This window comes from Streptomyces aidingensis, from assembly GCF_900112355.1.
Taxonomy (GTDB): Bacteria; Actinomycetota; Actinomycetes; order Streptomycetales; family Streptomycetaceae; genus Streptomyces; species Streptomyces aidingensis.
Window position 1 is genome coordinate 56,809 of the sequence record NZ_FOLM01000011.1, and the last position, 55,564, is coordinate 112,372.

Consider the following 55,564-nt stretch of genomic DNA (forward strand, 5'->3'; position numbering starts at 1 on the left):
CGGCGCCTGAGGACCCGGGGCCGGAAAGCACCATGCCGGAACTGCGCCGTGATCCGTTCTCCCACGACTGGGTGATCCTGGCCCCGGAGCGGGCCGGGAGGCCGCATCGCGCGCACGGGCCCGCGCGTGATCCGGACTGCCCGTTCTGCCCGGGCCATGAGTCCCGCACCCCCGAGGAGCTGTGGCGGCTGACGGACCCGGCCGGCGGCTGGCGGGTACGAGTGGTGCGCAACCGCTATCCCGTGCTCCTCCCCGGCGCCGCGGAGCGGTACCGGAACGGCCATGGAGACGGAGACGGCGACGGCGACGGCGGGCTGTACCGGTCGGCGGCGGGCACGGGCAGCCACGAGGTGGTCATCGAGTCCCGCGACCACGGCTGGGACCTGCCGGACGGCGACGACCGTGCGGTGACGGATGTGCTGCGCGCCTGCCGGGCCCGGGTCCGGGCGCTGCGCGAGCGCGGCCCCGGCCTGGTGGTGCCGTTCCGCAACCACGGCCCGGCGGCCGGCACCTCACTGCCGCACCCGCACTCCCAGATCGTCGCCCTGCCGCTGGTCCCGCCCCGGCAGCGGCGGCTGCTGGCGATCGCCCGCGACCACTTCGAGCGGCACGGCAGCAGCCTGTACGCCGATGTGCTGGACACCGAACTGGCCGACGGCCGGCGTCTGGTGGCGGTCGAGGAGCATGTCGTCGCGCTGGTGCCCTATGCGGCGCGCGGCCCGTACGAGACCTGGATTCTGCCGCGCCGCCCGGCCGCGTCCTTCGGCGACGCCGACGACCGGGAACTGGCCGCGACCGCCGCCCTGCTGCGCCGTACCGTCGCCGCGGTGCTCTCCGTGCTCGGACCCGTCTCCTACAACCATGTGGTGGCCAACGCGCCCAATGGGGAACCGGACGTGCCCTGGTTCCGCTGGCAGCTCACCCTGGTGCCGCGCACCGCGGCGGGCGCGGGCTTCGAGCTGGGCACCGGGATGTCGATCAGCCCGCTCCCGCCCGAGGACGCCGCCGCCCGGCTGCGCGCCGCCCTGCCCCCGCCGGGCGGGCCGGAGAAGTGAACCGGCCGGGTCCCGCGGCATCGCGGGAGCCGGCCGGGAAGGACCGGAGTGGACCGGGCGGCGTCAGAAGAAGCCGCCGCGCCGCTCCACCATGCTGCGGATCCAGCCGTCCACCTCGGCCACCCAGTCCCGCTGCCCCGGGGCCTCGTGCGGCACGGTGTAGCGGTGGATGACATCGCCGCCGGAGCGGAACAGCCCGCCGCGCTTGTCGGCCTCCAGAATGACCTCCAGCCCGGCCGGACTGGCCAGGAAGGTGATCTCCAGCTCGTTCATCACGCCGTGGTACTGCGGCGCCGGAGCCATCTCGATCTCCTGGTAGAACGGCAGCTGCTGGTTGGTGCCGCGGATCCGGCCCGCCTCCAGGTCGGCGGACTTGAAGATGAAGCCCATCCGGCCCAGCGCGTCCAGCACCCCCTCCTGCGAGGGCAGCGGCAGCACCGAGACCGGGTCCATGTCACCGGCGTCGATGGCGCCCGCCACGGCCAGCTCGGTGCGCACCCCGAGGCCGATGCCGAGCTGGCGCCCGTACATCTCGGTGACCGGCGTCTCCCACGGAACCGGGATCTGGAACGGAATCGACCGCCGCTCCTCCTCGGCGATCCGGAAGGCGCCGCCCACCTGGACCTTGTGGAAGCCGACCAGACGGTGCCCCTCGTAGTCCTCGGTCTCCACCTCCACCCGTCCGGCGAATTCCAGGGAGACGCCCTGGATGTCGAAGCTCGCGCTGCCGCCGAGCATGTGGACCTCACCGGTGAGGGTGCCGCCGGGGTAGACCGGACCCGGCGTCAGAATCGTGTCCACCTTGGGAGCGCCCACCCCGAGCGCACCGAGCAGCCGTTTGAACACCATGCCGGCGCTCACACTCCTTTGTTCGCATGCATACTGTGCAATCACTCGCCCGGCACGACAGCCCGGGCCGCCCGCGCCGCGGCGGAGCCGTTGCACACCTGTCCCGAACAGTCCCAGCTACCGCCGGGCGGTGCAACCGTTACGACGGAACTGTGAAAAACGGGCACAGGTGACGGTTCCGCCACCGCGCTCGGTCATCAGCTCAGACGTCGCAGGAGACGCCGGGGTTCTGTGCGGCGAACATCCCGTCCGGATCGTCCTGCCACACCCATGCGTGCAGGGTGTGGAACGGCGCCTCCCCGCTGGGCGGGTCAAAGGTCCGGCCGAACAGTGAGGCGGGCTCGAACGAGGCGTACTCCACGGCCACCAGGCGCAGTCCGCCGTCCGGCAGCGGGGCGTAGACCAGCACATTCGGCTCGGTGGCCACCAGTTCGCTCTGATCGGCGGCGACCGATCCGAGAAAGTGGAAGCCCATGCCCGGCACACAGGGGGAGGCCAGTTCATAGCCGTCGGCGAGCGCGCCCCAGACGTTTTTGTACCTGGCCGTGGCCTCCCGCACCTCATGCAGGCCGCCACCGGTTCCGGCGGCGGGCGCCGCGCCGGGCAGCAGCGACACGGCCGTCACCAGACTCGCCATGGTCAGCAGACGTCGGTACATCACCAGCTCCTTGCTTCCGGCACCGCCGCGACGGACTGTGCCCGCAAGGTAACCCGGCGCGCATGCCGTCTCCCCCTGCCACGCCGGACCCGCCCTTCCGCACCGGAGAGCGGGCTCAGGAGGCGTGCAGCAGGGCGTCTTCGCGCCAGGTGAGGATCTTGTCGATGGAGACCACGGCACCGCCCGCCTCACCGGGCTGATTGCGGAACCGCACCCGGTCGGCCAGCGCCTCGATGAGGCGCAGCCCCCGGCCGTGCTCCTGCTCGTGCTCCCGGTCGCACTCCCGGACGGCCGCCGCGGCGGACAGGCGGGCACCGGTGCGCCGCACCTCGGCGGGAAAGCCCGGGCCGGAGTCGGTGACCTCGATCCGGCAGACATCGCCATTGATGGCGGCCGTCACCCGGAAGCTGTCCGACCGGCCGCCGCCGTGCAGCACCGCGTTGGAACACGCCTCGGAGAGGGCGACGGAGATCTCGTAGGAAACGCTCTCCTCCACCCCCGCGGTGCGCATGGCACCGAGCAGCAGGCGCCGGGCGAGCGGGACGCTGGCAGCCTCCCGCCGCAGTTGGAGAGACCACCAGATGCTCATACCGCATCCCTTCGAGATCCCTTGGAGACCGGTCTCCAGCCGCGCGGCACCCGTTTGCCACGGCTTGGCATACCCCTAGGTATTGCCGAGCGGACGCCGGGTAAGCACACCAGTGGCTGAACACCGCCCGATCGGCGGATGTGCGGAGGGTGAAACTCGATATAGCAGGGGTGGACGTGACGGGAAGGGTCGCACTTTGTGCGGATTCGATAGGAACGGGAGCCGTCCTCCCCCGTCCCCGGCTCCGATGAGATGATGGCGCAGCCATGCCTGCCGCCGTTGATCTGCGCCTGCTGCGGGCCGCGGTCTTCGCCGCGGCCTGTGTCGCGCTCGCCGCGGCGGGGCACATCGGCGCCGCCGGGCCGGGCGTGACGCCCGCCGCCCTGGTGGCCGGCTGGCTGGCCGTACTGGCGGTCACCGCGCCGCTGACCGGGCGGGAACGGGTCTCACTGCCGGCCATGGCCGGGCTGCTGGCCGTCTGCCAGATCCTGCTGCACTGCCTCTTCGCCCTGGGCCGCCCGGACGGGGGTCATGGCGGCGGCCACGGCAACGGCTCCGCACAGGGTGCGCTGGCACTGGCCGGCAGGCTGCTCTGCGCCGACCGGACCACCCCGCTGACCACGGCCGAGGCCGAGCGGGTACTGCGCGATGCCGGCCTCGCGCCGCTGCCGCTCCCGCCCGGCGGCACGGTTGGCACGGTTGGCACGGTTGGCACGGTTGGCACGGAAACCGGTTCGGTGTGGTGTCTGGGAGAGATGCTGCGCCAACTGGCCGAGGGGCCCATGCTGCTGGGCCACCTGCTGGCGGCGCTGGCCACGGGCTGGCTGCTGCTGCGGGGCGAGGCCGCACTGTGGCGGCTGGTCCGGCTCTCCCACTCGGCGCGGGCCCGGACACCGCTGCCGCTGCCGCGCCCGCTCCGGCTGGCGCTGGCCCTGGCGGGGCGGCTCGGCGGGGCCGGGCGACTGCCGGAGCCGGTGGTGCCCCGCCCGCGCCGCCGCGCGGAGACCCGCTGTCCCGCCGGTACCTCTCTGCTGGCCGAGGCGGTGACCCGGCGCGGCCCGCCGTTTCACGTGGAACCACCCCACCGCGAGCCCCGGCAAACGGCCGGCGGGCTCGCTCTCGCGGCATAGCGCACCGCACCGGACCGGGCTCGACGAGCCGGAGGGCACCTGACGGCCGGGCGGGGTGGCGCTGCGCCGTGCAACCCCCATTCGACCGTCACCGTGGAGTGATTCCTGTCATGAGCCGTACCCTGACGCGCTTCCGCACCGCCGCTGTGCTGGCGGCCTGCACCGGCGCCGCCCTGCTGGCCGGCGCCGTTCCGGCCTCCGCCCATGTCACCGTCGACCCCAGGGAGGTCCCGGCCGGCGGCTACAGCACCATCAATGTCAAGGTCCCCAATGAGCGGGACAACGCCTCCACCATCAAGGTCGAGCTGTTCCTCGACCCGGAGCAGCCGGTGGCCTCCGCCATGCCCCAGCCGGTGCCGGGCTGGGAGATCGAGGTGGAGATCACCGAGCTGGAGGAGCCGCTGGAGGTGCACGGCAACCAGATCACCGAGGCACCCAGCAAGATCATCTGGAGCGGTGGAGAGATCCAGCCCGGGATGTTCCAGCAGTTCCCCGTCTCGCTCGGCCGGCTCCCGGAGGACGCCGGGCAGCTCGTTTTCAAGGCGATCCAGACCTATGACAACGACGAGATCGTCCGCTGGATCGACGAGCCGTCCGAGGACGCCGAGCACCCGGCCGCCGTGCTCACCCTGACCCCCGCCGCCGAGGACGGTCACGGCAGCGCCTCCGCCGACGAGGACGAGGAGGCGGAGACCGCCGCCCAGACGGACGGTTCCGGCGAGGAAGGCGAGGGTGCCGGCGACGGCGACGCGGGTTCCCCGGCATCCTCGGAGACGTCGGAGACGTCGGCCGCCTCCGACTCCGGGGACTCCGCCGACACCGCCGCCCGGGTGCTGGCGGTCCTCGGTCTGCTGGTGGGTGCCGCGGGCGTCACGCTGGCGCTGCTCGCCGGCCGCCGCCGGACCACCGCCGGCTCCTGAGGCCACCGGTCTCCTCCCGTATCCGGACCTTCCCGCCGAGGCGGGTGGGGCGGCGCCCGACCGCCGCCCCACCCGCCCGGCCGCCCCGACCCACAGAAAGAACCACCCATGAACCACCGTCGCGTCGGCATGGCTCTGACCGCCGCCGCAACCGCCCTGCTGCTGGCCGCCTGCGGATCGTCGTCCTCCTCCGGCTCCGCGGACGGCGGCCACCCGGAGCACGGCGACGAACCCGTGGCCGAAATCTCCGGCGGGCAGTCGCCGGAGGAGGCCACCGTGCTCAGCCGGCCCTGGGACAAGCCCGATGTGGTGCTCACCGACACCGAGGGCCGGCCCTTCGACCTGGCCGCCGAGACCGACGGCCACGCCACCCTGATCTACTTCGGGTACACCCACTGCCCCGATGTCTGTCCGCTCACCATGAGCAATATCGCGCTGGGCGCCTATGGGCTGTCCGAGGAGCAGCGCGACAAGCTCCGGGTCATCATGATCACCTCGGACCCGGAGCGGGACACACCCGAGTCCCTGGGCGAATGGCTGGCCGCCCAGGACGCCGACTTCATCGGGCTGACCGGCGAGTTCACCACCATCCAGGAGACCGCCCGGAGCCTCGGCGTGGCCCTGGAGGAGCCCTATGTGGACGACAACGGCGACATCGTCTCCACGCACGGTGCCCAGGTGATCGCCTTCCTGCCGACCGATGACCGGGCTCATGTCATCTACACCGAGGGTGTGACCGCGGAGACCTTCGAGCGGGACCTGCCCAAGCTGATCGAGGGAGAGCTGCCATGAGGCGGCGGGGCTGGGCCGGGCCGGCGGCCCTGCTGCTGGCCCTCGCACCGACCGCCGCCGCCTGCGCCGACGGCGACGGCGACGGGGGCGGGGGCGGGGGCGGGCCCGAGCTGACGGTGGCCGACGCCTTTGTGCCGCAGCCGGTCAATGACGACCTGGCGGCCGGCTTCCTCACCGTGCGGAACACCGGGGACGCCGACGACGCCCTGGTCTCCGCCACCACCCCGGCGGCGGCCTCGGTGGAGCTGCACAGGACCGTGGACAACGCCATGCGGCAGGTGGACTCGCTGCCCGTGCCGGCCGGCGGGACGCTGGAACTGCGGCGGGGCGGCGACCACTTGATGCTGGTCGATCTGTCCACCACGCTCACCGAGGGGGACACGGTCACCCTCGAACTGCGCTTCCGGACCTCGGACCCGCTCACCGTGGAGGTGCCGGTGGAGTCCGCCACCCATACCGGGCAGGACACCGGCCAGGACACCGGTCACGGCGACCACTGACCGGCGACCCGAAACGAACGGAGACACCATGCGCTCCCTCGCCACGGCCCCGCGCCTGCTGGCGACGGCCCTCGCCGCCGTCGCCCTGCTGCTGCTCGGCGCGCCCTCCGCCGCCGCGCACGCCTCGCTGAGCGGCAGCGACCCGGAGGACGGGGCCGTGGTGCCGCAGGCCCCCGCCGAGGTCCGGCTCACCTTCACCGAGGAGGTGGCGGTCTCCGCCGAGTCCGTCCGCGTCCTGGACCCGGACGGCAACCGGGCCGACCCCGGCGCGGCGCCGGGCCGCGTCCCCGGCGAGGGCTTCACCTATGCCGTTCCGCTCCTCGACGGCCTGGGCGACGGCACCTACACCGTGGTCTGGCAGGTGGTCTCCGCCGACAGTCACCCGATCTCCGGCGCCTTCACCTTCTCCATCGGTGCCGCCTCGGAACGTGCCGCCGAGGTGACCGTTCCCGAGCCGGGCGGCGGCACGGTGGGCCTGCTGTACGACACCGCGCGGTATGCCGCCTACACCGGTTTTCTGCTGCTCCTCGGCGGCAGCGTCTTCGTGCTGGCCTGCTGGCCGGCCGCGGCCCGGGTCCGGGTGGTGCAGCGGCTGGTGGTCACCGGCTGGAGCATCCTCACCGCCGCCACCATCGCCCTGCTGTGGCTGCGACACCCCTACACCACCGGCGGCGGGCCGGCCGACGCCGCCAGCCTCAGCGGTCTGCAGGCGGTGCTGGAGACCAAGACCGGCACCGCGCTGGCGTCCCGGCTGATCCTGCTCGCCGCCGCCGGGCTGTTCATCGCCGTGCTCTTCGGCACCTATGCCCGGCTCAACTCCGCCGGGACGGGAGCCCCGGGCCGGGGGGACGAGAAGGGCGACGCCACCGCCGCGCGCCGCCGGGATCTGCGGTTCGGGCTGGTGGCGGGCGGCGGCATCCTGGCCATCGGCATCGCCGCCACCTGGTCGCTGTCCGAGCATGCCTCCACCGGCCCGCAACGGGCGCTGGCCGTCCCGGCCGATCTGCTCCATCTGCTGGCCGTCGCGGTCTGGCTGGGCGGGCTGGCCACCCTGCTGCTGCTGCTCCGCCGGACCCGCCCGGTGCCCGGCGAGGCGGTCCGCCGCTTCTCCGCGCTGGCCTTCGGCAGCGTGCTGGTCCTGGCGGCCACCGGTCTCTACCAGTCCTGGCGCCAGGTCCGAAGCTGGGAGGGGCTGACCGGCACCGAGTACGGCACGCTGCTGCTGCTCAAGACCGGGCTGGTGGCTCTGCTGCTGGCCGTTGCCTGGCTCTCCCGCCGCTGGACCGCCCGGCTGGCCGACGGCAGCCGCCCGGCGCAGCCGGACCCGGACACCGAACCGGCGGACGCGGACCCGGACGGGGACGCGGACGGGGACGCGGACGCGGGCGGCGGCGGGGGCGCCGTCGCGGTCACCCCCGAGCGGGCCGCCCAGCTCGCCCGGCAGCAGGCCGCCGTCCGCGAGGCGCGGCGCCGCAAGGTGCTCGCCGCCGACCCGGTGCGCGCCGGGCTGCGCCGCTCGGTCCGCACCGAGGCGTTGATCGCGGTGGTGGTGCTGGCCGTCACGACCGTGCTCACCGGTACCGCGCCCGCCCGTACGGAGACCGCCGGCCCGGACGGCAATCCGCCGTCCGCCGCCGGGCCGGCCGGGGACTCCCCGGCGGCCGGGCTCAGCCTCAGCTACTGGGCGTACTTCGACACCGGCGGCCCGGACGGCGCGGGCAACGCCCGGATCGAGCTGGATTCCGCCGCCGCCGGGGACAACGGCCTGCTGGTCGCCTTCACCGACGAGTCGGGAGAACCCCTGCGGGTGGCGGAGGTGCGCGCCGCCTTCACCCTGCCCGCCGAGGAGGTGGGGCCGCTTCGCCACGCCGCCGAGCGCAGCGCCGAGGCCGGCCCCGAGACCTGGACCGTGGAGGAGCTGGTACTCCCCCGTCCCGGAGAATGGGAGCTGGACCTCACCATCCGTACCTCGGAAATCGACCAGGTCACCGTCACCCTGACCTTCCCGCTGGGCTGACCGGAGCCCGTACCGACCCCCGTACCGATCCCTTGGAAACACCACGGCTCACCGCATGACCGACACCTCGCAGACAGCCGACACCACCGCCGGAACCGACACCGCCGGGGCGCCGGAGGCCGGTTCCGGCGGCCCCAGCCGCCGCGGGCTGCTCACCGCCACCGCCGCCGGCGGGGGCGCCGGGCTGGCGCTGGGCGCCGCCTCCGGAGCCCTGGCCGCCCGCGCCACCGCGACCACCCCCACCCCGCTGAGCGAGCTGGGGGCCGCCCGCGTTCCCTTCCACGGCCGCCACCAGCCGGGCATTCTCACCCCGGCGCAGAGCCATGGCCTGCTGCTCGCCTTCGACCTGGCCCCCGGCGTCGGCCGGCGGCAGGCCGCCGCCCTGCTGCGCCGCTGGTCGGAGACGGCCCGCATGCTGATGGACGGCCGCACCCCGGAGCAGGACACCGGCATCGCCCTGGACGCCGGCCCGTCCTCGCTGACCGTCACCTTCGGCTTCGGCGCCGGCTTCTTCGAGGCCACCGGTCTGACCGCCGCCCGTCCGGCCGCGCTGGACCCGCTGCCCCCGTTCTCCGCCGACGAGCTCGATCCGGACCGCTCGGACGGCCATCTGTGGGTGCAGATCGGCGCGGACGACGGCCTGGTCGCCTTCCACGCGCTGCGCGCCCTGCAGCGCGACGCCGCGGAGACGGCACGGCTGCGCTGGCAGCAGTCCGGCTTCAACCGCACCCCGGGCGCCACCGCCCGCCCGGCCACCGCCCGCAATCTGATGGGCCAGATCGACGGCACCAACAACCCCCGCCCGGGGGACCCGGACTTCGACGCCCGGATCTTCGTCCCCGGCGGCAGCGGCGGCAGCGGGGGCAGCGGCGGCAGCGGGGGCAGCGGGGGCAGCGGGGGCAGTGGCGACCATCCCGGCTGGATGGCCGGCGGCTCCTACGCCGTCGTGCGCCGCATCCGGATGCTGCTGGACGACTGGGAGCGGCAGCCGCTCGACGTGCAGGAACGCGTCATCGGCCGCCGCAAGGCGGACGGCGCGCCGCTCACCGGCGGCACCGAGACCACCCCGGTGGACCTGGCCGCCACCGGTGGCGACGGCCGCCCGGTGATCGCCGCCAACGCGCATGTGCGGGTGGCCGCCCCGGACAGCAACGGCGGCGCCGCCATGCTGCGCCGCGGCTTCTCCTACCACGACGGGCTCCGGGACGACGGTGCCCCGGACGCCGGTCTCCTCTTCATCTGCTGGCAGGCCGATCCGCGCCGGGCCTTTGTCCCGGTGCAGCGCAAGCTGGACCGGGGCGACGCGCTCTCCGCCTTCGTCCGCCACGAGGGGTCCGCGGTGTTCGCCGTGCCGCCCGGCGCGCCCGAGGGCGGCTGGGTCGGCCAGCAGTTGCTGGACGGGTTCGAAGGGTGAGACCGACGCCGTCCGGGTCGGCGGGAGGACTACCGTGGGGCTCATGACGTCCAGCCGTTACGCCTATCTCGGCCCCGAGGGAACCTTCACCGAAGCCGCGCTGCGCACCCTGCCGGAGGCCGCCACCCGGGAACTGGTGCCCATGATCTCGGTCCCGGCCGCGCTGGACGCGGTGCGCCAGGGCGAGGCGGCGGCGGCGCTGGTGCCGATCGAGAACTCGGTGGAGGGCGGGGTGCTGGCCACCGTGGACGAGCTGGCCTCCGGCCGGCCGTTGATGATCTACCGCGAGGTGCTGCTGCCGATCACCTTCTCGCTGCTGGTCCGGCCGGGCACCACACTGGACCAGGTCAAGACGGTGACCGGGCACCCGGTGGCCCAGGCCCAGGTGCGGCGCTGGCTGGTGAGCCATCTGCCGGACGCCCAGTGGGAGTCGGCGGCCTCCAATGCGGACGGCGCGCGGCTGGTGCAGGAGGGCCGGTACGACGCGGCCTTCGCCGGGGAGTTCGCGGCCCCCAAGTACGGGCTGGAGCCGCTGTTCAGCGACATTCACGACGCACCGAACGCCACCACCCGGTTCGTGCTGGTGGGCCGGCCGGCCCGGCCCGCCGCGCGCACCGGCGCGGACAAGACCTCGGTGGCGCTGTGGCTGCGCTCGGACCGCCCGGGTGCCCTGCTGGAACTGCTCCAGGAGTACATGGCGTGCGGGGTCAACCTGATGCGCATCGAGTCCCGGCCGACGGGCGAGGGCATCGGGCGGTACTGCTTCCAGGTGGACTGCGAGGGCCATATCACCGACCGGCGGGTCGGGGAGGCGCTGATGGGGCTGCGGCGGCTGTGCGCCTCGGTGCGTTTCCTGGGGTCCTATCCGCGGGCGGACGGTGTGCGGCCGACGCCGGAGGCCGGGACCACGGACGCGGATTTCCTGGCCGCGGCGGACTGGCTGAACCGCTGCCTGGACGGCCGGCCGGCCGAGTCCGAGGACGGCCGCTGAGCGTCCCCGGCTGTTTCCGAACGCCCCGTTTCCGGTTCTCCACAGGGGTGTGCGGTTATCCACAGGTCGTCTGACGGCCTGTGAATAACCCGGAAGATCAAATCGGGCATTACTCGTAAATAACAACAGAACGCTGAGAGGCGCCCACGGAGTGACGCATCCTGTTCTGTCGCCCCAATTCACTTGATCATCTGCTTTGATTCGGGCAATTCCCGCCAAAACAAATCGTTGCCGCCGCGACCAAAGCCGTATCGGCCACTGTCCGGCCCCCGCGTCAGGCCGCTGACCCGGGGTTCTGCGCTATCCACAGGCTGTCCACAGGGCACCTCCGCACCCTGTGGATAACTCTGTGGATTCCGCGGTGGACGCGAGGCGCACCGCTCCCGGCGCTGTCCGGACAATCGGCTCGTGAGCGCCCGGCCGCGGGCGGTAGCCTGGTGCCCGTGATTGACCTTCGCCTGCTCCGTGAGGACCCCGACCGAGTCCGCGCCTCCCAGCGCGCCCGTGGCGAGGACGCCGGCCTGGTGGACGCGCTGCTCTCCGCCGACGAGCGCCGGCGGTCGTCCGCCGCCCGCTTCGACGAGCTGCGCGCCGAACAGAAGCAGCTCGGCAAGCTCGTCTCCCGCGCCTCGGGCGAGGAGAAGGCGGAGCTGCTGAAGCAGGCGGGCGAACTGTCCGCCGCGGTCAAGGCCGCCGACGCGGAGCAGAACGCCGCCGCCGCCGAGACCCAGGAGCTGCTGCGCGGCCTGGGCAATCTGGTGCACCGGGACGTCCCGGTCGGCGGCGAGGAGGACTTCGCCCTGCTGCAGACGCACGGCACCATCCGTGACTTCGCGGCCGAGGGCTTCGCCCCCAGGGACCATCTGGAGCTCGGCCAGATGCTGGGCGCCATCGACACCGAGCGGGGCGCCAAGGTCTCCGGCGCCCGCTTCTACTTCCTCACCGGCATCGGCGCCCTGCTGGAGCTGGCCCTGGTCAACGCCGCCATCGCGCAGGCCACGGCGGCCGGATTCACCCCCATGCTGACCCCGGCCCTGGTCAAGCCGCAGGCCATGGAGGGCACCGGCTTCCTCGGCCAGGCCGCGGCCGATGTCTACCAGCTCGAACGGGACGATCTCTATCTGGTCGGCACCTCCGAGGTGCCGCTGGCCGGATACCACATGGACGAGATCATCGAGGCCGGCCGGCTGCCGCTGCGCTACGCCGGATTCTCGCCCTGCTTCCGCCGCGAGGCCGGCTCCTACGGCAAGGACACCCGCGGCATCTTCCGGGTCCACCAGTTCGACAAGGTGGAGATGTTCTGCTACGTCGCCCCGGAGGAGGCCGAGGCGGAGCACGCCCGGCTGCTGGAGTGGGAGAAGCAGTGGCTGACCGGCCTGGAGCTGCCGTTCCGGGTGATCGACGTGGCCACCGGCGATCTGGGCGCCTCCGCCTCCCGGAAGTACGACTGCGAGGCATGGATCCCCACCCAGGGCAAGTACCGGGAGCTGACCTCCGCCTCCAACTGCACGGAGTTCCAGGCCCGCCGGCTGTCCATCCGGATGCGCGGCACGGACGGCCGGACCAGGCCGCTGGCCACGCTCAACGGCACGCTCTGCGCGGTGCCGCGGACCATCGTCGCCCTGCTGGAGAACCACCAGCAGGCGGACGGTTCGGTCCGCGTCCCCGAGCTGCTGCGTCCCCACCTCGGCGGGCGTGAACTCCTCGAACCCGTCCGGAAATGAGCGCCGTCGGCATAACCGGGCGGGCCCTGCCGCCGTCCGGGTTTCCCTATCGCCTGGTCGCCACCGATCTGGACGGCACGCTGCTGCGCTCCGACGGCACGGTCTCCCCGCGCACCCGCAAGGCGCTGGCCGCGGCGCGGGAGGCGGGCGCCGCGCACATCGTGGTCACCGGGCGGGGCGTGGGCTGGACCCGCCATGTGCTGGACGACCTGGGCTACGAAGGGCTCGCGGTGTGCGGGCAGGGCGGTCAGGTGTACCACGCGGGCGAGCACCGGCTGCTGACCTCGGTCACCCTGGACCGGGCGGTGGCCCGGCGGGCTGTGGAAACCCTGGAGGCCGAGCTGGGCCGGCTGTGGGTGGCGGCCGGCCGGGACGGCCTGGAGGGCGATGTCATCGTCGATCCCGCCGGTTTCCGCGTCCCGGCCCCGGACGACACCAGCCCGCTGAAGGCGATCGCCTTCACCGACCGCGCGGAGCTGTGGGCCGAGCCGCTGCTCAAGCTCTACATCCGCCATCCCGCGCTGAGCGACGACGAGCTCACCGCGGCGGCCGCCCGGCTGGTCGACGGCTCGGTCGGGGTGGTCATGGCCGGCCCGGCGACGGTCGAGCTGCTGCCGCTCGGGCTGACCAAGGCCACCGGCCTGTCGGTGGCCGCCCGCCGTCTGGGGGTACGCGGCGAGGACGCCATCGCCTTCGGCGACATGCCCAACGATCTGCCGATGTTCGCCTGGGCCGCACACAGCGTCGCCATGGGCAACGCCCACGAGGACGTGCTGGCCGCCGCCGACGAGACCACCGCCGATCACAATTCCGACGGCATCGCCCTGGTCCTCGAACGCCTTATCACCCAACTCGGGTAACCGTACGCTTTTCGCCTCGTTCTCCGGTATATCCGCGGAGACGCGCCGATGCGCGCTTTGCGACGAGAGCTTCCCCTTTGGCGCTGGTGAACCGCGTACGGCAGTGAGCTGCGGATGGGCCTGCCGGAGCCCTCGCTGCTCCCGACCGCACAAGCGGCTCCGCCTCCCTCGTTCCGCACCAGCACCAGGAGGCATCGCCATGCCCCACGAAATCGCCCTGACCGAATCCCGCACCCTGCGGGAGAGCGTCATGGACCGCGTCGAAGTCCTCGACAAGGTCAAGGCCCTCACCCTCCTCCCGGACGGCATCCACCTCACCACCGAGGGCGTCGCCGCGTACTTCGAAATCCACAAGGAGGCCGTGCACAGTGTCGTGCGGCGCCATCGAGAGGAGCTCTCACTGAACGGCATGGTCAGTGTTCAGGGCTCTGACCTGGCTGCTTTGAGAACGGTCAATCTGACCATCCGCTCCGCTGAGCGCTCGCTCACTTTTCCACAGACCCAGGGCAAGGTGAGGCTCTTCACCCGGCGGACCGTGCTCAACGTGGCGATGCTGCTGCGGGACAGCGACATCGCCCGGCGGGTGCGGAGCCATCTGCTGGATGCCGAGGAGTCCTTCCGCGGGCAGCACCAGGGGCCGTCGGCGGAGGAGTTCGCCGCGCTGGACGCGCGGCTGTGCCGGGTGGAGGCCCGGGTGGCCGAGGTCGGCGCCGTGTTGCAGGAGCTGGGGCCGCTGCTCAACCGGATCATGGACCGGCTGGACCGCGTGGAGCGCCGGGTGGACGCCACCAACCGGGTGCTCGCGGCACTGGCCGACCGGGTGCACCGGCTCGGTGCGGACGTCCGGCGGCTCGACCACCGGGTCGGCCGGATCGAGCAGACCCTACGCCGGCAGGCGCTGCGAGAGAGCTGAACCGGTTGCCCGCCGGCCGTGCCGCCCGCCGTCCCGCCTCCGGCGAGGCACGCGGGCGGGACGGAGGCCGCTGCGGCGCTGTGCGTCCGGCCGGGGGGGTGTGGGGGTGATGGGGCGCCCGGGGGTTGAACCTTTCGGGGATTTATCCACAAAGCGAGACCGCCTGTGGATGAGCGCTGTGGACAACTCGGTTGTCCGCCAGTGGGTTTCGGGCCGCCCGGCGCCAGCGGTCAGGAGCCCGGCTTGATGCGGGCCAGGGCGCGGCGGGCGCGCGGCGAGACGCGGCCCAGCACGCGCAGCACCCGCGCCTCCGTCGTCACCGGCACCACCGCCGCGTTGTCGAGCACCGCCCGCAGAATGGCGGTGGCCACCTTCTCCGGCGGGTAGTTGCGCCGCTCGTACAGCCGGGAGACCTCCTCCCGGCGGCGGGCCTCCTCCGCCTCGTCCGTCCCGGCGAAGCGGGTGGTGCGGGTGATGCCGGTGCGCACGATGCCCGGGCAGACGGCGCTCACCCCGATGCCGTGCTCGGCCAGCTCCCCCCGCAGGCACTCGCTCAGCATCAGCACCCCGGCCTTGGAGGTGGAGTACGCCGGAGTGGAACGGGAGGGCTGGTAGGCGGCGAGCGAGGCCACATTGACGATATGGCCGCCCTCGCCCCGCTCCGCCATCTGGCGGCCGAACAGCCGGCAGCCGTGGATGACGCCCCACAGATTGACGTCCAGCACCCGCCGCCACTCCTCGGCCGTGGTGGCCAGGAACGGGCCGGCCAGCCCGACGCCCGCGTTGTTGACGAGGATGTCCGGCGCACCGTGCCGCTCCGCGACCTCGGCCGCCAGCTTCTCCATCGCGGCCTCGTCACCGACGTCCACCGGGTGTGCCCAGGCGTCGGGTGCGCCCAGCCGCCGGGCCGCCGCCGCGGTGCGGGCGGCGCCCTCGCCGTCCCGGTCCACCGCGATCACCCGGGCGCCGGCCCGGGCAAAGGCATGTGCGGTGGCCCGGCCGATGCCGCCGGCCGCGCCCGTGACCAGCACCAGTTGCCCGCCGAGCCGTTCCGTCCAGCGGTTGCCGGCCCGGCGGGCGGGCGCCGCGGCGACGGTCCGGGCCTTGTTCTCGGCCTTGCTCTCGGCCTCGGCCTTGTTCTCGGCCTCGATCTCGTCGGCGAAGCCGGCCACCAGCCGGGCGATCCGCTCCGGACGGCTGCGCGGCGCCCAGTGCCCGCCCGGCACGGAACGGCGCACCAGCCGGGGCACCCACTCCTCCAGCCCTTCGTGCAGCCGGGGCGAGACATAGGGGTCGTCGGTGGGCTGGATCACCTGCACCGGCGCGTGCGCACGGGTGGCCGGCCGGGGGTCGCGCAGCCGGGGGCGCACATTGTCGCGGTAGAGCCACAGCCCGTGCGCGGCGTCGCGGCGCAGCGAGCCGGTGGGGTAGCCGTCCGCGGGCAGGTGCTCCATCCGGCGCAGCAGCGCGGGGAAGACCGCGCCGACCGGGCCCCGCCAGGCCAGTTCGGGCAGCAGCGGAAGCTGGAACAGGCCGATGTACCAGGAGCGCGCGCCCTGGGCGAGAAGCTGGGCGAGATTGCGCGGGGTGGGGTGCAGGGCGCGGCGCCTGAGCCACCTGCCGAGGTGGTCCAGGCAGGGCCCGGAGAGCGAGGTGAAGCCGGCGATCCGGCCGTGGGTGCGGGCCGCGGTGGTGAATTCCCAGCCCTGCACCGAGCCCCAGTCGTGGCCGACCAGATGCACCGCCCGGCCGGGGGCCAGGGCGTCGGTCACGGCCAGGAAGTCCTCGGTCAGCTTCTCCAGGGTGAAGCCGCCGCGCAGCGGGCGCGGGGCCCGGGAGCGGCCGTGTCCGCGTACGTCGTAGGCGATGACGTGGAAGCGCGGGGCCAGGCGGCGCGCCACCGCGTCCCAGACCTCCTTGGTGTCCGGATAGCCGTGCAGCAGAACGACGGTGGGGCGGTCGGCGGCGGCGGTTCCGTACTCGGCGGCGCACAGGGTGAGGCCGTCCCCGGTGCGGATGTGGTGCTCGGCCGGCGCCTGCTGGGCCATGTCCACCGTGGTCCACCGTCCCGTTCTCGATTGTCCGGGCCACACCCGGTTACCCGCGGGTAGGAACTGCGGTGCTGACAAAATGTCAGCAACCCGCCCGCGGCGTCAAGGGTGCGGTCCGCCGTCGAGCGGTCCGGTCAGACTACGCCTCCCCCGCCAGGGTCAGGGCGCGCAGCCGCCGCCCCGCGTACCAGGTGGCGCCCACCGTGGCCACGGTCAGCAGAATGATCCCGGCGGCCAGGCCGACCTCCGACTCGATGCCCGCCCCCGGCGCGGCGATCCGTTCCGCGATGGACAGCCCCCACTGCTGGATGGAGAGCGCCCGGGCGCCCGGCACCAGGGAACCGAACAGGGCCTCCCACACCAGCGCGTAGACCAGGCCCAGCACCACCGCGTTCCGGGAGACCGTGCCCATCAGCAGAAAGACCGCGCTGTAGGCGATGGACGCCACCGCCGCCGCCGCGGCATAGGCCACCGCGATGCGCTGGCTGTTGCCCCCCAGGATCACCCCGGCGACCAGCGTGGGCAGGGCGGTGAACAGCATGGTGACGCCGACCGCCACCAGCAGTTTGGTGGTGATGATCACATGCCGCTTGACCGGCTTGGACAGCAGATAGACCACCGAGCCGTCGTCGATCTCCGGGCCGATGGCACCGGTGCCGGCGACCACCCCGATCAGCGGCACCATGGCGGCCAGCGCGAAGCCGCCCAGGATCTCGGCGGCGGCCCGGTCGTCCGCCCCGGTCTGGGTGCGGATCAGCACGGAGATCAGCAGCAGCAGCGCGGGCAGCGCCATCAGGATCAGGGCCCGGCGCCGGCCGAGCAGCGCGCGCAGGGTGAGACGCCCCACGGTGGGGTGGTACACGGCCGGCCCGCGCGGCGCCCGCGCCGGGGCGGGCGGCACCGGCGCCGGCGCCGGGGAGGTGGAGGTGGAGGACATGCGGTCTGGCTCCTTGGAAGGCAGAGGCAGGCGGAGTGCGGACGGCGTCAGGCGCTGACCAGGTAGGAGAAGACGCTCTCCAGCGACTCGTCCGAGGGCGAGACGGCCAGCAGCCGGATGGAGTGCTGCCTGGCCAGCCGCGGCAGCTGCTCGGCGAAGCGGTGGAAGTCGACCGCCTGGACGCGCAGCGCGCCCTCGCTCCGGTCGATCTCGATGCCGCTGGTCGAGGCGTCCGCGATCAGCGCGGCGGCCAGCGCCCGGTCGTCGCTGGAGCGGATCAGGTACTGGTGCGGACGGTCGGTCATCAGCCGCCGGATCTTGCGGAAGTCGCCGGAGGCGGCATGCCGGCCGGCCACGATCACCTCGATGTGCGAGGCGAGCTGCTCGACCTCCTCCAGGATGTGCGAGGAGAACAGCACCGTCCGGCCCTGGGCGCCCATCTTCCGCAGCAGATCCATCAGATGCATGCGCTGGCGCGGGTCCATGCCGTTGAACGGCTCGTCCAGCAGCAGCACGGACGGGTGGTGCACCAGCGCGGAGGCCATCTTGACGCGCTGCCGCATGCCCTTGCTGTAGGTGGCGATGCGGCGGTCGGCCGCCGCGGTCATCTCCACGGTCTCCAGGGCGGCGCGGGCCGCCGCGCCCGGCTCGGCCAGGCCGTGCAGTTCGGCGTTGGCCAGCACAAACTCACTGCCGGTCAGGTAGTCGTACATGCCCTCGCGCTCGGGGACGAGCCCGATCTCGCGGTAGGCCGCCTCGTTCTGCCAGATGACCCCGCCGTTCAGGGTGACCTCGCCCGAGGACGGGGCCAGGAAGCCGCTCATCATATGGATCAGGGTGGATTTCCCGGCACCGTTGGGACCGAGCAGCCCCGTGATGCCGGGCCCGATGTCCAGGCTGACGTCGTTGACGGCCACCACATTGCCGAACCAGCGGGAAGCGCTCTTGATCTGGATCAGGGACACGGTCAGATTCCCGCCTTCCGGTAGCGGCGCAGCAGCAGGGCGCAGCACAGCGCGGTGAGGCCCACGATGACCAGGGGATAGGCGGCGGCGATCGCGCCGTCCGGGGCAAGGTTGCCGGGGAAGTCCGTCTCGTCGGTGAACAGCAGGCCCTGGAGGCCGTCGATCAGGGTGCCCGGCGAGAACAGGCCCAGCGCCATCGCCAGATCGTCGTTGCCCTGGTCGTAGGCGACGAACTGCACCGCGGTGGCCGCGAAGTAGGGGACGGTGAGCACGGCGATCACGGCGGCCACGCCGAAGCCGCGGCGCGGGGTGAAGGAGGCCACCAGCAGGGCGATGGCGGCGTGCAGCGCGGCGAAGACGACGGTCATCGCCAGCCCTTCGGCCAGGCCCCGGGTCTGCTCACCGAAGGGCATCTTGGCCAGCAGCGCGCCGATGTAGAGGATCAGCACCGGAGCCCCGGTGAAGATGATCAGCGCGGTGGTCAGCGCCGTCAGCTTGGCCGCCACATAGTCCAGCCGCTCGATGGGGCGGGAGAAGTACAGCGGCACGGTGCGGAAGCGCAGGTCCAGGGAGACCATGTGCGGCGCGGCCAGGGCCAGGAAGAGACCGATCACCGGCTGCATCCAGACCGCGTAGCGGGCGTAGTCGATGGGGAGTTCGTCGATCCCGACGGTCACCGACACGGCCACCATCACCAGCGCGGGGGTGGCCACGATGGCGAAGAAGAGAAACGGCAGCACCTTGGAGCGGGCGGAGCGGCCCAGGCCGTAGGCGCCGCGCAGCGAGTGCTCGAACAGGGAGCGGCGGGCATAGGAGCGGCCGAGCCGTTCCCCGCCGTAGGCGCGGTAGCCGATGTCCATGATCCGGGCGTCGGGCGCCTGGGCCCGCTCCGGAGCCCCGCCCGGTGCCCGGTCCGCGCGGGCCGCTCCCGCCTTGCCGGTCCCGAGGTCAGACTGCATGGCCGGTGCTCCCTTCTGCCGGGGCGGACCCGGATCCGACGGCGGCCGGCTCGCGGTCCTGGAAGACCTCGGCGATGCGGTGCCGGTGCTGTTCCATCCGCACCAGCCCGAGGCCGAGCTCGGCGACGGTGTCGCGGATCGTGTCGTACGCCGCCTGGTCCTCGCCCGGGTCGACATGCACATTGCGGCCCTCGCCGGGCTCCACGGCCAGCCCGGCCGCGGCCAGCGCGGTGCGCAGCGCGCCCGCCCCGTCCGGGTGCGCGTCGGTGTCGGTGACCTCGATCAGCAGCGTGCTGGTGGTCTGGGTGAAGCCGGCGATGGACTCGCTGCGCAGCAGCCGGCCGCCGTCGATCACCACGATGTGGTCGCCGGTGCGTTCCAGTTCGCCCAGCAGATGCGAGGTGACCAGCACGGAGATGCCGAAGTCCGTCCACACCCGGCGGATCAGGCCGAGCATCTCGTCCCGCCCGGCCGGATCGAGGCCGTTGGTCGGCTCGTCCAGCAGCACCAGCTTGGGGTCGTGCACCAGCGCCTGGGCCAGCTTGACCCGCTGCTTCATGCCGGTCGAGTAGCCGCCGATGGGGCGGTAGCGCTCCTCGTAGAGACCGACGTGGCGCAGCGTGTCGGCGGTCCGTTCGCGGGCCGCGGTGCGCGGCAGGCCGGACATGCGTGCCATATGGACGACAAACTCGGTGGCCGAGATGTCGGGCGGCAGGCAGTCGTGCTCGGGCATGTAGCCCACCTGCTCGCGGATGGCCGCGCCGTCCAGCGCGCTGTTCCTGCCCAGCACACTGGCGCGGCCCTCGGTGGCCGGGGCCAGCCCGAGCAGGATCTTGATCAGGGTTGATTTTCCGGCCCCGTTGGCGCCCACCAGGCCGGTGACGCCCGGGCCGATGTCCACGGTCAGCCCGTCCAGGGCGGTCACCGAGGGGTACCGCTTGGTGAGGCCGTCGGTAGCGATCACTGTCACGCCCAAGACGCTATCGCCCTGTGGTGCGGGACACGTCAGACCGGAGTCCCGGAAGCTGTCCTTCCCAGGGATGAGCCGCCCGTAAGGGCTGTCGGCCGGAAGACGGCCCGGCACCCGGGAGGATCCCTGGGGGACGCGCCCGGGGACGCCCGGGGACGCTCAGGAGATGAGCTGGGGCAGACCGTCGCTCACAATGCGTTCGAAAACCTTCTGGTCGCCGGCGAAGAGCGAATCCGGCACCGGCCAGTGCACCACCAGCTCGGTGAACCCGGCCGCCAGCGCGCCGCCGGCCAGCTCGACAAAGGCGTCCACCGATTCCAGCGGGCGGTGCGGGGTGAAGCCGGTGAGCAGGATCTTGCCCAGGGCGGCGGGCTCCCGGCCGGCCTCCTCGCAGATCGCGGAGAGCTGGTCCACCTGACGGGCCAGGGCGCGCAGCGCGGCCCGCGGACCGGCGTCGGCGGCGGCCGGATCGCCGGTGGTGACCCAGGCCTGGCCGTGGCGGGCGGCCAGCCGCATGCCGCGCGGGCCGGTGGCGGCCACGGCGAACGGCAGCCGGGGCCGCTGCACGCAGCCGGGTACGTTGCGCACCTCGTGCGCGGAGTAGTAGTCACCGGTGTAGGAGACCCCGCCGGGGCCGCCCTCGCTCAGCAGCCGGTCCAGCAGCCGGACGAACTCGGCGAAGCGGTCGGCGCGTTCGCGCGGGGTCCAGGTGTCCTGGCCGAGCGCGGTGGCGTCGAAGCCGGTGCCGCCGGAGCCGATGCCCACGGTGACCCGGCCCTCGGAGACGTCGTCCAGGGTGATGAGTTCCTTGGCCAGGGTGACCGGGTGGCGGAAGTTGGGGGAGGTGACCAGGGTGCCCAGGCGCAGCCGGGTGGTGGCGGTGGCGGCGGCGGTCAGGGTGGGGATGGCGCCGTACCAGGGACCGTTGCGGAAGCTGCGCCAGGAGAGGTGGTCATAGGTGTAGGCGGTGTGGAACCCGAGTTCCTCGGCCCGCCGCCAGTGCCGGCGCCCTTCCGTCGGCCATCGGTGGACCGGCAGGATGACGGTCGACAGCCGCAGCGGTTCGGCGGCGGGCGACGAGGGCTCCGGCGGCGTGGGCAACACGGCAGACATACCACCGCAGCCTAGGCCCTTCGGGTATGCTGGCGGGTCACGTCTTCCCAACGAACCATTCGCCTCACCCGGCTCATTCGGGCGGAAGTGCGCCCATGTGTGCTGGCATATGCGCCAAGATTATGGCTGTGACTCCCACATATCCCGGCATCCTCGCCGACGCCCGCCCCGACTCCCTTCCCGACAGCGGCTCCCCCGACGCACTGCCCGTCGGCTCCCCGCCCGACCGCCCGCTGCCGCGTCCGCGTCCCCGGCTGATCGCCACCGACCTTGACGGAACGTTGCTGCGGCACGACAAGACCGTATCCGGGCGCACCATCAGCGCCTTACTCGCCGCCGCCCGGGCCGGCATCCACTGCCTGATGGTGACCGGCAGGCCGGCCCGCTGGATGACGGTGGTCGGCGAGCTGATCCGCCGCCTGCCCGGCAGCCCGGTCGCCATCTGTGCCAACGGCGCCACCGTGGTCGATCTGCGGCACGGCCGGCAGCGGCTGATGGACGTCCACCCGCTGGACCGCGCCGACGCCCTGGCCATGGTGCACGCGCTGCGCACGGCCGCTCCCGGCGTGTCCTTCGCCGTGGAGAGCACCCACGGCATCCACTACGACCCCGACTATCCGCCGTTCTTCCCGGGCGACCCGACCGCCACCACCGGGCCCGTCGACCCCCTGCTGGCCTCGGCACCGGCGCCCGGCCACGGACCGGTCGTCAAACTCCTGGCCCACCACCGGGAACTGGACCCAGACGACTTCCTGGCGCTGGCCCGCCGCACCGCCGGCGGACACGGCCAGATCACCCGCTCCAGCCCCAGCGCGCTGCTGGAGGTGAGCCGCAGCGGGGTCAGCAAGGCCACCACCCTGGCCCGCCACTGCGCCCGCATCGGCATCCGCCGCGAGGAGGTCATCGCCTTCGGCGACATGCCGAACGACCTGGAGATGCTGGCCTGGGCCGGCACCTCCTACGCCATGGCCAACGCCCACCCGGAGGTACTGGCCGCCACCGAACTGCACACCGCCAGCAACCAGGACGACGGCGTGGCCGCGGTTGTGGAGACCCTGCTGGACTGAGCTCCGCCCGCCCGTCCCCGCGCCGCGCCGCTGGGCGCGGGGACCCACGCCCGCGACTCAGCGGTCGGCGCGGTCGGCGCGGTCGGCGCGGTTCTCATCGGATTCGGCGGGGCTGGAGAAGCGGGGGCTGCTGTAGTGCGGATGGGTGTAGCCCGCGCCCTCGCCATGCGGCCCGTCCGACGGCGGCTCCCGGCCCTCGGCCGGGCTGGTGAAGCTGGGACTGGTGAAACTCAGCCGCGGGGTGCGGCTCTCCCGGGGCGGCACGTCCGGCCGGCCCGCGCCGCGGCCGGCGGCGGCCACCGCATCGCGCAGAAACGGATTGATGCCGCGCTCCAGCAGCGCCCGCCGCCACTCGGCGCGGGCCTGGTCGAGCTCGGCCGCGGCCCGCGCGACGGCGTCCGCCGCCCGGCCGGCCGCCGGATCGGCGGTGGCGCCGTTGCGCAGCGCGGTGCCGAACACCACCACCGCGGCGGCCAGTACGCCCGCGCCCGTCATCGCCGCGAACACCCAGCCCGTGGTGCGCATGCCGGCGGCCACCGGCGGTTCCGGATCGGCCAGCCGCAGGGCGTGCCCGAAAACCAGGAAGACCAGTGCCGCGACCCCGGACAGCACCGGGATCAGCACCGCCACCATGGCCGCGAGCCCCGCCCGGGACCCGCCGTCCGCCGGCCCGGCGGACCGGCCGGCCGCCGCCGGGTTCCGTTCCGTCAGCCGCCCGAACTGCTCGCGCTGGCGCACCAGGCGCCGGTACTCCGCCTCGGCGGCCGGGGCGATCAGCCCGATCGCGTCCACCGCCATGGCCCGCAGCCGTTCCGGGTCGAAGGAGTCGCCGGCCGGGGAGAATTGCGGATTGCTCCGGGCTCTGCGCAGCGCCTCGTCGAGGATCCGCTCGAACTCCGGCTGATCCTCAGGCAGCAGATATGTCGCGCTGTCCATGTGCACGTCCCCATTGCTCCGCAGTGCCGAACGTGCCGATCGGACCGTGGAGGGGACCCCGGCCGGTCGGGCGCGGCGGGCTGGTGGGCAGGAATCGATCGTAGAGCGCTCCCGGCACCCTGTGCAGAGGCGTGCCGGAATATCTCCATACCCCGTGACGGCATCCGATCACCGCGGGGAAGGGAATTACCGGAACGGCGCGGCCCGGAACACCTCCGGAACACCACGGAGTGCTCAGTCTGCCACGGCCGCCGCCGGGCCCTCGGCAGCCGCCTCCAGCGGCAGCCTGACGACCAGCAGCCGACCCGCCATGGTCACCCCGCCGTCCATGGCCACGGCCAGGTCATCCGCATAAACATAGGGGCCGGTGACGTTCGGGGTGCCGTCGGCACCGGGCGCGCCATTGCCCTCCGCCTCGGCTCCCTCGCCGGTCAGATAGGGAATGGGACTGTGCCCGTGCACCACCCGGTCGCCGCCGAACACCTCCAGCAGCTCCCGCGCGGCCATCACCCCGCCCTCGTCCCGGAAGGCGAAACGCTTGGTGAACTTGCGGAACAGATCCCAGGTTTCATCCGGATCATGACGCTGCAATGCCTCTTTGATGCTGTCATTGACATCGTCAACGGTGTCGCCGTAGTCCAGATAGGCGGTGGTGTCGGAGTGCACCAGCAGATGCCCGTCGGTGACCGCCATGGCGTCCAGCCGGGACATCCACTGGAGATGGTGCTCCTCCAGGCGTTCCATATCGCTGGGCCGGCCGCCATTGAGCATCCAGGCGGCATGGAAGGTCGCCGTGCCGGCACCGGAGTCCACCGGGGTGTCGCCGAACCGCTGGGCACCGAGCAGCAGCAGTTCGTGATTGCCCAGCAGGGCCTTGCAGTAGCCCCCGCAGGCGGCGGCCTCGGCGGACAGATTCATCACCAGGTCGATCACGCCGATGCCGTCCGGACCGCGGTCGGCGAAATCGCCGAGGAACCACAGCCGGGTATTTCCGCCCGTCCAGTGATCCTCTTCGTCGGTCAGGCCCGCGGCGCGCAGCGCGGTGCGCAGCTCCTCCAGATAGCCGTGCACATCGCCGACGACATAGAGCGGGCCGGGACCGTCGTGCTCCGTCCGGTCCGGTTCGGGTTCCGGTTCCTCCCCGTCCGGTGCGCCTGGCGTGCGCAGGTCGAATCCGTCACCAGCCCCCTGAGTCATCGACCCCTCCACCAGTACGCGCCGCCTCACCCCGGAGCCGGTCCGGTCTCCACCGCCCCGGGCCCAGCGCCCATCATAGGAATCGGATGCCCGGGAGTGCGGCACCCGGGACGGCCCTGTGCCGTCCGGGCGGTGCCCCGGTGCCGGCGTCCGGCCCGAGCCTGGCCATTGTGCCGGAAACCACCCTCCGGAAACTACTGGTCGGCGGCCTGCGGCCGGCGCGGCGGATTGACTGTGACGCTGCGTGAACGCCGCTGGGACGAGGCCCGGACAATCAGCTCGGTGGGCATCACCCGGCCGCCCTCGGCCGCGGTGGTGGCGGCGGTGGCGGAGAGCAGCGCGGACCTGGACTCGGGGCTGCCCTCGATGGCGTCGATCAGCAACTGGATCACGGTGGTGCCGATCCGGCCGGGCTTCAGGGACAGGGTGGTGACCGGCGGCTCGGTGGTGGCGTAGACGGTGGACTCGCTGCAGCAGATCACCAGCAGGTCGTCCGGCACCCGCAGGCCGTAGCGGCGGGCGGCGGCGAGCAGATCGGTGCCGTTGGGGTCGTAGAGACCGTAGACCGCGTCGGGGCGGTCGGGGCGGGCCAGCAGGCGGTCTGCGGCGACCGCGCCGGCGCACGGGTCGTGGGCCGGGTAGGCCTCGTAGACCGGGTCCTGGCCGACCCGGGCGCACCAGGCGAGATAGGCGGCGGTGGACAGCCGGGTGTAGGTGTCGGTGCCGGTGCCGGTCAGCAGGCCGATGCGGCGGGCGCCGGAGGCGGCGAAGTGGTCCAGCAGATGGGTGACGGCGGCCTCGTGGTCGTTGTCCACCCAGGCGGTGACCGGGAGATTGCCGGCCGGGCGGCCGTCCGAGACCACCGGGATGCCCTGCCGGACCAGCTCGCTGACCACCGGGTCCTGGTCGGAGGGGTCGACCACCACGGTGCCGTCCAGCGCCACGTTGGACCAGACGTCGTGCTGGGAGGTGGCGGGCAGGATGACCAGGGCATATCCGCGGGCCAGGGCGGCGGAGGTGGCGGCGCGGGCCATTTCGGCGAAGTAGGCGAACTCGGTGAAGGTAAACGGTTCCTCACCATAGGTCGTCACGGTGAGGCCGATCAGACCTGACTTGCCGGTGCGCAGCGCGCGGGCGGCGGCGGACGGACGGTATCCCAGCCGGTCCGCGACCGAGCGGACATGGCGGCGGGTGGTGTCGGGCAGCCGGCCTTTCCCGTTGAGGGCGTCGGAGACCGTGGTGATCGAGACACCGGCGGCGGCGGCCACGTCCCGGATACCGGCCCGGCCCCCCGGTCTGCGGCCGCTCTGTTCCCTGGCCGCCCTGCGCACCTGATGCTTCGCTGCTGTCATGGCGACCTGATCGTAGGTCCGGGCCGGCCTGACCCGGGGGGCTTCGGCCGAGCCAGCCGAAGAATCCTTTCTGCATCGCTGTGGAGATCGCCTGCCGTCAATGCCAAGGCCATCTCCCGCCCAGAGGAAGGAAGTTGCTGTCGCGCCCCTGGTCAGACCGTGCCCGAGACCCGATTTCAACATCCGCGCACTCACCCTTTCGGGTGACGCGCGCCAGGGGTTTCGCCACCCGCGCTCACACCGGCACGTGCGCCTCGGTCAGGGGATACGCCCGGCGGGGGGTTCCCCATAGAGTGTGCGGGATGAGCGAACAGGCAACCCCGCACTCCGCGACCGAGGCCCCGGAGCAGCCATCCTCCCAGGACCGCAACCCGGTCATGCCGAGGCTGCGCCGGGCGCTGGACGGCATTCCCGGTTACCGGCCGGGCCGTCCGGCGGCGCCGGGCACCGTCACATACAAGCTCTCATCGAATGAGAACCCCTACCCGCCGCTGCCCGGGGTTCTGGGCGAGGCGGTCCGGGCGGCCGAGTCCTTCAACCGCTATCCGGACATGTTCTGCACCGGGCTGACCGCGGCGCTGGCCGGGCGGTTCGGCGTGCCGCAGAGCCATATCGCCACCGGTGTCGGCTCGGTGGGCGTGGCCCAGCAGCTGCTCCAGGCCACCGCCGGGCCCGGCGACGAGGTGATCTACGCCTGGCGGTCCTTCGAGGCGTATCCGATTCTCACCCAGATCTCCGGCGCGGCCTCGGTGCGGGTGCCGCTCACCGCGGGCGAGGAACACGACCTGGCGGCGATGGCCGCGGCGGTCACCGGGCGCACCCGGCTGATCTTCGTCTGCAATCCCAACAACCCGACCGGCAATCTGCTGCGCCGGGCGGAGCTGGAGCGCTTCCTGGACCGGGTGCCGCCCGAGGTGCTGGTGGTGCTGGACGAGGCGTACCGGGAGTTCGTCCGCGACCCGCAGGCCGCGGACGGCCTGGAGCTGTACCGGGACCGGCCCAATGTGTGCGTGCTGCGCACCTTCTCCAAGGCCTATGGGCTGGCCGGGCTGCGGGTCGGCTTCGCCGTGGCGCACGAGCCGGTGGCCGAGGCGCTGCGCAAGACCGCGCTGCCGTTCGGCGTGACACAGCCGGCCCAGGAGGCGGCAATCGCCTCGCTGGGCGCCGAGGCGGAGCTGCTGCGCCGGGTGGACGCGCTGGTCGCCGAGCGCGACCGGGTGCTGGCGGGGCTGCGCGGACAGGGCTGGACGGTGCCCGAGCCCCAGGGCAACTTCGTCTGGCTGCGGCTGCACGAGGCGACCATGGACTTCGCCGCGGCCTGCGACGAGGCCGGGGTGGTGGTCCGGCCGTTCCCCGGCGAGGGCTGCCGGGTGACCGTGGGTGAGCCCGAGGCCAACGATCTGTTTCTGGCCGCGGCGGCGGCCTTCCGCAAGGCCGGCTGAGCGGGGTCCCTGACCGGTCCGGACCGGTCAGGGGCCGGCCTGCGGCGCGGCAGCAGGGCCGGGTGGCCCCCTGGTGAGGGCTGCTCGGCCCTGCGCGGGCACACCCGCCCGACCGTACGGTCCCGCACATGCCCTCCCGACCTGCGTCTTCCCCGTGCCTTCCCTGCGTCTTCCCGGTGTCTTCTTCTCCTTCCGCGGTTGCCGGCGGGCGCCCGTCGGCAGGCGCCGCAGGCTCCGTACCGGACCCCGCCGCGGCCCGGCGCAACCGAGGGGCTATCCTACTTGTGAATGTGAATACGTTCACAAACTCGGAAGATTTGTCCTCCGGCGCCCCATGCGCCCCGACAATTGCCGGTAACCGCCCCAGTGGCCGCCACCCCGGTCGTCAACGGGCGCGCCGCCTGCCGCGGCGCACGCTGTGAAGGAGACCGCAGTGCAACTGATCGACCTCGCACTGGCCGACGAGACTCTCGCGCGATGGCAGTTCGGCATCACCACCGTCTACCACTTCCTCTTCGTCCCGCTGACGATCTCGCTGGCCGCGCTGGTCGCCGGTCTGCAGACGGCCTGGGTGCGCACCCGCAAGGAAACGTATCTGCGGGCCACCAAGTTCTGGGGAAAGCTCTTTCTGATCAACATCGCCATGGGCGTGGTCACCGGCATCCTCCAGGAGTTCCAGTTCGGCATGAACTGGTCCGACTACTCCCGGTTCGTCGGTGATGTCTTCGGCGCGCCGCTGGCCTTCGAGGCGCTGATCGCCTTCTTCTTCGAGTCCACCTTCATCGGGCTGTGGATCTTCGGCTGGGACAAGCTGCCGCCCAGAATCCATCTGGCCACCATCTGGATGGTCTCGATCGGCACGGTGCTCTCCGCGTACTTCATCCTGGCCGCCAACTCCTGGATGCAGCACCCGGTCGGCTACACCATCAACGAGGAGAGCGGGCGGGCCGAGCTCACCGACTTCCTCCACGTCCTCACCCAGAACACCGCGGTCGCCCAGTTCGCCCACACCATCACCGCGGCCTTCCTCACCGGCGGCGCCTTCATGGTCGGCATCGCCGCCTGGCATCTCGCCCGCCGCCGGCACATCCCGGTGATGCGCGTCTCGCTGCGGCTCGGCCTGGTCACCATGGTGGTGGCCGGCCTGCTCACCGCGGTCAGCGGCGACCGGCTGGCCAAGATCATGTACGACCAGCAGCCGATGAAGATGGCCGCCGCCGAGGCCCTGTGGGAGACCGAGGGACCGGCCCCGTTCTCCCTCTTCGCCATCGGAGATGTGGACGAGGGCCACAACGATGTCGCCATCGAGGTCCCCGGCCTGCTCTCCTTCCTCGCCCATGACAACTTCAGCGAGGAAGTGCCGGGCATCAACGACACCAACGAGGCGCTCCAGGAACAGTTCGGCCCCGGCGACTACCGGCCCAACATCCCCCTCGCCTACTGGTCCTTCCGCTGGATGATCGGCTTCGGCATGACCTCCGCGGCACTCGGCGCGGCCGGGCTGTGGCTCACCCGCCGCAGGCTGTGGCTGGCCGAGGAGCTGCGCACCGCCCCCGACGAGCGGCCCCGCCTGGTGCTCACCCGCGACCGCGAACTGGGCGAGAGGCTGTCCGGGTGGTGGTGGAAGCTGGCCGTGCTCACCATGCTGTTCCCGCTGATCGCCAACGCCTGGGGCTGGATCTTCACCGAGACGGGCCGCCAGCCCTGGGCGGTCTACGGGGTGCTGCCCACCTCGGCCGGGGTCTCCCCCGGGGTCTCGCAGGGCGAGGTGATCCTCTCCATGAGCGTCTACACCCTGCTCTACGCCGCGCTGGCGGTGATCGAGGTCCGCCTGCTGGTCAAGTACGCCAAGGCCGGACCGCCCGAGCTCACCGACGCCGACCGCAATCCGCCCACCCGGATCGGCGGGGACCTGCGGGACCCCGACCGCCCGATGGCCTTCTCGTACTGAGACCGGACCGGAACGAGAAACGAGGGACCTCACGCGATGGAACTGCACACAGTCTGGTTCGTCCTCATCGCCGTTCTGTGGACCGGCTACTTCTTCCTGGAGGGCTTCGACTTCGGCGTCGGCATCCTCACCCGGGGCCTGGCCCGGGACCGGCGCGAGAAGCGGGTGCTGATCAACACCATCGGCCCGGTGTGGGACGGCAACGAGGTCTGGCTGCTCACCGCCGGCGGCGCCACCTTCGCCGCCTTCCCCGAGTGGTACGCCACGCTGTTCTCCGGCTTCTACCTCCCGCTGCTGCTCATCCTGGTCTGCCTGATCGTGCGCGGCGTGGCCTTCGAGTACCGGGCCAAGCGGCCGGAGGAGAGATGGCAGCGCAACTGGGAGCACGCGATCTTCTGGACCTCGCTGCTGCCCGCCTTCCTGTGGGGCCTGGTCTTCGCCAATGTGGTGCGCGGGGTGCCGATCGGCGCGGACAAGGAGTTCAGCGGCAGTCTCCCCGACCTGCTCGGCCCGCACGCGCTGCTCGGCGGCGCGGTCACCCTGACGCTGTTCACCTTCCACGGCGCGGTGTTCGTCGCGCTCAAGACGGTGGGGGAGATCCGCGAGCGGGCGCGGCGGCTGGCCACCGTGCTGGGCCTGGTGACGGCCGCTCCGGCGGTGGTCTTCCTGCTCTGGACGCAGTCGATGACGGGCGACGGCCGGAGCCTGGCCGCGCTGGCGGTGGCGGCGGTGGCGCTGCTCGCCGCGGTGCGGGCGGCCGGACTGGGCCGGGAGGGCTGGGCGTTCGCGCTCTCCGGGATCACCATCGTGGCCGCGGTGGCCATGCTGTTCCTGGCCCTCTTCCCGGATGTCATGCCGTCCTCGCTGAACGAGGAGTGGAGCCTGACCGTGGAGAACGCCGCGGCCACCGACTACACGCTGGGCATCATGACCTGGGTGGCCGCCGTCGCCACCCCGGTGGTGCTGCTCTACCAGGGCTGGACCTACTGGGTCTTCCGCCGGCGGATCGGCGTGCAGCACATCGCCGGGGAGCCGGCGGCCCCGCCGCCCGCGCCGCCCGCCCGGGCAGAGACCGGCGCACCGGCGCCGGCAGAGCCGCCGGAGCCGCCGGAGTCCAGCACCCCGCCGGCGCCCGCCCCCGCCCCCTGAGTGACAACGGGCGGCAACCGTGCGCAGTCACTCCCTCACCGATTGTCAGACCTCCCTGATGGAATGGCCACCATGAAGCCGGTCGATCCGCGTCTGCTGCGCCACGCCCGCGCCACCCGGGGTTTTCTCGCCGCCTCGGTGGCGCTGGGCCTGGCGGGCGCGCTGCTGGTGATCGCCCAGGCCGTGCTGATCGCCGATCTGGTGACCGGCGCCTTCCAGCGCGGCCTGGCCGCCGGCGAGCTGGGCGGGCCGCTGGCCTGGCTGGCGGCCACCGCCGCCGGCCGGGCCGTGGTGGCCTGGCTGACCGAACTGGCCGCGCAACGGGCGAGCGCCGCCGTCAAGTCCGAACTGCGGCTGCGGCTGCTGGACCATGCCGCCGCCCGCCTCGGCCCGTCCTGGCTGGGCCGGCAGCGCACCGGCGAGCTGGCCGCCCTGGCCACCCGGGGCATCGACGCCCTGGACGGCTACTTCGCCCGCTATCTGCCGCAGCTCGGGCTGGCGGCGGTGGTTCCGGTCGCCGTGCTGGCGCAGATCCTCACCGAGGACTGGCTCTCGGCCGCCACCATCGCCCTGACGCTGCCGCTGATCCCGCTGTTCATGGTGCTGATCGGCTGGGCCACCCAGGCCCATACGGACCGGCAGTGGCGCCAGTTGTCCCGGCTCTCCGGGCATTTCCTGGACGTGGTCACGGGGCTGACCACGCTCAAGGTCTTCGGCCGGGCCAAGGCCCAGGCCGACAAGATCGGCACCATCACCGGTGAATACCGGCGCGCCACGCTGCGCACCCTGCGCATCGCCTTTCTGTCGTCCTTCGCGCTGGAGCTGCTGGCCACCATCTCGGTGGCGCTGGTCGCCGTCTCCATCGGCATGCGGCTGGTGCACGGCGAGCTGGATCTGCATACCGGGCTGGTGGTGCTGATCCTGGCGCCGGAGGCCTATCTGCCGCTGCGACAGGTCGGCGCCCAGTACCATGCCGCGGCCGAGGGGCTCTCCGCGGCGGACGAGGTCTTCGCCGTACTGGAAAGCGATCCGGGCCCGGCCGGGAGGCTTCCGGCGCCGGACGCCCGGCACGCGCCGCTGGTCCTTCAGGATGTCTCCGTGCGCCACCCCGGCCGGGAGACCGATTCACTGCCGGCCCTTTCCCTGACCGTCTCGCCCGGCGAGACGATCGCGGTCACCGGGCCGTCCGGCGCGGGCAAGACGACCCTGCTCTCCGTGCTGCTCGGCTTCACCCGCCCCACCACCGGCCGGGTGCTGATCGGCGGCCGGGAGCTGTCCGCCCTGGACCTGGCCAGCTGGCACCGCCAGATCGCCTGGGTACCGCAGCATCCGCAGCTGTTCGCCGGCACGATCGCCGCCAATGTCCGGCTGGCCCGGCCACAGGCCGATGACGCCGCCGTCGCCCGTGCCCTGCGGGACGCGGCGGCGGCCGGTCTGGATCCGGAGCGGATGCTCGGCGAGGGCGGGGCCGGCCTCTCGGCCGGCCAGCGCCGCCGGGTCGCCCTGGCCCGGGCCTTTCTGGCCGACCGCCCGGTGGTGCTGCTGGACGAGCCCACCGCCGCGCTGGACGGCGAGACCGAGGCGGAGGTCGCCGGGGCGCTGCGCCGGCTGGCCGCCGGCCGGACGGTCCTGCTGGTCACCCACCGCCCCGCGCTGCTCCCGCTCACCAGCCGCACTGTCCGCCTCGACCCGGCCGGCGCTCCGGCGGCGCACGCCGCCGGCACCGGTCTCCAGCGGCCGGCCGGTCCGCCGGAGCGGAACGGCCCGATCGCGGAGCCCGGGGAATGGATGCTCGGCCGGAGCGACCCGGACGACCCGGACGACCCGGACGGCGCGGACGGCGCGGACGGCGCGGACGGCTCCGCGCAAGGCGCCGCCGGCGGCGGCTCCCCGGCGGCAGGCGCCCGCGGGCCGTTCGGGTTCGTACGGGCCGCCGGGCGCCCGCGGGGCGGCCGGCTGGCCGCCGCCACCGGGCTCGGCGCCCTCGCCCTGGGCTCCGCCGTCGGCCTGATGGCCACCTCCGGCTGGCTGATCTCCCGCGCCGCGGAGCAGCCGCCCCTCCTCCATCTGATGGTCGCGGTGACGGCGACCCGCGCCTTCGGCATCGGCCGGGCCGTGTTCCGCTACTGCGAGCGGCTGCTCGGCCATGACGCGGTGCTGCGCATTCTCGCCGCGCTGCGGGTCGGCGCCTTCCGGCGGCTGGAGAAGCTGGCGCCCGCCGGGCTCGGCCGTACCCGCCGGGGCGATCTGCTGGCCCGGCTGGTCGGCGACATCGACGCTCTCCAGGACTACTTCCTGCGCTGGCTGCTGCCGGCCGCCGCCGCGGCCGTGGTCTCGCTCGCCGCGGTGGTGTTCACCGGCCTGCTGCTGCCCGCAGCCGGGGCGGTGCTGGCGGCCGGGCTGCTCACCGCCGGGGTGGCGGTGCCCGCGCTGACGGCCGCCCTGGCCCGCCGCACCGAGCGGCGGCTGGCACCGGCCCGCGGCGTGCTCACCACCCGCACGGTCGATCTGCTCACCGGAACGGGCGAGCTGACCGTCGCCGGTGCGCTGCCCGCCCGGATGGCCGCGGTCCGCGCGGCGGACGAGGAGCTGACCGGGCTCGCCGGCCGCTCCGCCGCCGTCACCGCGCTGGCGGGCGGGCTGACCGCGCTGGCCACCGGCCTGACCGTGGCCGGAGCGGGCTGGGCGGGCGTGCAGGCGGTGGCCGACGGGCGCCTTTCCGGGGTCTGGCTGGCCACGGTGATCCTGGTGCCGCTCGCCGCCTTCGAGGCGGTGACCGGGCTGCCGTCGGCCGTGCAGTACCGGCAGCGGGCCCGCCGGGCCGCCCAGCGGGTGCGGCAGGTGCTGGACGCTCCCGAGCCGGTGCGTGAGCCGACCGTGCCGGCGCCGGCGCCGGACTCCCCCTTCCCGCTCGTCGTCCGGGGCCTGACCGCACGCCATCCGGGGCAGTCGGCGCCCGCCCTGCGGGGCGTGGATCTGGAGCTGATACCGGGCCGCCGGATCGCGGTGGTGGGCCCGTCCGGCTCGGGCAAGACCACTCTCGCCCACTGCCTGCTGCGCTTCCTGGACGCCGAGTCCGGGGTCTACACCCTCGGCGGTGTCCCGGCCGGCGCCCTGGCGGGGGAGGCCGTGCGCCGCGGCGTGGGGCTGTGCGCACAGGACGCCCACCTGTTCGACTCCACCCTCCGGGAGAATCTGCGGCTGGCCCGTCCGGAGGCGGACGAGGCCGGGCTGCGGGCGGCGCTCGCCCGGGCCCGGCTGCTGGAGTGGGTGGACTCCCTGCCCGAAGGGCTGGACACCCCGGTGGGGGAGCACGGCGCCCGGCTCTCCGGCGGGCAGCGGCAGCGGCTGGCCCTGGCCCGCGCGCTGCTGGCCGACTTCCCGGTGCTGGTGCTGGACGAGCCGGCCGAGCATCTGGACCCGCCGACCGCACACGCGCTCACCGCCGATCTGCTGGCCGCGACCGAGGGCCGCACCACCGTGCTGATCACCCACCGGCTGGCCGGGCTGGAGGCGGTGGACGAGGTGCTGGTGCTCCAGGAGGGCCGCGTGGTGCAGCGCGGCGGCTATCCGGAGCTGGCCGCCGCCGAGGGCCCCTTCCGCCGGCTGCTGCACAGGCACACCGTCCCGCCCGCCCCCGACCCCGGCCTCGCCCCGGCCGCCCGCTGACCCGCCCCGGCCGCGCCGGGCGGCTGCCGCCCAGGGCCATGGCCATGCCCCTGGTTCGCCCGGACAGCCCGGACAGCCCGGGGAAGGGGGCCAAAGCCTGACTTTCGTTGCCAATCGGGACTCATTAGGCTCGCTGGCATGGCACAGGTGCTCCCCGCGGACGGGGGTCCCCCGCCGCGGCCGTCGCTCTCCGAACGGTTGCCCAGGCTGCTGGAGGCGATGGTCGCCATCGGTGGCGACGTCGAGATGCAGACGCTGCTGGACCGCGTGCTCACCGCGGCCGGCGAGCTGACCGGTGCCCGCTACGCCGCCGTCGGGGTGCTGGACGAGGAGGGCGGCCTGGGCCGGTTCGTCACCCGGGGCATCGAGCCCGAGCTGCGCAAACGGATCGAGGAGATCCCCGGCACCGACCGGCTGGTCCGCCGGATGGTGGAGCGTCCCCGTCCGCTGCTGCTGGACGACCTCACCCAGGATCCCCGGTTCACCGGCTTTCCCACCGCCGGCCCGGCCATACGCTCCCTGCTGGGCAGCCCCATCCGGGTGCACGGCGTCGGCTTCGGCGCCCTGTATCTGGCCCAGCCGCACCCGGCCGCGTTCACCCCCGAGGACCTTCAGCTCACCCAGATCCTGGCCACCGAGGCGGGCATCGCCATCGGCAACGCCCGGCTCTACGAGGCGGTGCGCCAGCGCGCCCGCTGGATGGACGGCAGCGCCGAGCTGTCCACCTCGCTGCTCTCCGACGACAGCGACAACGCCCTGGCCGTGGTCGCCGAGCAGGCCATGCGGCTGGCCGACGCCGACGCCGCCTTCGTCATGACCCCGGCCGAGGACGGCGGCCTGGAGATCGTCGCCGCCTGCGCCGGTGACCCCAGCGGCCTGATCGGCACGGTGGTGCCCGCCGGTTCGGAGACGGTGCGCCAGTTGCTGGCCGGGGAGCCGGTCTTCATCGAGGACTCCGCCGCCGACTCCGATCTGCCGCGTGCCGTGGCCCACCGCTACGGCCCCAGCATGCTGCTGCCGCTGGCCAGCGACGGCAAGGTGATCGGCGCGCTCGCGGTGCCCCGCGGCCCGGGCGGTGAACAGTTCACCTTCGCCGAGCGGGCCATGGCCACCCAGTTCGCCCAGCAGGCCGCGCTGGCCCTGGTGCTCTCCGCGGCGCAGCGCGACCGCGAGCAGCTCGCCGTCTACGAGGACCGCGACCGGATCGCCCGCGATCTGCACGATCTCGTCATCCAGCGGCTGTTCGCCACCGGCATGCTGCTGGAGACCGCCCAGCGCGCCGCCGGCTCCCCCGATGTCAGCAGCCGCATCGGCAAGGCGGTCAATGAACTCGACGCCACCATCCAGGAGATCCGCACCGCCATCTTCGCCCTCCAGCAGGGCCCGGAGGAGGCCCCGGCGGGCCTGCGCACCCGGGTGCTGCGGGAGACCGGCACGGCGGCCCGCACCCTGGGCTTCCAGCCCTCGGTGGCGTTCCAGGGCCCGGTGGACGCCCGGGTCGGGGAAGGGGTGGCCAAGAATCTGATCGCCGCGCTGCGCGAGGGCCTGTCCAATGCCGCCCGGCACGCCCACGCCGGCCGGGTCGAGGTCACGGTGGACGCCTCCGGCACCCTGCCGGACGGCCGGGACTCCGTCCGGCTCACCGTCGCCGACGACGGCATCGGCCTGCCGGAGCACGGCGGCCGGCGCAGCGGCCTGCGCAATCTGGCGCAGCGCGCCCGGAGCCTGGGCGGCGGGGTGTCCTTCGGGCCCGGCCCCGGCGGCAGCGGCACCACGCTGAGCTGGGAGGTCCCGCTATGACGGGGAATTATCCGGTGACAGATCCGCTCGGCACGCCCTACGGTCGCGTCATGGCTGAACGCACAGTGGTGATCAGTGGCGGCGGAACGGGCATCGGGCTGGCCGCGGCGCGCTCCTTCGCCCGCACCGGGGACCGCACGGTTCTGGTGGGACGCCGGGCCGAGGTGCTGCGGCGGGCGGCGGCCGGCATCGACGGCGCGGTGGCCTGCCCGGCGGACCTCACCGAGCCCTCCGGGGCCCGGGCGGTGGCGGACTTCGTGGCCCGCGAGTTCGGCACGGTGGATGTGCTGATCAACAACGCGGGCGGCAACGGCCTGCTGGAGCCGCCGCCCGAGGAGCAGGTGCGGGCCGATCCGCTGGCCCGGACCGCCCACGACTGGACGGTCAACTTCCGGCTCAACACGCTCACCGCGGTGCTGCTCACCGAGGCGCTGCACGAGCGGCTGGCCTCCCCCGGCGGCCGGGTGCTGTTCCTCAGCTCCATCGCGGCCTACCGCGGCTCCGGCTCCGGCTCCTACGGGGCGAGCAAGGCGGCGCTGCACCCCTATGCGCACGATCTGGCGCGGCGGCTCGGCCCGCGCGGGATCACGGTCAATGTGGTGGCACCGGGCCTGATCGACGACACGGAGTTCTTCGCCGGCCGGATGACCGAGGAGCGGCGGCGGGCACGGGTGGCCGAGACGCTGAACGGCCGGGCCGGCACACCGGGCGATGTGGCCGAGACCCTGCACTGGCTGTCGTCCCCGGCCGCCGACCACATCACCTCCCAGGTCCTCCAGGTCAACGGCGGTGCAGAACGCGGCCACTGACCCCGGGCCGCCGCGGCCGGCTCAGCCCGCCAGGTGACGCTCCACCGACTCCACCTTGGCGGTCAGCCCGTCGGTGACGCCCTCGCGGAGGTCCGCCTTGAGGACCAGGCTCACCCGGGCCGCGCCGCGGGCCCGGACCGCCTCCACCGCGCGCCGGACCACGTCCATCACCTCGTCCCACTCGCCTTCCAGGCTGGTGAACATGGCGTCGGTCCGGTGCGGCAGACCGCTCTCCCGGACCACCCGCACCGCCTCGGCGACCTCCGCGCCGACATCCTCGCCCGTACCGATCGGGGTCACCGAAAAAGCCACGATCATCGCTGCGTCTCCCTGTCCCCCGGCCCTGTCCCTCGGCCGGCTCCTGCTCCGACGGCGCACCGCCGCCGCACCTCCCATGATCGCCCGGCGCTCCCGGCCCGGCCACTGTCCGAAAATCGGTGCCCGCGGAGCACGGGATACGGCTAACGTCGTCCCTCGTGCATACCGACACCCATCAAGACCCGGCCATGCTGCGGGTGATCGCGGCCGAGGCCGAACGGCTCGGTTTCCCCTTCTCCAGCGACCGGCCCACCGGTTCGCTGCTGGCCACCCTGGCCGCGGCCAAGCCCGGCGGCCGGATGCTGGAGCTCGGCACCGGCCTGGGCGCGGGCGCCTCCTGGCTGCTGGCTGGCATGGACCAGGACGCCCGGCTGACCACCGTGGAGGCCGACGCGGCGCACCGGGAGATCGCCGTGCGCCATCTGGGGGACGACCCCCGCGCCGAGTTCGTGCACGCGGACGCCGCCGCCTGGCTGGACGGCTACCGGGGCCCGGGCTTCTCGCTGATCTTCGCGGACTGCCCGGTCGGCAAGTTCGAGCGGCTGGACGAGGTGCTGGCGCTGCTGGAGCCCGGGGGCCTCTATGTCGGCGACGACCTGGACGTCCCCGCCGACGAGCCCGGACGGCAGGCCATGGTGGACGGCTTCCTGGCCCGGATGCGTTCCCTGCCCGGCCTGCGGATCACTCTGCTGGACTGGTCCACCGGCCTGCTGGTCGCCGCCCGTACCACCCGCGCCACCGCCTGAGCCCCGGGCGGCCGGCCTCAGCTTCCGTACACCATGGTGCACAGCAGGGTGTCGCCGTCGTCGACCACCCAGTACCAGTAGTACGTCTGATCTCCCTGCACCCGGGCGCAGTCGGTGCTGTCCGGGCTGGCCGGCGCGGAGTACACGCCCGTGATGTGCAGGATCTGGTTGTACGGCGACGGCACCGTGGCGGAGTCGCAGTCGATCAGGCTCATCAGATTGCCGTCCACTATCTTGGCGTTCGAGCCGCTGCCCTCCTGCTTCGCCATGAAGCAGTAGCCCTCCTGGAACTGCCGGGTCATGCAGATCACGGTGCGGCTGTAGTCGGTGTGGGTGTACTCCCAGTACCACTGGCCGGCCCCGGTCGGGCAGTCCAGAGCGCTGTCCGAGACGGCCGACACCCACATCACCGCGTCGCTGCTGGAGCAGTTCACCTCGTACGGCTGGTTGGCGCTCCACTCCCCTCCGGTGTCCCACACCTGGAGGCAGTCGCCCTGCTGCACATCCCGGAAGGCGTCGCCGACCGGATCCGGCGCGGGCTCGACGCCGCCGCTGTCGCCGCCGCCGGAACCGCCGGACGCGTCCGAGCCCGAACCGCCCGCGTCGCCGCCGCCGGAGCCGCCGATGTCCCCCGCGCCGCCGGAGTCCTCCAGGCCCTCCAGATCCTCCAGGTCGTCCAGCCCGTCGAGGCCGTCCAGCCCGTCCGCGCCGCCGAGATCGCCGCCGTCCTCCAGCCCGTCCAGGGTCAGATCGTCCCCGGACAGCCCCGGCACGTCGCCGGCCAGTTCCTCGAAGGACTTGCTGGGCATGTCGGCGACCAGCGAGACGACCAGCAGCACCGCGAACACCCCGGCCAGCAGGGCCGTCCAGACCACATGCGTCTTCCCGCCACCGCCCGGCGGCCCCATTCCCGGCCCCGGCTGCATCGGTCCGCCCGGTCCGCCCGGTCCCACCGGTCCCGGCGGCTGCGCCTGCCAGCCCTGCTCCCCGTACATCCATCCCCCTGGCTCAAGCGATTCTTCCGCCCATGGTTGCCATGCCCACGATACAAGGGGACACCGTCAGCCACCCCACCCACCGCGCCCCGCCCGCCCGTTGCGCCACGGCTCACTCCAAGGCCGCCACCGCCCGGCCGTCCACCAGCGGCGTCATCATGCCGCGGAGCCGCCCGCACTCCGCCACCCGCGCCATGACCCGTTCGTCACCGGCCAGTTCGTCGGGCAGCCGGGTGGACGGCAGCAGCACCGCCGCGGCCAGTTGCTCGGCCCGCAGCCCGACCGCCTGGGAGAGATCCGCACCATCCAGATCGGCATTGCGCAGATCGGCACCCTCCAGATGCGCGCCGTTCAGCCGGGCGCCCGCCAGCAGGGCCCGTTCCAGAAACGCCCCGGCCAGCACGGCCCGGTCCAGCCGGGCACCGACCAGATGCGCCCGCTCCAGCCGCGCCCCCACCAGATGCGCACCCTCCAGCCGGGCGTCCACCAGAAAGGCCCCGTCCAGCGCGGCACCCACCAGAAACGCGCGGCCCAGCCGGGCGCCGACCATATTGGCCCGCTCCAGCCGGGCGCTGTCCAGCAGCGCGCCGTCCAGCCGGGCGTCCACCAGAAAGGCCCCGCGCAGATCGGTCCGGGCCAGATCGATGCTGAACCGCTCCTCGCGGCCCGGCCGCCGGCCGATGACGGTCAGCGCCGCCTGCACATGCTCATGCGCCATGTCCACGGCCTCCTCCGGGCCGGGCGCCGGTGCCTCGTGCCGCACATGCGCGGCCAGCACCTGCACCACCGCGGCATGGTCCTCCTCGGACTCCCGCATGATGCGCTCCAGGGCATAGATCCCGCCCAGCCGTTCGGTCCGGTTGGCGGAGCCCAGCAGCTTGATGGCCTCCACATAGCGCAGCGTCACCAGAGCGTCCCAGCTCCGCGCCGCGCCGCGCTCGGCCACCGTCATGACGCCGGCGGGCGGCACGGCACCGGCCGGCAGGTCCTCGGTCCGGACCAGGACATCCCGCAGCCGGTCCGCCAGGCTCGCCGAACGGTCCATCAGTTCCCGCGCCCGGTCCGAGACATCACGGATCCGGTCCATCAGATCCATCACCCGCTCGGAGCTGCGCCGGTTGTCGTCCTGCAGCTTCCGCACCCGCTCCAGAATGTCCCGGCTGTACCGGAAGCTGCGGCGGGCGTGATAGAGCGCGATCAGGGCGGCGAGTCCCGCCCCGAGAACGATCAGCATCGTACGCATGATCTCGGTTGTACCCGGCGGCAGTTGCCCGCGCCCCCGCTGACCAGTAAAGAATCGCCCCACTCGCCAGCCTGCCCCCACGCACCCCTGCCCCCACGCGGAGGAGCCCGACCGCGCCGGCGCCGCCCTGCGTCCCGGCGGCCGAAGGCCACCGCGTGCCGCGGTACGCACCCTCACGCCTCCGCGTCCGGCGGGCCGCCTCACCTGCCGTCGCAGAACTCCCGGGCGTCGGCGAGGGCCTGACCGGCCTCGCCGTCGAGGTCGCCCGCATTGGCGATGCCGGCCTGGGCGGTCCGCATGGCCTCGGCGAGCGGTTCGTACTCGGCGTCACCGACGGCCGCGGCCTCGGCGAGCCCGACGACCAGGCCGAAGCGATAGGAGGCGATCCGGCCGGCGTCGTCCTCGTCGAAGAAGCGCTCCTCGTCAAAACGGGCCAGCACCTCGCAGGCGTCACGCGCGTCGGCCTCGGCGCCCCCGCCCGCGTCCAGGGGGCCGCCGCCGGAGTCGCCGAGTGCCCACGCGACGCCGACTCCGGCGGCGCCCAGCACCAGCCCGCCCGCGGCGGCGGCGATCAACGGACCGGCACCGCGCCGGGACGGCTGCCGGTCCGGCATGGACGAAGGCCGCATCGGATCCACAGTCATGGCTCCCGACCGTAGTATCACCCCCTCCTTCGCGTCTGCTCCTTCACGTCCGCCGCCCAAGGAAGTTGACCGGACCGGCGACGGCTCCCCCTCCTCCCGGTCCGCCTCCTGCCGGGCGCGAATATCCTTCGACATCCGCGTCCGTCTGGGAGAAGGTCGGGGAATGCGCCAGGAGGACATCTGGGACACCGAAGCCGCCGAAAGCTATGACACACCGGGCACCGGCATGTTCGCGCCGGAGGTGCTGGAGCCGACGGTGGACCGCCTCGCCGCGCTCGCCGAAGGCGGACCGGCGCTGGAGTTCGCCATCGGTACCGGGCGGGTGGCCGTCCCGCTCGCGGGGCGCGGAGTGCCGGTCACCGGCATCGAACTGTCACCGCCGATGATCGCCCGGCTCCGCACCAAGGCGGACGAGGCGACGGTCCCGGTCGTCCTCGGCGACATGGCCACCGCCCGCGCACCGGGGACGTTCCGCCTCGTCTACCTGGTCTACAACACCCTCTCCAACCTGCTCACCCAGGCCGAGCAGGTCGAGTGCTTCCGCAACGCCGCCCGCCACCTCGCCCCCGGCGGACGGTTCCTGATCGAGCTGGGCGTCCCCGACCTGCGCCGGATTCCTCCGGGGCAGCAGGGCCTGATCTTCCGCACCGAGCCCGGCTATATCGGCCTGGACACCTACGACCCGCTGCGCCAGCACCTGGTCTCCCACCACTTCCGGTTCGGTGACGACCGCCGGGCCCGGCTCTTCCGCAGCCCGCACCGCTACATCTGGCCCGCCGAACTCGACCTCATGGGCCAACTGGCCGGCTTCGCCCTGGAATCCCGGCACGCCGACTGGCAGCAATCAGAATTCACCGCCGAGTCCCGCTCCCACATCTCCGTCTACCGCCTTCCCCCCGGCTGACCATGGGCCCCGAGAGAGCGGCGAACGATGTGCTCAAGGTGCACGGTGAACACCCGGACGACCGGGCCGTCACGCCGGCCACCGTGCGAACCACCGCACGCCGCCGAGGCGGACAGCGGCGCGTGGCGTGATGGACTCCAAGGAGACCGTACCCAGCGGCCGGCGCCGCCGGGAACGCCGCGCGGGCTGCCGCGAGGAAGGGGGTGCGGCAGCCCGCGCGGGGGCCGGGGTCAGTCGGCGAGCGGGAGGTAGAGGCGGTTGCCGGAGTCGGCGAACTCCCTGGACTTGTCGAGCATGCCCTGTTCGATCTCCTCCTCGGTGAGTGAGCCGGAACCCTCGGGAGCGAACTGCTCGCTGATGGAGCGGGAGATCTTCATCGAGCAGAACATGAACTAAGGCGCCATAGCCCTAGACTGGCTCTCACCAGCGCGGATACCAGGAGGGGACCAGATGGCATCGCGTGAGGAGACCGTCAGCAAGCTGCGCGGGACGCCGGAGGGGTTAGCGTCCGTCGAGGACGTACAGGCCATGCTTGCCGCCGACCCCAAGCTGAAGTGCGTCGTCTGCTACGCCCGCATCTCGTTCGACGGCCGGGCCAAGGACGCCCACGGCGTGGAGGACCAGCACCGGGAGATGGCCGACACCGCGCGCCGCTTCGGCTGGCTGGTCGTCTACCGCTACACCGACAACGACAAGAGCGCCAGCAAGGAAGAGGTCATCCGGGAGGACTTCGAGCAGCTTCTGAGGGACCTGGCCGCCGGCCACACCCCCGAGGGCTACCCGATCCACGGCGTGATGGCCGTCAACGACGACCGCCTCTACCGCCGCCCCGGAGACTGGGAACGCTACCTCCGCGCGTTCACCTCCCAGGAGGGCCGCGTCTACCACGACTCCAACGGCCTCCAGGACCTCTACGCGGAGGGGTTCGAGATCAAGGGTCTGCTCGGCGTCGCCATGTCACTCGCCGAGACCCGCAAGAAGCAGCGCCGCGCCCGCAACAGCCACCGCAACCGCGCCCTGCGCGGCAAGTCGGTCTCCGCCTGGCGTCCGTTCGGCTGGGAGGACGACAAGATCACCCTGCGCCCCCGGGAGGCCGAAGCCGTCCGGAAGGCGGTCAGGGACATCATCGCCGGAGCGTCCATTTTCGAGATCATCCGGCAGTGGCAGGACGCCGAGTTCCGCACCAGCCGGGGGAACTACTTCCAGCACCAGACCGCCAAGCAGCTCCTCACCAACCCCCGGCTCTGCGGCTACCGCGCGATCAAGGGCGAGATCGTCCGCGACGGCGACGACGAACCCGTGATCGGCGAGTGGGAGCCGATCATCACCCCGGAGGAGTGGTTCGCGGTGACCGCCACGCTCCGCAGCCGCCACCCAGAGGCCGGAATCCCGCGCGGCAAGCTCGTCCACAAGTACCTGCTGACCGGCATCCTCCGGTGCGGCAACACCCTGCCGGACGGTTCCATCTGCAACAACAAGATGGTCGGCACGAAGGCCAACAGTTGGCTCACCTACGAGCACGTCTACGTCTGCAAGAAGACCCCCAATGGCGGCTGCTGGGGGACCTCCAAGCGCGGCGACAAGACCGACCGCCACGTTCAGGATCTCGTCATAGCCAAGCTGGAGGCCCAGGCCGCAACCCGCGCCGAGGCCATCCCCGACTGGGAGAACGAGGAAGCCCTCACCACGGCGACCCAGAGCCGCAAGGAGCTGGAACGGCACTGGCAGGAGGGCCGGATCAACGACGAGACGTTCTTCCGCAACCTCCCCGCCATCGAGGAGCGGATCAAGAAGCTCCAGGCCGAGCAGGCCGAGCACCTGGCGAAGAAGGCAGCGGCCCAGGCCATCGGCCCCGACATCGCCCGTACCTTCTACTCGAAGACGCTCCGGCAGCGTCGCGAGCTGATCCAAAGCGCCCTGCATGCCGTGATCGCCGTGTCCGGCGGCAAGGGCAACAAGCCGTTCAACGTCGAACTCCTCACTCCGGTGTGGCGCTCTTCCGAATGAGCGAGACGCCGAGGATTTGCCCCATGCGCTGCAACTGGGCATCCGAGAACTGCGGCGACTCCCGCACATGCCGCCGTATCCACCCCCGCACGCGTTCCGCTTCCTCTTCCGCCGCCGAGAGCCGCCCCGTCTCCGGCTCCCCCGCCCGGGGGCGGCTCTCGGCACCGCTCACCAAGGGCCGCCCCTGATCTCCCGTACCTCTTCGCGGTTCCGGTCGAGATCAGCGGCGATCCCCGCAGCCAGCGCGGCACCGCCGGGCGAGTGCCCCGAGCCCACGTACCGCCACGCCGAAACGGTCTCCGCATCCAGCCCCGCCGGCACCGGGCCACCGTCCTCGCCCCGCTGGTGCTCCGCACGCTCCTCCCGCAGCGCGGCATAGGTGGTGGAGTACACCCGCGACTTGGTGAGGATGTGCCCCCGAAACCCAAGGGTGTGCGCCCAGGCGCGCAGGTTCAGCGCGCCCAGTTCCCGCAGGCCGCCCAGACGCCAGCACGTTCCCATGAGCGCCCGGACGTGCGCCGAGACCCGCGCCGTCGCAATGTCCTCCGGCTGCCTGATCCGGCGGTCGAGCCCTGCCCCGGTCTCGTCTGCTCCCTTGGTGACGTATTTGGCGACGTAAGCGGCTACGGCGTCATCGGTCAGGGATTCGTCGTCCCCGAAGGCCCGCAAGGGGCGGATGTCGAGCTGCGTGCCCCAGCACAGTTCCCGCTCGCCCAGGGCCGGGGTGTAGGGGATGGCCAACCGGACGGCCGCCGTGGAGCTGCGGACTGCCGAGGCCAGGGTTGCCGCGTCGGCCCACGGCGGAGGCCGCTTGCCCGGCCCTTCCCCACCATCCACTCGTAGCACGGCGTGCAGGTGGATGGCCGCTCGCTTCTGGTACTCGGCGATCTTGGCGAACGAGATACGTACTGCCCGCCGCACGCCGCCGCGGGTCCGCCCGGTGCGAGCGGCAAGGTGGTTGTAGAGGTTGTCGGTGATCGCCTTCCACAGCCGTCCGGTGTGCGCGTGCCACAGCACGTGTCCGGGGTAGTCGTAGCAGTCCGGGCACAGCGGTTGCCCGACGCGCGGTTCCTGTGGGGCGTGCTGTTCCCGGCATGCCAGTGGCCGACCGTGGCCGCATCGTGCGCCGCCGCGTCGCGGTCGGCAGGGCTGCCCGTCGGTGCTGCGGTGAACCGGGCCGAAGCTGGGAGCGGTGAGGGTGACGAACAGCCGGGGGTGGTCCCGGACAGTGCCGGGAACGTTCCTGCCGCCGGTCAGTCCGGCCCGGACGAGGTGGTAGGTGTCTCCGGCGTGCAGTCGTGAGCAGGTGGGGCAGATGCTCGCGCGGCGGTTCCGGCAACGGATGAGCAGCCGTTCGCCGGGTTCGCCGGTGGTGTCGTAGTGGTGGAGTACTTCGCCGGTGGCCCTGTCGTGGACGGTGGTGGAGCCGGCCAGGTGGATGGGGTGCGTGCAGGCGCCGGTTGCGGTGACTTGTTCCAGCCAGCGGGTGAAGCGCGGGTCGGATGCCAGGCGGATGATGTCGCGTTCGGTGTCGGGGAGGTGGCGCAGGCGCGCCGCCTGGTCGGGTGCGGCGCGCCTGTGTGCCGGGGTGTGGTCCGCGGTGATGGGGGTGGGTCCCTTCCGGGGTGGGCCGCCGAGGCGGCCGGGGCGGTGGTGGGCATGTGGCGCGTGGTCATGGCGATCACCTCTCTTGCTCAGCGCTGTGCAGGACGGTTCAGCGGATGGAGCCGGTGCCCCGGCAGATCCGGCAGCGGCGGCGACGGCCGGTCCGGGTCCGGCGGGAGCCCTCGCCCTTGCAGTCGGTGCAGCGCACCCGGCGCATGGTCACGGCTGGTTGCCTCTTTCTCTGCCCGGTCAGCCGAGGCCGCCGAGGAGCCAGTTGACGGTTCCGATCACGGCCCAGCCGATCGGCGTCATGGCGACGTAGAAGCCGAACAGGCCGATGATCACGGCCTCCCAGGTGCGGACGTCGCGGGAGCGGACCAGCAGGACGGTGATGATGCCCAGGACCACCACCAGCGGCATCGCGGCGTTCACCTCTCCTCACCCCCTTCCGCGTCCAGGCAGAGGAAGGGCAGCCAGGGCTTGCGGGAGGCGTAGCGCAGGGAGGCTTCCTTGGCTTCGGCCGGGGTGGTCGGATACGAGCGCGCCCGCACCCAGCCGGCCCCGTCCGCGGTGGTGACCGCGACGCCCTGTTCCCGAAGGTGGATCGCCTGAGCCACGGCCACCGCATCCTTGTTCAAGTCCCCCAAGGCCATCTCGGCCGTCGCGGGATCGTTGACCCGGTGGCAGATCCGGCCGCCGAGCTGAGCGCGCAGCGCGGTCACCCCGGGGCCGAGATCGGAGCCGACCCGCTGCCCGGCCACCACCAGATGGATACCGAGGGCCGCACCGAGCTGGGCCAGGCGCAGCAGGTAGGTGGAGCACTGTTCGGCTTCCGCCCGCTCCTCCCGGCTTCCGCCGGTCAGATACAGCTCCGCCAGTTCGTCCACCAGGACCACGACCGGCACCGGCCGCAGCTTGTCCGGCAGTTCCCAGATGGAGCGGGCACCGGCCGCGCGGCAGACCTCCATCCGGTCCCGCAGTTCCGTCACCAGCGCGCCGAAGAGTCTTACCGCTTCGGTCCGGGAGGTGGCCAGGGCCGAGAGCCGTTCGGTGAACAGGCCCAGCTCCATGCCGCCCTTGCAGTCCACCGCCACCAGGGCGAGCGGCTGGGGAGCCAGCCGCGCCACCAGACGGGCCAGCAGAGTGGACTTGCCCGACCGGGTGGCACCGACGATCAGCCAGTGCGGCACGGCCCGGAAATCGATCACCCACGCCCGGCCGGTCTCCAGCGCACCGACCTCCGCCCGCAGCAGCTCCTCTTCCACACCACCGGACGGACGCAGCTCCCCCAGCGGGTCACGTGCCGTCGCAGTGATCACCACTGATCCGCGCTCGGGGGAGACGATGCGCACCGCGTGCGCCCGCCAGGCATGGGCCAGCGCATCGGCCGCCGTGAGGAACGGCGCCGGAGTCTGCCCCGGATGCAGCCGCACCCGCAGCTCAAGCCCGTCCCGGCGCGGTGCGGGGAAGCCAATGCGCGGCGCGGTGGCGCGCAGCGGCTCGCCCTTGACCGCCACATCACCCAACACCCGCCGCGAGGGCCGGTAGGACACCGACAGGTCGTTGAGCTGCGCGACCTTGCGCCAGGTGAACACCGCCCGCGCGGCCATCAGCGGGTAGCCGGTCAGGTACCAGTGCCAGTCAGGGCGCCGCTGCCGCAGTTCCCGGCCGACCACCAGCAGCCAGGCCAACGCCCCTAACGCGAAGGCGAACAGCACGGCTTCCATCACCGCTCACCGCCCTTGGTGCCCCCGGTCACAGGGAGCGGGGTGATCGCGGCGGCCCGGAAGCTGACCCCGTGCCGCTCACCCATGGACCAGGCGAACGCCTCCAGCCCGGTGATCGCCAGCGCCGTGCCTTCCTCGATGCCCTTGGGCTCACCGGTGACGGCCACCTCGATGACCGAGGCCCGCCGGCCGTCCTGCCGTACCAGCACGCCCACGGTCCACACCGGGTTGCCCTCCCGGTCCTTCTTCACCTCCCCCGTCTCGTAATTGCTGATCTTGACTTCCGGCGCCACGGCGCACCGCAGTACGCCCAGACGCGAGGTGTCCACAGGGATGGACTGCATGTCGGTGGTCCTCCAACCACTCACGGACGCCCTGCCCATCAGGACGTCACTCGTCATGACGAGTGACGAGTATGCACCCCTTGGAACCGAAGACGCAACAACTTATGCTGACGAGTGACAACAGCCGTGCCTACGGCCCACACCACCCCGGGAGCCCGCCCATGGCAGAGATCCAGCGCCCCTCAGCGCTCTACAAGCAGGTCGCCGCCGCCCTGCGCGACGCCATCACCAGCGGCGAGTTCCCCCCGGGTACCCCCCTGCCCTCCGAGACCCAGCTCATCGAGCGCTACCAGGTCTCCCGCCCCACCGTCCGCAACGCCATCGCCGCCCTCCGCGCCGAAGGACTCATCGAAGTCATCCACGGCAAAGGCAGCTACGTCCGCTCCACCCCCACCACCACAGCCACCCTCACCCGCACCATCACCCACAACACGGACGGCACCTACACCACCGAGCTGAGCACCTGGACTCTCGCCGAGACCCCGCACATCCACCGCACCCACACCGACACCCACACCGCCCCGTTCCTCGAACTCGACGAAGGGGAAGCCCTCTTCGGCGTGGACCGCCTCTACACCACCCCGGCAGGCGCCCGCATCGCCCACCGCACCCTGATCCCGTTCGCCACCGCCGAAGGCACCGAACTGGCCGACCACCCCGACACCGACCCCGACCGCATCTACACCCTGCTCGCCCAGGCCGGACACACCCTCGCCTGGACCGAAACCACCAGCGCCCGCATGCCCCGCCCCGACGAACGCACCACCCTGCACCTCCCCGACGCCACCCCGCTGCTCCACACCACCCGCGTCACCCACGGCAACACCGGCCCGCTGATCCTCGAAGACCTCCACACCAGCGGCGAGACCACCCGCGCCACCTACCGCATCACCGCCGACACCGCCGCTCACGACTGACCGGCCGAGCTGTCGAAACTCTTCTTCACTTCCTCAAGGGCGCGCCTGGCGGCGCGCCGCCGGCCCGGCGCCCGGGCCGGGCATGCGGCCTGACGGCCGGTCCCGCCCCGGCGCCGCCGGCCACACCGGACCAGCCCGCCCCCGGGTCAAAGACATCGGTGGTCACTGCCGCTCGGCTCCACGGCTTTACGCACCTGCCCGGACCGGGACCCGCGTCGGGCAAGCCCAGGGGGCCAATCGGCCGGATACACCGGGCAGGGCTCCGCCCCGCCCGATCTCGCGGAAGCAGCGTACGGCCCCCTGGACATGCCCGACCCCACCCCGGGCAGGACACCGCCCAAACCCGCTCCACCGACCTCCCGCCGATACGCAGCGGCCCACAACGGCACGACGCGTCAGACGCCCTGACCTGCCCCGTGCTCCCGGCCGGAGGAGACCAGCAGGGCGATACGACGGGCGGCAGCCGACGAGCACACCAGCCGGACCCGCCCCGAGCCGTCGGCCGCGGTGTCCGCCTGGACGCGCCAGGCGTCGGCATCGACACCCGCAGCCCTGAGCGCGTCGGCCAAGGCCACCACGGCGGCCCTGGCATCACGCCAGCCGGCCACGTAGTCAACCCCGGGCGTCCACAGCGCGGCATCAGGGTCGAACTGCTCCTGAGCCGGTCCGTCCGCGTTCGGGTCCTGCATCGCCTGACTCCCCTTACTCCCAAGTGACTTGAAGTCGATCCGGGGAGATGCGGTCTTGATCACCACGACCGCGACCCCGATACCATCGGCACCGGGGTCCTGAGCGATCCCTCCGGACCACCCCGGTTGCTGGCAGGCGCGGGGGTGGTCCGGTCTTGCGTATGCGGTTGTTGCGCGGGCCGGCTCCCGGGAGGAGCCACCTTGCGGGAGCCGGCCCGCTGTTACGGCGGAGGGCCGTCCGCCGTCCCCCGGTGCGGATGGACCGGGGGAGTCATCGAGACGGCTACGTCTCCGGCTGGTTCAGCTCCCGGTACGGGTTGCCCGGGGCCGGATCGACGCGCCAGAACAGTTCGGTGGTGAGCTTGAACTCCCGGTGCTGCGGGTTGAGACCGGTGTGCTTGAGTGCCCAGACCTCAACGGGCAGGCTCTCGTTGTCGACAGCCGCGGACTGCCGCCCGCAGTTCAGGCACTCGGCGCTGTAGATCGCGCGGGGAACGCCCTCGCCGGTGTCGTGGCTCAGAGTCCACTCAGCGGACTTGATCACCGTCCGGACGGTCACAGCGCCTCCCGGGAGCGCCGGTTGGCCTCTGCCACGCGAGGGCGCAGGGACTCGCTGGCGCTGATCGGTTCGACCTCTTCCGGCCGCGCCTCCCACTCCCGGCCGCCCTCCGGCCGCCGGAGCCACAGCAGGTTGCCCCGGGACTCCATGACACAGGCGATCCTGTCCCGGGTCATGTCACGGACCATGGTTCCGGGCTTGTAGGTGATGCCGCTGCTCACCGGGCCACCTCCACACCGTGAATCAAGCGAGGTCCGGAGTCGATGCCATGAGCAGCCAGCCACAGTGAACGGCGACGTTCGCGCTGGAGGCGACGTTCCCGCCGCTCCTCCGCACTGAGCACATAGGGGCGGACGAGGGGCATCTCGTCGGCGAGTGTCGCCAGCAGGCGGGGCGCGGGCCGGACGGCGCGCGGAAGCGGCATGGTCGGTGCGTCCTCACCCGTGGGTGAGGGGCAGGCGCGCGCCCGGCGGCGGCCGGTCGGAGGGAACAGCAGATGCAGCAGCGGTGTGATGAGCCGGCCGATAGACTTCGGCATGTTGACGCTCCTGTTCAGCGTTGGCCGTGCCCCGAACCGTTCGCCCGGTTGCGGGGTTTTTCTTTCACTGCGAACTTTCGTGACGGAAGTCCGCGAAGGCGGTTTCCCCCATCGCGTCGCGAGCGGCTTTGAGCAGGTCGGCGAGCCGCTGAGCGGCAGCCGGGTTGGTGCGGCCCACGTTCACGAAGCCGTGGCCGAAGACGTTCACGTCGGCTTGGAGGAACGGGAAACTCCGGTGGAGCCCTGCCGCGGTGAGCTGGTCGCGCAGCGCGAAGGCCGCCGCGCGGGCTTCGTACCAGGCATCGCCGGAGGGGCCGGACGTGTGCGCTCCCGCGTCACCGGGCATTGCCGCACGCCTCCCTTCCAGCCCTGTACGGGCTGGGCATGGCGCACCGGTCGTTCACTCCTGCCACATGCATCACGCACCTTGGTTGCTGTTCGGCAGCCGCCGTGACTGCGTTCTGTTGAACAGCGTTGACCCAGGCACACCAGTGGCGGAAGATGACACAACGCGACGAGGGGGTGACGCGTCACCCCGTCACCCCGTGGGGGAGATGCGATGAGCACGACGCGTGGCCGGGTGTTGCGGCAGGCGCGTACCGAGCGGCAATGGACCAAGTCGCAGCTTGTTGCGCGCATCCGGGCCGCCGCCCAGCGGCACGGCTACGCCCTGCCCAAGGACGAGAGCATCAGCCGGCGAATCGCCAGTTGGGAGAACGGCCATGCCGTCCCCGACGACTTCTATCTGCCGCTGCTGTGCGAGGTGTACGGCCGCACGGCCGAGGATCTCGGCTACGGCGCCGCCGAGCCCGAGCCCGAGGCCGACGAGGAGGCGGCCGAACTGCTGTTGCGGCTGGAGACCGCGCGCAGCGTGGACGCCGAGCTGATCCGCGGCATGAGGACACAGACGGATCTCATCCGCCTGAAGGACCGGAAGCTGGGCGCGGCTGTCCTGGCCGAGGAGATGACGGCACATCTGCGCCAGACAGAGGAGCTGTTGCGCTTCGGCATCTTCCACGCCGAACGGGCCGGACTCGCTCACGTCCTCGCGGATGCGTCGGCCCTGGCCGGTTGGCAGGCCATCGACACCGGGTCGCTGCGCGACGCGTGGGAGCACTTCGAGCGAGCGAAGGCCGCCGCCCGCGAAGCAGACGACCCCATGCTGCTCGCGTTCGCCACGGCCGAGCAGGCGTACGTCTTGCTGGACCTTCAGCGTGCCGGGCAGGCCCTTGACCTGATCCAACACGCCCACCACTCCCAGCGGCAGCGGCTACCGGCCCTGCTCCGGGCATGGCTGTACGCCGCCGAGGCCGAGGCACACGCCGGACTGGGCAATCAGTCCACGGCACTGCGCACGATGGATGCCGCAGCCGGCACCCTCCCGACCGACAGCAGCAACCCCGACTTGCCTTACCTCGCCCTCAACCTGGTCCATCTGGCCCGGTGGCGCGGCAGCGTGCTCGCGGCCCTGGGCGACACGCAGGCGATCGAGGACCTGACGCAGGCCCTCGCGGGCATGGGCAACGGCACGTTCACGCGTGCCGAGGCCGGGTTGCGCGTCGATCTGGCCGGAGCACTCATCGCACGCGGCGACGCCGCCGAGGCACGCACGCACATCGAGCAGGCCCGCAGGCTGGTCGACATCGCGGGTTCGGCCCGGCAGCGCCGCCGCGTGGAGAACCTGACTCAGCGGCTATGACCCGGCGCCCCGCTGCCCGCGCTCGGCCAGGACGTAGAGGAGCGCCACCAGCGTGCCGGAGTTCCAGATCTCCCCATCCGCGATCTTCTGCATGATCGTGGACAGCGGCACCCACTCCATGCGCTGCATCTCGGTCTTCTCGGTAGGCTCGGCGATCTTTACCGCGCCCTCCCCGACGAAGACGTCATGCCAGGAATCGACCATGCCGACCATGGGCTGAAAGCGCGCGACGTGCCGGAAGGTGGCGGGGCGGTAACCGACCTCTTCCAGCAGTTCCCGCAAGGCGGTGTCCTCCGGGTCCTCACCCTCGTCCACCAGGCCGCCGGGCAGCTCCCAGCCCCAGCGGTCCGACACGAACCGGTGCCGCCACATCAACAACACCCGGTCCTGGGTGTCGATGAGGGCAGTCATGGCCGCCGCCTTGAGCTTGGCCACATGGTGTTCGAACCGGTCCCCGTCCGGCAGCTCCACATCGGTCAGGAAGACCTTGATCCACTCGTTGTCGTAGATGATCCGCTCACCGTGGACAAGCCACGCGGTCGATTCGTCGTCAGTAGCCACGCAGCAGAACGTACCCGCCGCGCAAGTCCGGCGGACAGCACTTCTCGTGAAAATGACGATAAAGCCACGGCGGGCCGCCACCAGCTCGGTAGCGGCCCGCCGACGAGCGACCATCCGGCGCTTCTGCGCGGGTCAGTCGGCCAGGGGCAGATAGAGCCGGTTGCCCGACTCCGCGAACTCTCTGGACTTCTCCAGCATCCCCTGTTCCACCTGCTCATCCGTGAGCGCTTCGGAGCCCTCGGGACCGAAGCGCTCTATAACGGTTTTACTAATCTTCATCGAGCAGAACTTGGGGCCGCACATGGAGCAGAAGTGGGCGGTCTTGGCGGGTTCGGCGGGGAGGGTCTCGTCGTGGTAGGCGCGGGCGGTGTCGGGGTCGAGGGCCAGGTTGAACTGGTCCTCCCAGCGGAACTCGAAGCGGGCGTCGGAGAGCGCGTCGTCCCACTCCTGGGCGCCGGGGTGGCCCTTGGCCAGGTCGGCGGCGTGGGCGGCGATCTTGTAGGCGATCACGCCGGCCTTGACGTCGTCCCGGTCCGGCAGGCCGAGGTGCTCCTTGGGGGTGACGTAGCACAGCATGGCCGTGCCCCACCAGGCGATCATCGCGGCGCCGATGGCCGAGGTGATGTGGTCGTAGGCGGGGGCGATGTCGGTGGTCAGCGGGCCGAGGGTGTAGAACGGGGCCTCGTCGCAGAGCTCCTGCTGGAGTTCGACATTCTCCTTGATCTTGTGCATGGGCACATGCCCCGGGCCCTCGATCATGGTCTGCACATCGTGCGACTTGGCGATGCGGTTGAGCTCGCCCAGGGTGCGCAGTTCGGCGAGCTGGGCGTCGTCGTTGGCGTCGGCGATGGAGCCGGGGCGCAGCCCGTCGCCGAGGGAGTAGGTGATGTCGTAGGCCCGCAGGATCTCGCAGAGTTCCTCGAAGTGGGTGTAGAGGAAGTTCTCCCGGTGGTGGGCCAGGCACCAGGCGGCCATGATGGAGCCGCCGCGGGAGACGATGCCGGTCTTGCGGCGGGCGGTCAGCGGCACGTAGCGCAGCAGGACTCCGGCGTGCACGGTCATGTAGTCCACGCCCTGCTCGGCCTGTTCGATGATGGTGTCGCGGTAGATCTCCCAGGTGAGTTCCTCGGCCCGGCCGTCGACCTTCTCCAGGGCCTGGTAGATGGGGACGGTGCCGATCGGGACGGGGGAGTTGCGCAGGATCCACTCCCGGGTGGTGTGGATGTTGCGGCCGGTGGAGAGGTCCATCACGGTGTCGGCGCCCCAGCGGGTGGCCCAGGTCATCTTCTCGACCTCCTCCTCGATGGAGGAGGTGACCGCGGAGTTGCCGATATTGGCGTTGACCTTCACCAGGAACCGCTTGCCGATGATCATCGGCTCGGTCTCGGGGTGGTTGATGTTGGCGGGCAGCACGGCGCGGCCGGCGGCGATCTCGTCCCGGACCACCTCGGGGGAGACGTTCTCGCGCAGGGCGACGTACTCCATCTCGGGGGTGATCTCACCCCGCCGGGCATAGCCGAGCTGGGTGACGGCACGGCCGTCCCTGGCCCGGCGCGGCAGCCGCGGTCTGCCGGGGAAGACCGCGTCCAGATTCCGCAGTTCGCCGCCGCGCGGGGTGGTGTGGCGGATTCCGTCGTCCTCCGGGCGCGGCGCCCGGCCGGGATACTCCTCGGTGTCGTTCCGTTCGGTGATCCAGTTCTGCCGCAGCGGCTCCAGCCCGCGGCGGACATCGGTCGGCACGGCCGGATCGGTGTACGGACCGGAGGTGTCGTACAGCGTCAGATCCGTGCCATTGGTGAGGTGCACCCGGCGCACGGGGACCCGCAGGTCGGGCCGGGAGCCGGACAGGTAGCCCTTGTGCCAGGCCCCCACGGCTTCCGCTGACCGCGCCGATTCCGCGCGTGCTTGTGCATCCTGATTGGTCATGAGACCCACTCCCTACGCCGGCATTACCCGGTAACAGGTTCGGCGGTCGGCGCAGCCCAGCGCCCTCTCAGCCCCGTGCTCGGAGCTCCCGCGATCACATACGTGCAGTTTCACGGTAACGGCACACCGCCTCCGGTCAACAGTGGGGCGGGGCGACTGTGGGGCCGGACCTCCCTTGAGAGAGGCGGGTCTCCTGGGATGATCGCACGGTGAGCTTTCCGGAGTCCCCCCGCAACCGGCCGCCGGACGACGCCTTCGATCCCCGGGCGCATCCGCACGGCCACACCCATCAGCACGGACCGCCCTCGCCCGTCTCGGGCCATCTGCGCCGCCTGATCACGCTGGCCCTGCTGCCGTTCGCGGTGCTGGTCGGCATCGGCCTGATCGTGCTCTGGCCGGCCGGCGGCGCCCCCGAGTCGGGCGAGGGGCAGCGCACCGGTGTCGGCTTCGACCGCCAGATCGAGGACGCCCGGGTGACGGCCGTCCGGGAGGAGCCGTGCGCGGACCTCGGGGTGGCCGTGCAGGAGGGGGTGACCGGGCCCTGCGAGCTGGCCACGGTGGAGGTCACCTCGGGCCCGCACGCCGGCCGCACCTTCGACGAGGTGGTGCCGCCGGACGCCACCCAGCGGTTCTCCACCGGGCAGGAGGTGCTGGTGGCCTACGCCCCGGACGCCCCGGAGGAGTTGCAGTACAGCATCATCGATGTGCAGCGCTCGGTGCCGGTGACGACGCTGGCCGCGCTGTTCGCGGTGGCGGTGGTGCTGGTGGGGCGGATGCGCGGGCTGATGGCGCTGGTCGGCCTGGCGATCAGCTTCGCCGTGCTGACGCTGTTCATCCTGCCCGCGATCCTGCACGGCTCCCATCCGCTGGCGGTGGCGGTGATCGGCGGCAGCGTCATCATGCTGGCCACGCTCTATCTGGTGCACGGCTTCAACGCGCGTACCTCGGTGGCGGTGATCGGCACCCTGCTGTCGCTGCTGCTGATCGGGGCCCTGGGCTGGCTGTTCATCGACTGGGCGCATCTGACCGGAAACACCAGCGACCAGACCGGCCTGGTGCACAGCCTCTACCCGGACATCGAGATCCGGGGCCTGCTGCTGGCCTCGGTGCTGATCGGTTCGCTGGGCGTGCTGGACGATGTGACGGTCACCCAGACCTCCGCCGTCTGGGAGCTGCGGCTGGCCGAGCCGGGCGCGAGCTGGGTCAAGCTGTACCGGGCCGGGATGCGGATCGGCCGGGACCACATCGCCTCGGTGGTCAACACCCTGGTGCTGGCCTACGCCGGGGCCGCGCTGCCGCTGCTGCTGCTGTTCACGATCGCGCAGCAGCAGGTGACCACGGTGGCGTTCAGCGAGCTGGTGGC

At 72.5% G+C, this 55,564-nt stretch carries 53 protein-coding genes (2 of these 53 running past the window's edge); 25 read left to right on the forward strand and 28 right to left on the reverse strand.

The annotated features are described in order from the left end of the window. Positions 1 to 10, forward strand: partial view of a glycosyltransferase gene (locus tag BM242_RS19390; protein WP_093840142.1) — the end only. Its footprint begins 1,457 nt before the window's first position; the window shows 10 of its 1,467 coding nt (coding positions 1,458-1,467); the start codon falls outside the window, past its left edge; the stop codon is at positions 8 to 10. Positions 11 to 32: 22 nt separating this feature from the next. Then, positions 33 to 1,055 (forward strand): galactose-1-phosphate uridylyltransferase, encoded by a 1,023-nt coding sequence (locus BM242_RS19395; RefSeq protein WP_093840143.1) that lies wholly within the window; start codon positions 33 to 35, stop codon positions 1,053 to 1,055. 63 nt (positions 1,056 to 1,118) lie between these two features. Here the strand turns inward: BM242_RS19395 and BM242_RS19400 are convergent, their stop codons facing one another. From BM242_RS19400 to BM242_RS19410, 3 genes are all read right to left on the reverse strand, one after another. Next, the gene (locus BM242_RS19400; protein WP_093840144.1) at positions 1,119 to 1,904 is read right to left on the reverse strand and encodes a sporulation protein; all 786 of its coding nucleotides are present in this window, start codon (positions 1,902 to 1,904) and stop codon (positions 1,119 to 1,121) included. A 202-nt stretch (positions 1,905 to 2,106) separates the two neighbouring features. Then, positions 2,107 to 2,562 carry a hypothetical protein gene (locus BM242_RS19405; RefSeq protein ID WP_093840145.1) on the reverse strand — a complete coding sequence of 152 codons (456 nt, stop codon included), beginning with the start codon at positions 2,560 to 2,562 and terminating at the stop codon, positions 2,107 to 2,109. Positions 2,563 to 2,677: 115 nt separating this feature from the next. Then, positions 2,678 to 3,151, reverse strand: a complete 474-nt coding sequence (locus BM242_RS19410) for an ATP-binding protein (RefSeq protein WP_093840146.1) — start codon at positions 3,149 to 3,151, stop codon at positions 2,678 to 2,680. 266 nt (positions 3,152 to 3,417) lie between these two features. Between BM242_RS19410 and BM242_RS19415 the strand changes: the two genes are divergently transcribed. From BM242_RS19415 to BM242_RS19460, 10 genes are all read left to right on the forward strand, one after another. After that, positions 3,418 to 4,281: a hypothetical protein gene (locus tag BM242_RS19415; RefSeq protein ID WP_093840147.1), complete on the forward strand. Its 864-nt coding sequence runs from the start codon at positions 3,418 to 3,420 to the stop codon at positions 4,279 to 4,281. 110 nt (positions 4,282 to 4,391) lie between these two features. Beyond that, positions 4,392 to 5,201 (forward strand): YcnI family copper-binding membrane protein, encoded by an 810-nt coding sequence (locus BM242_RS19420; RefSeq protein WP_093840148.1) that lies wholly within the window; start codon positions 4,392 to 4,394, stop codon positions 5,199 to 5,201. A gap of 108 nt (positions 5,202 to 5,309) precedes the next feature. Next, on the forward strand, positions 5,310 to 5,993 hold the full coding sequence (locus tag BM242_RS19425) for an SCO family protein (protein WP_093840149.1): 684 nt from the start codon (positions 5,310 to 5,312) through the stop codon (positions 5,991 to 5,993). After that, on the forward strand, positions 5,990 to 6,493 hold the full coding sequence (locus tag BM242_RS19430; RefSeq protein WP_093840150.1) for a copper chaperone PCu(A)C: 504 nt from the start codon (positions 5,990 to 5,992) through the stop codon (positions 6,491 to 6,493). The genes BM242_RS19425 and BM242_RS19430 overlap by 4 nt, the downstream gene beginning before the upstream one ends. 28 nt (positions 6,494 to 6,521) lie before the next feature. Continuing rightward, a complete protein-coding gene (locus BM242_RS19435; RefSeq protein ID WP_093840151.1) occupies positions 6,522 to 8,510 on the forward strand; it encodes a copper resistance CopC/CopD family protein in 1,989 nt (662 codons plus the stop codon). Positions 8,511 to 8,565: 55 nt separating this feature from the next. After that, a complete protein-coding gene (gene efeB, locus BM242_RS19440) occupies positions 8,566 to 9,924 on the forward strand; it encodes an iron uptake transporter deferrochelatase/peroxidase subunit (protein WP_093840152.1) in 1,359 nt (452 codons plus the stop codon). A 43-nt stretch (positions 9,925 to 9,967) separates the two neighbouring features. Beyond that, positions 9,968 to 10,915 carry a prephenate dehydratase gene (pheA, locus tag BM242_RS19445; protein ID WP_093840153.1) on the forward strand — a complete coding sequence of 316 codons (948 nt, stop codon included), beginning with the start codon at positions 9,968 to 9,970 and terminating at the stop codon, positions 10,913 to 10,915. Positions 10,916 to 11,358: 443 nt separating this feature from the next. Continuing rightward, positions 11,359 to 12,639, forward strand: coding sequence for a serine--tRNA ligase (gene serS, locus BM242_RS19450; RefSeq protein ID WP_093840273.1), 1,281 nt, complete (start codon positions 11,359 to 11,361; stop codon positions 12,637 to 12,639). After that, positions 12,636 to 13,499, forward strand: coding sequence for an HAD family hydrolase (locus BM242_RS19455; protein WP_093840154.1), 864 nt, complete (start codon positions 12,636 to 12,638; stop codon positions 13,497 to 13,499). The genes serS and BM242_RS19455 overlap by 4 nt, the downstream gene beginning before the upstream one ends. A gap of 199 nt (positions 13,500 to 13,698) precedes the next feature. Then, positions 13,699 to 14,412 (forward strand): hypothetical protein, encoded by a 714-nt coding sequence (locus BM242_RS19460; protein WP_093840155.1) that lies wholly within the window; start codon positions 13,699 to 13,701, stop codon positions 14,410 to 14,412. A gap of 230 nt (positions 14,413 to 14,642) precedes the next feature. Here the strand turns inward: BM242_RS19460 and BM242_RS19465 are convergent, their stop codons facing one another. From BM242_RS19465 to BM242_RS19490, 6 genes are all read right to left on the reverse strand, one after another. Further along, positions 14,643 to 16,460, reverse strand: a complete 1,818-nt coding sequence (locus tag BM242_RS19465; protein ID WP_093840274.1) for an SDR family oxidoreductase — start codon at positions 16,458 to 16,460, stop codon at positions 14,643 to 14,645. A gap of 142 nt (positions 16,461 to 16,602) precedes the next feature. Next, complete coding sequence (locus BM242_RS19470; RefSeq protein WP_093840275.1) at positions 16,603 to 17,325, reverse strand: ABC transporter permease subunit; 723 nt, start codon at positions 17,323 to 17,325, stop codon at positions 16,603 to 16,605. Positions 17,326 to 17,447: 122 nt separating this feature from the next. Next, positions 17,448 to 18,365 (reverse strand): ABC transporter ATP-binding protein, encoded by a 918-nt coding sequence (locus tag BM242_RS19475; RefSeq protein ID WP_093840156.1) that lies wholly within the window; start codon positions 18,363 to 18,365, stop codon positions 17,448 to 17,450. 2 nt (positions 18,366 to 18,367) lie between these two features. Beyond that, positions 18,368 to 19,225 carry an ABC transporter permease subunit gene (locus tag BM242_RS19480; RefSeq protein WP_245834298.1) on the reverse strand — a complete coding sequence of 286 codons (858 nt, stop codon included), beginning with the start codon at positions 19,223 to 19,225 and terminating at the stop codon, positions 18,368 to 18,370. An 88-nt stretch (positions 19,226 to 19,313) separates the two neighbouring features. Continuing rightward, positions 19,314 to 20,294: an ABC transporter ATP-binding protein gene (locus BM242_RS19485; RefSeq protein WP_093840158.1), complete on the reverse strand. Its 981-nt coding sequence runs from the start codon at positions 20,292 to 20,294 to the stop codon at positions 19,314 to 19,316. A 159-nt stretch (positions 20,295 to 20,453) separates the two neighbouring features. Beyond that, positions 20,454 to 21,407, reverse strand: a complete 954-nt coding sequence (locus BM242_RS19490) for an LLM class flavin-dependent oxidoreductase (protein WP_093840159.1) — start codon at positions 21,405 to 21,407, stop codon at positions 20,454 to 20,456. Positions 21,408 to 21,529: 122 nt separating this feature from the next. Here BM242_RS19490 and BM242_RS19495 point away from each other — a divergent pair, with 122 nt between their 5' ends. Beyond that, complete coding sequence (locus tag BM242_RS19495; RefSeq protein WP_093840160.1) at positions 21,530 to 22,474, forward strand: HAD hydrolase family protein; 945 nt, start codon at positions 21,530 to 21,532, stop codon at positions 22,472 to 22,474. Positions 22,475 to 22,531: 57 nt separating this feature from the next. Here the strand turns inward: BM242_RS19495 and BM242_RS19500 are convergent, their stop codons facing one another. The 3 genes from BM242_RS19500 to BM242_RS19510 form a co-directional block, all read right to left on the reverse strand. Next, complete coding sequence (locus BM242_RS19500; RefSeq protein ID WP_093840161.1) at positions 22,532 to 23,410, reverse strand: hypothetical protein; 879 nt, start codon at positions 23,408 to 23,410, stop codon at positions 22,532 to 22,534. Between the two features lie 234 nt (positions 23,411 to 23,644). Further along, entirely contained in the window at positions 23,645 to 24,607 is a 963-nt protein-coding gene (locus tag BM242_RS19505; RefSeq protein ID WP_093840162.1) for a metallophosphoesterase, read from the reverse strand. A gap of 194 nt (positions 24,608 to 24,801) precedes the next feature. Then, the gene (locus BM242_RS19510; RefSeq protein WP_093840163.1) at positions 24,802 to 25,959 is read right to left on the reverse strand and encodes a LacI family DNA-binding transcriptional regulator; all 1,158 of its coding nucleotides are present in this window, start codon (positions 25,957 to 25,959) and stop codon (positions 24,802 to 24,804) included. Positions 25,960 to 26,336: 377 nt separating this feature from the next. Here BM242_RS19510 and hisC point away from each other — a divergent pair, with 377 nt between their 5' ends. From hisC to BM242_RS19540, 6 genes are all read left to right on the forward strand, one after another. Then, a complete protein-coding gene (gene hisC, locus BM242_RS19515; RefSeq protein WP_093840276.1) occupies positions 26,337 to 27,401 on the forward strand; it encodes a histidinol-phosphate transaminase in 1,065 nt (354 codons plus the stop codon). Between the two features lie 442 nt (positions 27,402 to 27,843). Next, a complete protein-coding gene (locus BM242_RS19520; protein WP_093840277.1) occupies positions 27,844 to 29,352 on the forward strand; it encodes a cytochrome ubiquinol oxidase subunit I in 1,509 nt (502 codons plus the stop codon). Between the two features lie 36 nt (positions 29,353 to 29,388). Next, complete coding sequence (gene cydB / locus BM242_RS19525; protein ID WP_093840164.1) at positions 29,389 to 30,501, forward strand: cytochrome d ubiquinol oxidase subunit II; 1,113 nt, start codon at positions 29,389 to 29,391, stop codon at positions 30,499 to 30,501. A gap of 72 nt (positions 30,502 to 30,573) precedes the next feature. After that, positions 30,574 to 34,170 (forward strand): thiol reductant ABC exporter subunit CydD, encoded by a 3,597-nt coding sequence (gene cydD / locus BM242_RS19530; protein WP_093840278.1) that lies wholly within the window; start codon positions 30,574 to 30,576, stop codon positions 34,168 to 34,170. 138 nt (positions 34,171 to 34,308) lie between these two features. Beyond that, positions 34,309 to 35,970 (forward strand): sensor histidine kinase, encoded by a 1,662-nt coding sequence (locus BM242_RS19535; protein ID WP_093840165.1) that lies wholly within the window; start codon positions 34,309 to 34,311, stop codon positions 35,968 to 35,970. A 50-nt stretch (positions 35,971 to 36,020) separates the two neighbouring features. Next, positions 36,021 to 36,779, forward strand: coding sequence for an SDR family NAD(P)-dependent oxidoreductase (locus BM242_RS19540; RefSeq protein WP_093840166.1), 759 nt, complete (start codon positions 36,021 to 36,023; stop codon positions 36,777 to 36,779). A gap of 21 nt (positions 36,780 to 36,800) precedes the next feature. Here the strand turns inward: BM242_RS19540 and BM242_RS19545 are convergent, their stop codons facing one another. After that, a complete protein-coding gene (locus tag BM242_RS19545; protein WP_093840167.1) occupies positions 36,801 to 37,097 on the reverse strand; it encodes an MTH1187 family thiamine-binding protein in 297 nt (98 codons plus the stop codon). A gap of 158 nt (positions 37,098 to 37,255) precedes the next feature. Between BM242_RS19545 and BM242_RS19550 the strand changes: the two genes are divergently transcribed. Beyond that, a complete protein-coding gene (locus tag BM242_RS19550) occupies positions 37,256 to 37,843 on the forward strand; it encodes an O-methyltransferase (protein ID WP_245834284.1) in 588 nt (195 codons plus the stop codon). A gap of 17 nt (positions 37,844 to 37,860) precedes the next feature. Here BM242_RS19550 and BM242_RS29550 read toward each other — a convergent pair whose 3' ends face one another. The 3 genes from BM242_RS29550 to BM242_RS19565 all read right to left on the reverse strand — a co-directional run bounded on the left by BM242_RS29550 (position 37,861) and on the right by BM242_RS19565 (position 40,725). Then, positions 37,861 to 38,838 carry an LppU/SCO3897 family protein gene (locus tag BM242_RS29550; RefSeq protein ID WP_175541495.1) on the reverse strand — a complete coding sequence of 326 codons (978 nt, stop codon included), beginning with the start codon at positions 38,836 to 38,838 and terminating at the stop codon, positions 37,861 to 37,863. Between the two features lie 112 nt (positions 38,839 to 38,950). Beyond that, complete coding sequence (locus BM242_RS30895; protein WP_093840169.1) at positions 38,951 to 40,081, reverse strand: pentapeptide repeat-containing protein; 1,131 nt, start codon at positions 40,079 to 40,081, stop codon at positions 38,951 to 38,953. Between the two features lie 200 nt (positions 40,082 to 40,281). Continuing rightward, complete coding sequence (locus BM242_RS19565; protein WP_139238376.1) at positions 40,282 to 40,725, reverse strand: hypothetical protein; 444 nt, start codon at positions 40,723 to 40,725, stop codon at positions 40,282 to 40,284. Between the two features lie 163 nt (positions 40,726 to 40,888). On the opposite strand from BM242_RS19565, the gene BM242_RS19570 reads away from it, so the two are divergent. Then, on the forward strand, positions 40,889 to 41,629 hold the full coding sequence (locus BM242_RS19570; protein WP_093840171.1) for a class I SAM-dependent methyltransferase: 741 nt from the start codon (positions 40,889 to 40,891) through the stop codon (positions 41,627 to 41,629). Positions 41,630 to 41,859: 230 nt separating this feature from the next. On the opposite strand, the gene BM242_RS29555 is transcribed toward BM242_RS19570, so the two are convergent. Next, entirely contained in the window at positions 41,860 to 42,006 is a 147-nt protein-coding gene (locus BM242_RS29555) for a hypothetical protein (RefSeq protein ID WP_175541490.1), read from the reverse strand. 73 nt (positions 42,007 to 42,079) lie between these two features. Here BM242_RS29555 and BM242_RS19575 point away from each other — a divergent pair, with 73 nt between their 5' ends. Beyond that, entirely contained in the window at positions 42,080 to 43,636 is a 1,557-nt protein-coding gene (locus BM242_RS19575) for a recombinase family protein (protein WP_245834285.1), read from the forward strand. A 168-nt stretch (positions 43,637 to 43,804) separates the two neighbouring features. Here the strand turns inward: BM242_RS19575 and BM242_RS19580 are convergent, their stop codons facing one another. The 4 genes from BM242_RS19580 to BM242_RS19595 all read right to left on the reverse strand — a co-directional run bounded on the left by BM242_RS19580 (position 43,805) and on the right by BM242_RS19595 (position 47,312). Further along, entirely contained in the window at positions 43,805 to 45,334 is a 1,530-nt protein-coding gene (locus BM242_RS19580; RefSeq protein ID WP_342746986.1) for a replication initiator, read from the reverse strand. Between the two features lie 156 nt (positions 45,335 to 45,490). Continuing rightward, positions 45,491 to 45,673, reverse strand: coding sequence for a hypothetical protein (locus BM242_RS19585; RefSeq protein ID WP_107365151.1), 183 nt, complete (start codon positions 45,671 to 45,673; stop codon positions 45,491 to 45,493). Beyond that, positions 45,670 to 46,968, reverse strand: a complete 1,299-nt coding sequence (locus tag BM242_RS19590) for an FtsK/SpoIIIE domain-containing protein (RefSeq protein ID WP_093840174.1) — start codon at positions 46,966 to 46,968, stop codon at positions 45,670 to 45,672. The genes BM242_RS19585 and BM242_RS19590 overlap by 4 nt, the downstream gene beginning before the upstream one ends. After that, positions 46,968 to 47,312, reverse strand: coding sequence for an SCO3933 family regulatory protein (locus BM242_RS19595; protein WP_093840175.1), 345 nt, complete (start codon positions 47,310 to 47,312; stop codon positions 46,968 to 46,970). The genes BM242_RS19590 and BM242_RS19595 overlap by 1 nt, the downstream gene beginning before the upstream one ends. A gap of 161 nt (positions 47,313 to 47,473) precedes the next feature. On the opposite strand from BM242_RS19595, the gene BM242_RS19600 reads away from it, so the two are divergent. After that, positions 47,474 to 48,229: a GntR family transcriptional regulator gene (locus tag BM242_RS19600; RefSeq protein ID WP_093840176.1), complete on the forward strand. Its 756-nt coding sequence runs from the start codon at positions 47,474 to 47,476 to the stop codon at positions 48,227 to 48,229. Between the two features lie 395 nt (positions 48,230 to 48,624). Here the strand turns inward: BM242_RS19600 and BM242_RS19605 are convergent, their stop codons facing one another. The 5 genes from BM242_RS19605 to BM242_RS19625 all read right to left on the reverse strand — a co-directional run bounded on the left by BM242_RS19605 (position 48,625) and on the right by BM242_RS19625 (position 50,361). After that, on the reverse strand, positions 48,625 to 48,918 hold the full coding sequence (locus BM242_RS19605; RefSeq protein ID WP_093840177.1) for a hypothetical protein: 294 nt from the start codon (positions 48,916 to 48,918) through the stop codon (positions 48,625 to 48,627). Positions 48,919 to 49,201: 283 nt separating this feature from the next. Next, positions 49,202 to 49,462: a DUF7848 domain-containing protein gene (locus tag BM242_RS19610; RefSeq protein ID WP_139238377.1), complete on the reverse strand. Its 261-nt coding sequence runs from the start codon at positions 49,460 to 49,462 to the stop codon at positions 49,202 to 49,204. A gap of 11 nt (positions 49,463 to 49,473) precedes the next feature. Continuing rightward, complete coding sequence (locus BM242_RS19615; RefSeq protein WP_245834286.1) at positions 49,474 to 49,698, reverse strand: hypothetical protein; 225 nt, start codon at positions 49,696 to 49,698, stop codon at positions 49,474 to 49,476. Continuing rightward, positions 49,695 to 50,015 (reverse strand): hypothetical protein, encoded by a 321-nt coding sequence (locus BM242_RS30425; protein ID WP_245834287.1) that lies wholly within the window; start codon positions 50,013 to 50,015, stop codon positions 49,695 to 49,697. Before BM242_RS30425 ends, BM242_RS19615 begins: the two co-directional genes overlap by 4 nt. Positions 50,016 to 50,079: 64 nt before the next feature. Beyond that, entirely contained in the window at positions 50,080 to 50,361 is a 282-nt protein-coding gene (locus BM242_RS19625; protein WP_093840179.1) for a hypothetical protein, read from the reverse strand. 213 nt (positions 50,362 to 50,574) lie between these two features. On the opposite strand from BM242_RS19625, the gene BM242_RS19630 reads away from it, so the two are divergent. Further along, positions 50,575 to 51,714, forward strand: a complete 1,140-nt coding sequence (locus tag BM242_RS19630; protein ID WP_093840180.1) for an NsdA family TPR-like regulatory protein — start codon at positions 50,575 to 50,577, stop codon at positions 51,712 to 51,714. On the opposite strand, the gene BM242_RS19635 is transcribed toward BM242_RS19630, so the two are convergent. Together BM242_RS19635 and thiC are read right to left on the reverse strand one after the other, a co-directional pair. Further along, positions 51,709 to 52,275 carry an NUDIX hydrolase gene (locus BM242_RS19635; protein WP_245834288.1) on the reverse strand — a complete coding sequence of 189 codons (567 nt, stop codon included), beginning with the start codon at positions 52,273 to 52,275 and terminating at the stop codon, positions 51,709 to 51,711. The genes BM242_RS19630 and BM242_RS19635 overlap by 6 nt on opposite strands. A gap of 132 nt (positions 52,276 to 52,407) precedes the next feature. Then, positions 52,408 to 54,201 carry a phosphomethylpyrimidine synthase ThiC gene (gene thiC / locus BM242_RS19640; RefSeq protein WP_093840182.1) on the reverse strand — a complete coding sequence of 598 codons (1,794 nt, stop codon included), beginning with the start codon at positions 54,199 to 54,201 and terminating at the stop codon, positions 52,408 to 52,410. A 209-nt stretch (positions 54,202 to 54,410) separates the two neighbouring features. Between thiC and BM242_RS19645 the strand changes: the two genes are divergently transcribed. After that, positions 54,411 to 55,564, forward strand: the 5' portion of a protein-coding gene (locus BM242_RS19645; protein ID WP_093840183.1) for a YibE/F family protein. The gene runs 181 nt beyond the window's last position; only the first 1,154 of its 1,335 coding nucleotides appear in the window; its start codon is at positions 54,411 to 54,413; the stop codon falls past the right edge of the window.

Excerpts from the sequence above, each read along its gene's own strand:
- BM242_RS19395 (WP_093840143.1), top strand. The coding sequence starts at position 33 with ATGCCGGAACTGCGCCGTGATCCGTTCTCCCACGACTGGGTGATCCTG.
- BM242_RS19400 (WP_093840144.1), bottom strand. The coding sequence starts at position 1,904 with ATGGTGTTCAAACGGCTGCTCGGTGCGCTCGGGGTGGGCGCTCCCAAG.
- BM242_RS19405 (WP_093840145.1), bottom strand. The coding sequence starts at position 2,562 with ATGTACCGACGTCTGCTGACCATGGCGAGTCTGGTGACGGCCGTGTCG.
- BM242_RS19410 (WP_093840146.1), bottom strand. The coding sequence starts at position 3,151 with ATGAGCATCTGGTGGTCTCTCCAACTGCGGCGGGAGGCTGCCAGCGTC.
- BM242_RS19415 (WP_093840147.1), top strand. The coding sequence starts at position 3,418 with ATGCCTGCCGCCGTTGATCTGCGCCTGCTGCGGGCCGCGGTCTTCGCC.
- BM242_RS19420 (WP_093840148.1), top strand. The coding sequence starts at position 4,392 with ATGAGCCGTACCCTGACGCGCTTCCGCACCGCCGCTGTGCTGGCGGCC.
- BM242_RS19425 (WP_093840149.1), top strand. The coding sequence starts at position 5,310 with ATGAACCACCGTCGCGTCGGCATGGCTCTGACCGCCGCCGCAACCGCC.
- BM242_RS19430 (WP_093840150.1), top strand. The coding sequence starts at position 5,990 with ATGAGGCGGCGGGGCTGGGCCGGGCCGGCGGCCCTGCTGCTGGCCCTC.
- BM242_RS19435 (WP_093840151.1), top strand. The coding sequence starts at position 6,522 with ATGCGCTCCCTCGCCACGGCCCCGCGCCTGCTGGCGACGGCCCTCGCC.
- efeB (WP_093840152.1), top strand. The coding sequence starts at position 8,566 with ATGACCGACACCTCGCAGACAGCCGACACCACCGCCGGAACCGACACC.
- pheA (WP_093840153.1), top strand. The coding sequence starts at position 9,968 with ATGACGTCCAGCCGTTACGCCTATCTCGGCCCCGAGGGAACCTTCACC.
- BM242_RS19455 (WP_093840154.1), top strand. The coding sequence starts at position 12,636 with ATGAGCGCCGTCGGCATAACCGGGCGGGCCCTGCCGCCGTCCGGGTTT.
- BM242_RS19460 (WP_093840155.1), top strand. The coding sequence starts at position 13,699 with ATGCCCCACGAAATCGCCCTGACCGAATCCCGCACCCTGCGGGAGAGC.
- BM242_RS19465 (WP_093840274.1), bottom strand. The coding sequence starts at position 16,460 with ATGGCCCAGCAGGCGCCGGCCGAGCACCACATCCGCACCGGGGACGGC.
- BM242_RS19480 (WP_245834298.1), bottom strand. The coding sequence starts at position 19,225 with ATGGACATCGGCTACCGCGCCTACGGCGGGGAACGGCTCGGCCGCTCC.
- BM242_RS19490 (WP_093840159.1), bottom strand. The coding sequence starts at position 21,407 with ATGTCTGCCGTGTTGCCCACGCCGCCGGAGCCCTCGTCGCCCGCCGCC.
- BM242_RS19495 (WP_093840160.1), top strand. The coding sequence starts at position 21,530 with ATGGCTGTGACTCCCACATATCCCGGCATCCTCGCCGACGCCCGCCCC.
- BM242_RS19500 (WP_093840161.1), bottom strand. The coding sequence starts at position 23,410 with ATGGACAGCGCGACATATCTGCTGCCTGAGGATCAGCCGGAGTTCGAG.
- BM242_RS19505 (WP_093840162.1), bottom strand. The coding sequence starts at position 24,607 with ATGACTCAGGGGGCTGGTGACGGATTCGACCTGCGCACGCCAGGCGCA.
- BM242_RS19510 (WP_093840163.1), bottom strand. The coding sequence starts at position 25,959 with ATGACAGCAGCGAAGCATCAGGTGCGCAGGGCGGCCAGGGAACAGAGC.
- hisC (WP_093840276.1), top strand. The coding sequence starts at position 26,337 with ATGCCGAGGCTGCGCCGGGCGCTGGACGGCATTCCCGGTTACCGGCCG.
- cydB (WP_093840164.1), top strand. The coding sequence starts at position 29,389 with ATGGAACTGCACACAGTCTGGTTCGTCCTCATCGCCGTTCTGTGGACC.
- cydD (WP_093840278.1), top strand. The coding sequence starts at position 30,574 with ATGAAGCCGGTCGATCCGCGTCTGCTGCGCCACGCCCGCGCCACCCGG.
- BM242_RS19535 (WP_093840165.1), top strand. The coding sequence starts at position 34,309 with ATGGCACAGGTGCTCCCCGCGGACGGGGGTCCCCCGCCGCGGCCGTCG.
- BM242_RS19540 (WP_093840166.1), top strand. The coding sequence starts at position 36,021 with ATGGCTGAACGCACAGTGGTGATCAGTGGCGGCGGAACGGGCATCGGG.
- BM242_RS19545 (WP_093840167.1), bottom strand. The coding sequence starts at position 37,097 with ATGATCGTGGCTTTTTCGGTGACCCCGATCGGTACGGGCGAGGATGTC.
- BM242_RS29550 (WP_175541495.1), bottom strand. The coding sequence starts at position 38,838 with ATGTACGGGGAGCAGGGCTGGCAGGCGCAGCCGCCGGGACCGGTGGGA.
- BM242_RS30895 (WP_093840169.1), bottom strand. The coding sequence starts at position 40,081 with ATGCGTACGATGCTGATCGTTCTCGGGGCGGGACTCGCCGCCCTGATC.
- BM242_RS19565 (WP_139238376.1), bottom strand. The coding sequence starts at position 40,725 with ATGACTGTGGATCCGATGCGGCCTTCGTCCATGCCGGACCGGCAGCCG.
- BM242_RS19570 (WP_093840171.1), top strand. The coding sequence starts at position 40,889 with ATGCGCCAGGAGGACATCTGGGACACCGAAGCCGCCGAAAGCTATGAC.
- BM242_RS29555 (WP_175541490.1), bottom strand. The coding sequence starts at position 42,006 with ATGAAGATCTCCCGCTCCATCAGCGAGCAGTTCGCTCCCGAGGGTTCC.
- BM242_RS19575 (WP_245834285.1), top strand. The coding sequence starts at position 42,080 with ATGGCATCGCGTGAGGAGACCGTCAGCAAGCTGCGCGGGACGCCGGAG.
- BM242_RS19590 (WP_093840174.1), bottom strand. The coding sequence starts at position 46,968 with ATGGAAGCCGTGCTGTTCGCCTTCGCGTTAGGGGCGTTGGCCTGGCTG.
- BM242_RS19595 (WP_093840175.1), bottom strand. The coding sequence starts at position 47,312 with ATGCAGTCCATCCCTGTGGACACCTCGCGTCTGGGCGTACTGCGGTGC.
- BM242_RS19600 (WP_093840176.1), top strand. The coding sequence starts at position 47,474 with ATGGCAGAGATCCAGCGCCCCTCAGCGCTCTACAAGCAGGTCGCCGCC.
- BM242_RS19605 (WP_093840177.1), bottom strand. The coding sequence starts at position 48,918 with ATGCAGGACCCGAACGCGGACGGACCGGCTCAGGAGCAGTTCGACCCT.
- BM242_RS30425 (WP_245834287.1), bottom strand. The coding sequence starts at position 50,015 with ATGCCGAAGTCTATCGGCCGGCTCATCACACCGCTGCTGCATCTGCTG.
- BM242_RS19625 (WP_093840179.1), bottom strand. The coding sequence starts at position 50,361 with ATGCCCGGTGACGCGGGAGCGCACACGTCCGGCCCCTCCGGCGATGCC.
- BM242_RS19630 (WP_093840180.1), top strand. The coding sequence starts at position 50,575 with ATGAGCACGACGCGTGGCCGGGTGTTGCGGCAGGCGCGTACCGAGCGG.
- thiC (WP_093840182.1), bottom strand. The coding sequence starts at position 54,201 with ATGACCAATCAGGATGCACAAGCACGCGCGGAATCGGCGCGGTCAGCG.